The 57,671-nt window shown below is 50.9% G+C and carries 50 protein-coding genes, 2 tRNA genes and 1 pseudogene (1 of these 53 running past the window's edge); 11 read left to right on the top strand and 42 right to left on the bottom strand.

Going from position 1 to position 57,671, the window contains the following annotated elements; translation table 11 throughout:
• The 4 genes in view from rpsP to trmD are tightly spaced (at most 18 nt apart) and all read left to right on the top strand, a layout consistent with a single transcriptional unit that may run on beyond the window.
• Positions 1 to 88 carry the 3' portion of a 30S ribosomal protein S16 gene (rpsP, locus tag D570_RS0101200; RefSeq protein WP_018142580.1) on the top strand. It extends 365 nt beyond the left edge of the window, so 88 of the gene's 453 nt are visible here — the last part of the coding sequence; its start codon lies beyond the left edge, outside the window; its stop codon occupies positions 86 to 88.
• 2 nt (positions 89 to 90) lie between these two features.
• On the top strand, positions 91 to 324 hold the full coding sequence (locus tag D570_RS0101195) for an RNA-binding protein (RefSeq protein ID WP_018142579.1): 234 nt from the start codon (positions 91 to 93) through the stop codon (positions 322 to 324).
• Positions 311 to 952 carry a ribosome maturation factor RimM gene (gene rimM / locus D570_RS0101190; protein ID WP_018142578.1) on the top strand — a complete coding sequence of 214 codons (642 nt, stop codon included), beginning with the start codon at positions 311 to 313 and terminating at the stop codon, positions 950 to 952. Before D570_RS0101195 ends, rimM begins: the two co-directional genes overlap by 14 nt.
• An 18-nt stretch (positions 953 to 970) precedes the next feature.
• Complete coding sequence (gene trmD, locus D570_RS0101185; RefSeq protein ID WP_018142577.1) at positions 971 to 1,810, top strand: tRNA (guanosine(37)-N1)-methyltransferase TrmD; 840 nt, start codon at positions 971 to 973, stop codon at positions 1,808 to 1,810.
• Here trmD and rsmD read toward each other — a convergent pair.
• The 3 genes from rsmD to rpmB all read right to left on the bottom strand — a co-directional run bounded on the left by rsmD (position 1,807) and on the right by rpmB (position 5,086).
• On the bottom strand, positions 1,807 to 2,400 hold the full coding sequence (gene rsmD / locus D570_RS0101180; protein WP_018142576.1) for a 16S rRNA (guanine(966)-N(2))-methyltransferase RsmD: 594 nt from the start codon (positions 2,398 to 2,400) through the stop codon (positions 1,807 to 1,809). The genes trmD and rsmD overlap by 4 nt on opposite strands.
• 25 nt (positions 2,401 to 2,425) lie before the next feature.
• Positions 2,426 to 4,723 carry an ATP-dependent DNA helicase RecG gene (locus D570_RS0101175; protein ID WP_018142575.1) on the bottom strand — a complete coding sequence of 766 codons (2,298 nt, stop codon included), beginning with the start codon at positions 4,721 to 4,723 and terminating at the stop codon, positions 2,426 to 2,428.
• 168 nt (positions 4,724 to 4,891) lie between these two features.
• The gene (gene rpmB, locus D570_RS0101170) at positions 4,892 to 5,086 is read right to left on the bottom strand and encodes a 50S ribosomal protein L28 (RefSeq protein WP_018142574.1); all 195 of its coding nucleotides are present in this window, start codon (positions 5,084 to 5,086) and stop codon (positions 4,892 to 4,894) included.
• A gap of 310 nt (positions 5,087 to 5,396) precedes the next feature.
• Here rpmB and D570_RS08135 point away from each other — a divergent pair, with 310 nt between their 5' ends.
• Positions 5,397 to 6,494, top strand: coding sequence for a mechanosensitive ion channel family protein (locus D570_RS08135; protein WP_018142573.1), 1,098 nt, complete (start codon positions 5,397 to 5,399; stop codon positions 6,492 to 6,494).
• Between the two features lie 68 nt (positions 6,495 to 6,562).
• Here D570_RS08135 and D570_RS0101160 read toward each other — a convergent pair whose 3' ends face one another.
• From D570_RS0101160 to leuC, 7 genes are all read right to left on the bottom strand, one after another.
• Entirely contained in the window at positions 6,563 to 7,711 is a 1,149-nt protein-coding gene (locus D570_RS0101160; protein WP_018142572.1) for a D-alanine--D-alanine ligase family protein, read from the bottom strand.
• Between the two features lie 159 nt (positions 7,712 to 7,870).
• Positions 7,871 to 8,851, bottom strand: coding sequence for an NAD(P)H-dependent glycerol-3-phosphate dehydrogenase (locus D570_RS0101155; RefSeq protein WP_018142571.1), 981 nt, complete (start codon positions 8,849 to 8,851; stop codon positions 7,871 to 7,873).
• 11 nt (positions 8,852 to 8,862) lie between these two features.
• On the bottom strand, positions 8,863 to 9,831 hold the full coding sequence (locus D570_RS0101150; protein WP_018142570.1) for a lysophospholipid acyltransferase family protein: 969 nt from the start codon (positions 9,829 to 9,831) through the stop codon (positions 8,863 to 8,865).
• Between the two features lie 95 nt (positions 9,832 to 9,926).
• Complete coding sequence (gene murA / locus D570_RS0101145; RefSeq protein WP_018142569.1) at positions 9,927 to 11,249, bottom strand: UDP-N-acetylglucosamine 1-carboxyvinyltransferase; 1,323 nt, start codon at positions 11,247 to 11,249, stop codon at positions 9,927 to 9,929.
• A 187-nt stretch (positions 11,250 to 11,436) separates the two neighbouring features.
• Positions 11,437 to 12,567: a tRNA-dihydrouridine synthase gene (locus tag D570_RS0101140; RefSeq protein WP_018142568.1), complete on the bottom strand. Its 1,131-nt coding sequence runs from the start codon at positions 12,565 to 12,567 to the stop codon at positions 11,437 to 11,439.
• Between the two features lie 186 nt (positions 12,568 to 12,753).
• Positions 12,754 to 13,434: a 3-isopropylmalate dehydratase small subunit gene (leuD, locus tag D570_RS0101135; protein ID WP_018142567.1), complete on the bottom strand. Its 681-nt coding sequence runs from the start codon at positions 13,432 to 13,434 to the stop codon at positions 12,754 to 12,756.
• A gap of 16 nt (positions 13,435 to 13,450) precedes the next feature.
• A complete protein-coding gene (gene leuC, locus D570_RS0101130) occupies positions 13,451 to 14,881 on the bottom strand; it encodes a 3-isopropylmalate dehydratase large subunit (protein ID WP_026181750.1) in 1,431 nt (476 codons plus the stop codon).
• A gap of 71 nt (positions 14,882 to 14,952) precedes the next feature.
• Here leuC and D570_RS0101125 point away from each other — a divergent pair, with 71 nt between their 5' ends.
• Positions 14,953 to 15,729 (top strand): IclR family transcriptional regulator, encoded by a 777-nt coding sequence (locus tag D570_RS0101125; protein ID WP_018142565.1) that lies wholly within the window; start codon positions 14,953 to 14,955, stop codon positions 15,727 to 15,729.
• A 137-nt stretch (positions 15,730 to 15,866) separates the two neighbouring features.
• On the opposite strand, the gene D570_RS0101120 is transcribed toward D570_RS0101125, so the two are convergent.
• The 4 genes from D570_RS0101120 to gltX all read right to left on the bottom strand — a co-directional run bounded on the left by D570_RS0101120 (position 15,867) and on the right by gltX (position 19,248).
• On the bottom strand, positions 15,867 to 17,303 hold the full coding sequence (locus tag D570_RS0101120) for a metallophosphoesterase (RefSeq protein ID WP_245531836.1): 1,437 nt from the start codon (positions 17,301 to 17,303) through the stop codon (positions 15,867 to 15,869).
• Positions 17,304 to 17,422: 119 nt separating this feature from the next.
• Positions 17,423 to 17,494: transfer RNA gene (locus D570_RS0101115), tRNA-Gln, on the bottom strand.
• Positions 17,495 to 17,541: 47 nt separating this feature from the next.
• Positions 17,542 to 17,614 (bottom strand) — tRNA-Glu (locus D570_RS0101110).
• Positions 17,615 to 17,688: 74 nt separating this feature from the next.
• Positions 17,689 to 19,248: a glutamate--tRNA ligase gene (gene gltX, locus D570_RS0101105; RefSeq protein WP_018142563.1), complete on the bottom strand. Its 1,560-nt coding sequence runs from the start codon at positions 19,246 to 19,248 to the stop codon at positions 17,689 to 17,691.
• A gap of 26 nt (positions 19,249 to 19,274) precedes the next feature.
• Here gltX and D570_RS0101100 point away from each other — a divergent pair, with 26 nt between their 5' ends.
• Complete coding sequence (locus tag D570_RS0101100; protein ID WP_018142562.1) at positions 19,275 to 20,117, top strand: ABC transporter permease; 843 nt, start codon at positions 19,275 to 19,277, stop codon at positions 20,115 to 20,117.
• Positions 20,118 to 20,232: 115 nt separating this feature from the next.
• The gene (locus D570_RS08965) at positions 20,233 to 21,060 is read left to right on the top strand and encodes a DUF805 domain-containing protein (RefSeq protein WP_018142560.1); all 828 of its coding nucleotides are present in this window, start codon (positions 20,233 to 20,235) and stop codon (positions 21,058 to 21,060) included.
• Between the two features lie 94 nt (positions 21,061 to 21,154).
• On the opposite strand, the gene D570_RS0101085 is transcribed toward D570_RS08965, so the two are convergent.
• The 18 genes from D570_RS0101085 to rfbB all read right to left on the bottom strand — a co-directional run bounded on the left by D570_RS0101085 (position 21,155) and on the right by rfbB (position 39,064).
• On the bottom strand, positions 21,155 to 22,015 hold the full coding sequence (locus D570_RS0101085) for a hypothetical protein (RefSeq protein ID WP_018142559.1): 861 nt from the start codon (positions 22,013 to 22,015) through the stop codon (positions 21,155 to 21,157).
• A 45-nt stretch (positions 22,016 to 22,060) separates the two neighbouring features.
• On the bottom strand, positions 22,061 to 22,777 hold the full coding sequence (locus D570_RS0101080; RefSeq protein ID WP_018142558.1) for a histidine phosphatase family protein: 717 nt from the start codon (positions 22,775 to 22,777) through the stop codon (positions 22,061 to 22,063).
• A 41-nt stretch (positions 22,778 to 22,818) separates the two neighbouring features.
• Positions 22,819 to 23,169 (bottom strand): phenylpyruvate tautomerase MIF-related protein, encoded by a 351-nt coding sequence (locus D570_RS0101075; RefSeq protein ID WP_018142557.1) that lies wholly within the window; start codon positions 23,167 to 23,169, stop codon positions 22,819 to 22,821.
• A gap of 37 nt (positions 23,170 to 23,206) precedes the next feature.
• Complete coding sequence (locus D570_RS0101070; RefSeq protein ID WP_018142556.1) at positions 23,207 to 23,698, bottom strand: GtrA family protein; 492 nt, start codon at positions 23,696 to 23,698, stop codon at positions 23,207 to 23,209.
• A 214-nt stretch (positions 23,699 to 23,912) separates the two neighbouring features.
• Positions 23,913 to 24,365, bottom strand: a complete 453-nt coding sequence (gene rplI / locus D570_RS0101065) for a 50S ribosomal protein L9 (protein ID WP_018142555.1) — start codon at positions 24,363 to 24,365, stop codon at positions 23,913 to 23,915.
• Positions 24,366 to 24,383: 18 nt separating this feature from the next.
• On the bottom strand, positions 24,384 to 24,632 hold the full coding sequence (gene rpsR / locus D570_RS0101060; RefSeq protein ID WP_018142554.1) for a 30S ribosomal protein S18: 249 nt from the start codon (positions 24,630 to 24,632) through the stop codon (positions 24,384 to 24,386).
• Positions 24,633 to 24,672: 40 nt separating this feature from the next.
• Complete coding sequence (locus D570_RS0101055; protein ID WP_018142553.1) at positions 24,673 to 25,305, bottom strand: single-stranded DNA-binding protein; 633 nt, start codon at positions 25,303 to 25,305, stop codon at positions 24,673 to 24,675.
• Between the two features lie 90 nt (positions 25,306 to 25,395).
• Complete coding sequence (gene rpsF, locus D570_RS0101050) at positions 25,396 to 25,692, bottom strand: 30S ribosomal protein S6 (protein ID WP_018142552.1); 297 nt, start codon at positions 25,690 to 25,692, stop codon at positions 25,396 to 25,398.
• Positions 25,693 to 25,856: 164 nt separating this feature from the next.
• A complete protein-coding gene (locus D570_RS0101045) occupies positions 25,857 to 26,834 on the bottom strand; it encodes a PfkB family carbohydrate kinase (RefSeq protein ID WP_018142551.1) in 978 nt (325 codons plus the stop codon).
• A complete protein-coding gene (locus D570_RS0101040) occupies positions 26,831 to 28,285 on the bottom strand; it encodes a purine-cytosine permease family protein (RefSeq protein ID WP_018142550.1) in 1,455 nt (484 codons plus the stop codon). Before D570_RS0101040 ends, D570_RS0101045 begins: the two co-directional genes overlap by 4 nt.
• A 120-nt stretch (positions 28,286 to 28,405) precedes the next feature.
• Positions 28,406 to 29,428 (bottom strand): ADP-ribosylglycohydrolase family protein, encoded by a 1,023-nt coding sequence (locus D570_RS0101035; RefSeq protein WP_156812193.1) that lies wholly within the window; start codon positions 29,426 to 29,428, stop codon positions 28,406 to 28,408.
• 336 nt (positions 29,429 to 29,764) lie between these two features.
• A complete protein-coding gene (gene yicI, locus D570_RS0101030; RefSeq protein WP_018142548.1) occupies positions 29,765 to 32,206 on the bottom strand; it encodes an alpha-xylosidase in 2,442 nt (813 codons plus the stop codon).
• A gap of 163 nt (positions 32,207 to 32,369) precedes the next feature.
• Positions 32,370 to 33,251, bottom strand: coding sequence for a carbohydrate ABC transporter permease (locus tag D570_RS0101025; RefSeq protein WP_018142547.1), 882 nt, complete (start codon positions 33,249 to 33,251; stop codon positions 32,370 to 32,372).
• Between the two features lie 2 nt (positions 33,252 to 33,253).
• Positions 33,254 to 34,204 (bottom strand): carbohydrate ABC transporter permease, encoded by a 951-nt coding sequence (locus tag D570_RS0101020; RefSeq protein ID WP_018142546.1) that lies wholly within the window; start codon positions 34,202 to 34,204, stop codon positions 33,254 to 33,256.
• A 294-nt stretch (positions 34,205 to 34,498) separates the two neighbouring features.
• A complete protein-coding gene (locus D570_RS0101015; protein ID WP_018142545.1) occupies positions 34,499 to 35,803 on the bottom strand; it encodes an ABC transporter substrate-binding protein in 1,305 nt (434 codons plus the stop codon).
• 172 nt (positions 35,804 to 35,975) lie between these two features.
• On the bottom strand, positions 35,976 to 37,031 hold the full coding sequence (locus tag D570_RS0101010) for a LacI family DNA-binding transcriptional regulator (protein WP_018142544.1): 1,056 nt from the start codon (positions 37,029 to 37,031) through the stop codon (positions 35,976 to 35,978).
• A 23-nt stretch (positions 37,032 to 37,054) separates the two neighbouring features.
• Positions 37,055 to 37,933, bottom strand: coding sequence for a hypothetical protein (locus tag D570_RS0101005; RefSeq protein WP_018142543.1), 879 nt, complete (start codon positions 37,931 to 37,933; stop codon positions 37,055 to 37,057).
• Positions 37,934 to 38,005: 72 nt separating this feature from the next.
• On the bottom strand, positions 38,006 to 39,064 hold the full coding sequence (gene rfbB, locus D570_RS0101000; RefSeq protein ID WP_026181744.1) for a dTDP-glucose 4,6-dehydratase: 1,059 nt from the start codon (positions 39,062 to 39,064) through the stop codon (positions 38,006 to 38,008).
• Between the two features lie 100 nt (positions 39,065 to 39,164).
• Here rfbB and glf point away from each other — a divergent pair, with 100 nt between their 5' ends.
• Together glf and D570_RS0100990 are read left to right on the top strand one after the other, a co-directional pair.
• On the top strand, positions 39,165 to 40,367 hold the full coding sequence (gene glf, locus D570_RS0100995) for a UDP-galactopyranose mutase (RefSeq protein ID WP_018142541.1): 1,203 nt from the start codon (positions 39,165 to 39,167) through the stop codon (positions 40,365 to 40,367).
• A 212-nt stretch (positions 40,368 to 40,579) separates the two neighbouring features.
• Positions 40,580 to 42,154, top strand: a complete 1,575-nt coding sequence (locus D570_RS0100990) for a hypothetical protein (protein WP_156812192.1) — start codon at positions 40,580 to 40,582, stop codon at positions 42,152 to 42,154.
• 7 nt (positions 42,155 to 42,161) lie between these two features.
• Here the strand turns inward: D570_RS0100990 and D570_RS08960 are convergent, their stop codons facing one another.
• From D570_RS08960 to D570_RS08955, 6 genes are all read right to left on the bottom strand, one after another.
• The gene (locus tag D570_RS08960) at positions 42,162 to 42,743 is read right to left on the bottom strand and encodes an NUDIX hydrolase (RefSeq protein WP_018142539.1); all 582 of its coding nucleotides are present in this window, start codon (positions 42,741 to 42,743) and stop codon (positions 42,162 to 42,164) included.
• 3 nt (positions 42,744 to 42,746) lie between these two features.
• Complete coding sequence (locus tag D570_RS0100980; RefSeq protein WP_018142538.1) at positions 42,747 to 44,759, bottom strand: glycosyltransferase; 2,013 nt, start codon at positions 44,757 to 44,759, stop codon at positions 42,747 to 42,749.
• A 37-nt stretch (positions 44,760 to 44,796) separates the two neighbouring features.
• The gene (locus D570_RS0100975; RefSeq protein ID WP_018142537.1) at positions 44,797 to 46,086 is read right to left on the bottom strand and encodes an ABC transporter ATP-binding protein; all 1,290 of its coding nucleotides are present in this window, start codon (positions 46,084 to 46,086) and stop codon (positions 44,797 to 44,799) included.
• The gene (locus D570_RS0100970) at positions 46,086 to 46,922 is read right to left on the bottom strand and encodes an ABC transporter permease (RefSeq protein WP_018142536.1); all 837 of its coding nucleotides are present in this window, start codon (positions 46,920 to 46,922) and stop codon (positions 46,086 to 46,088) included. The genes D570_RS0100975 and D570_RS0100970 overlap by 1 nt, the downstream gene beginning before the upstream one ends.
• Positions 46,923 to 46,994: 72 nt before the next feature.
• Entirely contained in the window at positions 46,995 to 48,863 is a 1,869-nt protein-coding gene (locus D570_RS0100965; protein ID WP_018142535.1) for a glycosyltransferase, read from the bottom strand.
• A 186-nt stretch (positions 48,864 to 49,049) separates the two neighbouring features.
• Positions 49,050 to 51,314: a hypothetical protein gene (locus tag D570_RS08955; protein WP_169331206.1), complete on the bottom strand. Its 2,265-nt coding sequence runs from the start codon at positions 51,312 to 51,314 to the stop codon at positions 49,050 to 49,052.
• 394 nt (positions 51,315 to 51,708) lie between these two features.
• On the opposite strand from D570_RS08955, the gene D570_RS0100955 reads away from it, so the two are divergent.
• Positions 51,709 to 53,022 (top strand): DUF2142 domain-containing protein, encoded by a 1,314-nt coding sequence (locus tag D570_RS0100955; RefSeq protein WP_018142533.1) that lies wholly within the window; start codon positions 51,709 to 51,711, stop codon positions 53,020 to 53,022.
• Positions 53,023 to 53,089: 67 nt separating this feature from the next.
• Here D570_RS0100955 and D570_RS0100950 read toward each other — a convergent pair whose 3' ends face one another.
• The 4 genes and pseudogenes from D570_RS0100950 to D570_RS09500 all read right to left on the bottom strand — a co-directional run.
• Complete coding sequence (locus D570_RS0100950; protein WP_018142532.1) at positions 53,090 to 54,148, bottom strand: N-acetylmuramoyl-L-alanine amidase family protein; 1,059 nt, start codon at positions 54,146 to 54,148, stop codon at positions 53,090 to 53,092.
• Positions 54,149 to 54,462: 314 nt separating this feature from the next.
• Entirely contained in the window at positions 54,463 to 56,139 is a 1,677-nt protein-coding gene (locus D570_RS0100945) for a hypothetical protein (RefSeq protein ID WP_018142531.1), read from the bottom strand.
• A 330-nt stretch (positions 56,140 to 56,469) separates the two neighbouring features.
• Positions 56,470 to 57,438 carry a glycosyltransferase family 2 protein gene (locus D570_RS0100940; RefSeq protein WP_018142530.1) on the bottom strand — a complete coding sequence of 323 codons (969 nt, stop codon included), beginning with the start codon at positions 57,436 to 57,438 and terminating at the stop codon, positions 56,470 to 56,472.
• 23 nt (positions 57,439 to 57,461) lie between these two features.
• Positions 57,462 to 57,671, bottom strand: a pseudogene (locus D570_RS09500) (hypothetical protein); the annotation flags it as partial.

The raw sequence follows: 57,671 nt of genomic DNA, 5'->3' as shown, positions 1-57,671 counted from the left end.
AGCTGATGCAAAGGCTAAGGCTGAAGCAGCTGCAGCAGCAGAAGCATCCGATGCTGAAGAAACTGAAGCACCTGCAGAGGCTGAGTAATCATGCTGACTGAAGCGGTAGAACATTTGATTAAAAACATCGTAGATTTTCCTGACGATGTGTCTGTAAAGTCACACGACACCGCTCGAGGAGAGCATATTCGTGTGCGTGTCAATCCTGAAGATATTGGTCGTGTTATTGGCCGCCAAGGACGCACAGCTTCGGCTATCCGTACTGTGGTTCAAGCCATAGCAGATCACAACGTTCGAATTGATATCATCGATGTGCGCCGCTGATTTTACACAGACAGACCCTCGACAGCGCAAGTTGTTGAGGGTCTGTCGTATTGGTCGAGCACAGGGTCTCAAGGGCGAAGTGAATGTTCGCAGTTTTACAGATGACCCTGTGCATCGATTTGCACCGGGTTCGGTGCTTTTGACCGCTGAGGGCACGGAATTTACCGTCCTCAAATCGCGTAATTTTAAAAGCCGTTGGATTCTCCTCTTCGACGGTGTGACGGATCGCAACGCGTCCGAAGCCTTAAATGGCATAGACTTATTTATTGATAAAAACGCCTCCCCTGCCGGCTCATCTGAAGGTACCGAGGACGCAGATGATGAAGAAGAGGGCTGGTACTTAGATGACTTGGTTGGCTTAGAAGTGCTGACCGTGGACGATCCTGAGGCGGCGCGTGCGGCGGATTATGATGGCGTAGAAGCCCACCGCATTGGCACGATTTCTGCCGTGATCAACAATACGGCACAAGATGTGCTGGAAGTTGCTCTCGATGGGGATGAGAGCACGGATGGCCGTAGCGAAGGCGTAACGGCCCTGATTCCTTTTGTGGAGCAAATTGTGCCTATCATAGACGTGGAGGAAGGCTATATCCTCATTGATCCTCCTGCAGGATTATTGAACTTGTAATTCATCCTGTGTAAGGTGATGTGCGTGCGCATTGATATTGTTTCTGTTTTTCCTGAATATTTTGATGTCCTCAATCTGAGTCTGCTAGGAAAGGCTCAAGACAAGGGCTTACTGAATTTTAGCGTGCATAATTTGCGCGATTGGACGCACGATGTGCATCACAGTGTGGATGATACGCCGGTGGGCGGTGGTGCCGGCATGGTGATGAAGCCGGAAGTATGGGCGAATTGTCTCGATGACTTACTCAGCATTGATGCCTTAGAGGACATCAATCAGGCCGATATGAGCACCGGTGCACAGTCCAACGCGATTTTGGTTTTTCCTAATCCTTCTGCTCCCACCTTTACACAAAAGGATGCCACGGAGCTGAGCCGGGCGGAGCATCTGATTTTTGGTTGCGGACGTTACGAAGGTTATGACGGCAGGCTGCCGCAGTATTACCAAGCTCAGGGCTATGATGTGCGCGAGTACTCCATTGGTGATTACGTGCTCAACGGTGGTGAAGTGGCTGTATCCGTGATGATTGAGGCGACAACGCGTCTGATTGACGGTTTTATGGGCAACCATGCCTCTATTGAGGAGGAGTCCTACACGGGCGCTGAAGGCCTGCTAGAGCACCGTCAGTACACGAAGCCCGCCTCCTGGCGCGGTATGGATGTGCCCGACATCCTGCTGAGCGGTCATCACGCCAAAATTGAGCGATTCCGCAGAGATGAGCAGCTGCGCCGAACTGCTGACTTGCGTCCCGACATTATCGCACAGCTGGACTGCCATGCCCTAGATAAGCAAGACCGTAAATTCTTGATGGCATTAGGCTGGGAGGTCAGCGGTGAGCATCCGAAAAAGCTCGCCGACTAAGCCTGCTCCAGATAAAACACAGTTGTTTCTCCATAATCTTTTTTGAGGTATATCTGCCACGCATCCGGTGCTTCGATATCTTCGGAGCGGATAGAACGCTCAACCATGATAATGCCTTCTGGACTCATCACGGTGGAGATCTGACGGATTTGCTCGTTGACTGCATCAGTACTGACCGCATACGGCGGATCGAAAAAGACCAGATCAAAAGCGTCCCGAGTGCTGCGCTGCACCATGTCTCGCTGTGCCATGCGTTCGGTAAATTTTTCCGCCTTGCTGCGCACCACACGCACGGAAAGAGCCGATACATCCGCACCGTGCAGATTTTGCGCAGTTTTAGCGATGAGCTGCGCTATGTGAGGCTGAGCCTCCACAAAAACTACGCTGGATGCGCCGCGACTCAGGGCTTCAAAACCCAACGCACCTGTGCCTGCATAAATATCGACCACACGAGCACCCTCCAGCACGCCCGTAGCTTCCAGATGCGAGAAAATGGCTTCCTTCGCCCTATCCGTCGTAGGACGCGTGGTGGCAGCATTTTTCGGCGTGTAAATCGTTTGCCCTTTGAATCGGCCCGCAATAATGCGCATATGTACCGCTTTCCTACCCGTCTGTTTAGCTCGCTAAATAGCTCGATGTGTCTTGCATAAAGTCCAGCACAGCACCCTTAAGCTGTGGCTCGGCCTTCAACTGTGCATCTGCATCGTAGAGCGCTTGAGCATCCTGTCGTGCCTGCATAATGATATCCGCATCGTGCACCACGCGCAAAAGCTTAAACGACGAGGCCAACCCGGACTGTGAGTCGCCCAGTACATCGCCCGCTCCCCTGAGCTCTAGGTCCGCTTGAGAAATAATGGCGCCGTCCAAGGAGTGTTCGATGGCTTTCAAACGCTGCTCTGCGATGCTATCCGGCTCGGCATTGTGAATCATAAAGGCCCACGATTGGCGGCCTCCACGGCCCACACGGCCTCTGAGCTGGTGAAGCTGCGACAGTCCAAAATGCTCTGCATCAAAGACGATAATGCAGCTGGCTTCGGGCACATCCACCCCCACTTCAATAACGGTGGTCGCCACCACAACAGGCGTTTCTCCGGAGGAAAACCTGCGCATTACCGCGTTTTTCTCGTCCTCACTGTCCCGCCCGGTCAACGTGGCGATGTCAACACCTTCAAACTGAGGCAAAGACTGCAAACGATCATGAATCTCATACACGGAATGCAATGGCTTCTTCGTTTCGGCAAAGAGCTCACCCGTTTGGGCATCATACTGGCTGTCCACAAAGTTTTGCATGCTTTCATCCACCGCATCTTCGCCCTCATCGATGCGTGCACAAACGACGTACACCCGCTCACCCGCGTTGATGCGATTGCGCGCATGAATGAAAACTTGGCGCATCGTCTGCGCATCGGATTCTTGCACCAGCACGGTACGAATAGGCTTTCTACCACCCGGCAGCTCCGTTAGCCAGGAAATATCCAAATTACCAAACCAGGTCATGGCCGCCGAACGCGGAATTGGCGTAGCCGTCATAATGAGCATATGCGGCACCATGCCCTCCTCGTTTGTACGTGAGCGCAGCACCTCGCGTTGTTCCACACCAAATCGATGCTGCTCATCGATGACTACGACCGCCAGATGCGGCGCCTGGAAAGACTTTGTAAAGGCTGCATGCGTTGCCACTACCACGCAGGGCACACCCGAAGCCACAGCAGCCAGCGCCCGCCTGCGTTCTGCGAGTTTTAAGCCGCCGCGCAGCAAGATGACGGGCACATCCTCTAGTCCTGCCGTGTCAAACATGTTGCGCAAGGTGTCATAGTGCTGCTGCGCCAAAACCTGTGTCGGAGCCACAAGCACGGCCTGCTGATCCGATCCCACCGCACGCAGGAGGGCGCTGACCGCTACCAAGGTCTTGCCGGAGCCCACTTCGCCCTGCAGTAAGCGACTCATGGGATGCCCGGAAGTCATATCGCGGCTAATTTCCGCGATAACCTCCTGCTGCCCCTGGGTCAGCTCGAAGCTCAAAGAATCTATGAGTTGCTGCACCATGCCTGCTTCGTCGCCACACGCGTAGGCTGGTGTGGCTGAATTTTCACCGCGCGTCAGGACCATGGCCATCTGGGAAATGAGCGCCTCTTCAAAACGCAGCGTGGCTATCCCCTGCTGGAAATGCTGCTCTGATTGCGGCACATGCACAGCAATATACGCCTCTGCCTTGTGCATCAGCCCCTGATCGAGGCGTACCGCCTCCGGTATGACATCCGGAATCTCCTTGTGTAGCGCCTCCGCATCGATGATATGCTCCAGCGCCTCACCATCCTCGGCTACGCCCTCCAGCGGCGTAGTGCCTGCTAAGGCTTCGAGAAAACTCACGATGGAGTCGTGGATGTGATCAGATGAAATGCTAGACGTGGCATGATACACCGGACGCGGGCGACTGAGCTTATCGATAGCCTCTTCGATGCTCTCCACATCGCCTCTACCTTCCGTATCTTTTACCACGCAGGTGAGTGGATGAGTAAACTGCGTCACGCCATTAAATTCGCTCGGTACGCCTTGCACGGCCAACTGTGTGCCTTCTGACATGCGTGCCGTTAAATAACTGACGTAATTTTTCTTTTTCGTAAAATACACGAGCCGTGTAAAGCCCCGCGACTCATCGCGCAGCACAAATTCCACGCGAAAACCGAAACGCGAAGCCATGGAGTGCACGTGGACGGCAGAGATTTCGCCCACGACGGCAGCCGGTAAGCCCACGGCGAGTTCTGCGATTTTTTTCACGGGGACACGGTCAGTGACACGGAATGGATAATAATCCAAGCCCTCTTCCAGCGTCGTAATGCCGAGTTTTTTCAGCGCACCTATGCGTCGTTTATTCGTTAAAACAGACGATGTCGCTGCGTGTATATGTACCATCATCACCTGCTTAACTGTGTTTTCAATAATTCTTATTTTGGTAATTGTTGTATTCTTGCATTTTATCCTCCCGCGTCCCGCGCGCACAACCGCATGCGTGCCACAGAAAGACAGAAAAAGGCAATAAAAAACCCCAGGATTTCTCCCGGGGCCTGCTTTGTGACACTACTATGCCACGCGACGCTGAACCTTACCAGCCTTAAGGCAAGAGGTGCACACGCGAAGGCGAACGTTTTCGCCATCTACTGTAGTACGCACAGCCTGGAGGTTTGGCAGGAAGCGACGCTTATTACGAATATGCGAATGCGATACGCTATAACCGGTCTGTGGACCCTTACCGCATACTGCGCAACGAGCTGCCATGATGGTCTCCTCTGCTTGTTTAAGTCTAAAACTCACATCTTCCGTGCATCTAGACAAACAAGCCGACAGGCATAATCCACCTAGAGCAAACAACTTTTATATGTTACATGACATAGCAGACCTTTGCAAACCATAACCACTCAGAGCTGAAAATCACACCAGGATTTTCACGCGATGTTTTCATTCCGTATCCGCACATGCGTACGCATGGAATGAGTGTGAAAGTCTGTGGTCCTGCCTTGAGTTCTCCCCTTGACCTCAGTACATTCAAAACCAGGATACTCGCACAACATCTATCGTGGAAGCAAACATGGAATCTTTTGTCAATTTTATTTCTGAATGGGTCAATAGCCAAACGGATCGGCTGATCTTTTTTGTGGTGGCACTCATCGTCACGCTCATTATTTCTCATTATGTGGCGAAGGCGATGCATGCTCTGCTGGACCGTTCACCTATTCCGAGCGCAACCTTGTTTATCAATGTGACGCGTGTGGCCATTTGGGCGGTTGCTTTTGTCATAGTGCTGAAACCCGTTTTTGGCATTGAAGCAAATTCCCTCATTACCGCTCTGGGTATTGGTGGTGTGGCGATTTCGCTGGGTATGCAGGACACGATTTCCAATATCGTCAGCGGTTTTGGTCTGATGGCCGGTCGCGTGGTTAAGCCTGGTGATCGTATTTCTATTAATGGCACCAGCGGCGTGGTTAAAGACGTGAACTGGCGTCATACCGTGGTGATTAAGCGCGGCGGCAACGAGATTTGGATACCAAATTCGGTGCTCAACACCTCGAGTTTGGAAAAGCTTTTGCGTGCCAATGAGGCGTATACGACCTTGCCGATTGTTTTGAAGGCGCATATTGATGTGCGCAAGGCCATTGCTGACATTGTGCGGACGGTGGAGGCGGCGACGATTAATTACTCGCTCAAAGGCACGACACCCACCGTGCGCATCACGAGTTTTACGCCGTATGGCATTGAAGCCAACGTGGTGCTGTACGCCAAGGAAAAGACGGTTTTCCCGGTAATTCATGATATTGCAGCGCGCGCTTTGGCAGGCAAGCCGTATCTGGCGACGGGTGATGCCGTGGCTGAGTCTGCCCCTCCTACCGCGGAAACGCTGGCTTTGAATCCGTTAACTAACCTGCACGATGAACTGCATGCGGATACAGATTTGGTATCGACGAAAATTCTCAAGCCGTTTGCAGACAAAGATCCGGAGCAGACTCAAAATATTCAAACCGTCGCTCGATCATCCTCGGGAGCGAATGTGCGCAGCAAGTCTTCAGCGAATGCTCAAGCAAATTCACAGGCGAAGTCTTCAACGAATACGCACACGAGGAAATCGCAAAGCACCACAGGCAAGCACAATACGGGCAATACAGCCCAGGGAGATGCAGACAACAAATAAGCCAGCATGGCGCATAAATCAGTAAGGCCTTCCTCGTTCAGGGGAAGGCCTTACTGTGTACAGATAACTTACTGGGCGATAACGCCTTCCAGCAACTGCGTAATGAGCTCGCTGTAGCTCAATCCGGTTGCTTCCCAGGCCTTAGAATACATGGAAATTGGCGTAAATCCTGGCATGGTGTTGATTTCATTGACCAGTACTTCGCCATCCGGTGTGACGAAAGTATCCACGCGACTGAGGCCGAAGCCGTCCACGGCATTAAAGGCACGCACCGCCACTTCTTGCACTTTTGCGAGCGTTTCCTCAGGCAAGTGGGCTGGCACTTCCACGTGAGAAGCGGAGGCATCCATGTATTTGCTGTCGAAATCGTAGAAATCCGTGGTATTGCTCTCGTCGATAACCACTTCGCCCGGCCAAGAGGCGCGTGGTTGTTCACCAGCACGCGGAGCCAGCACGGCACATTCGATTTCGCGACCGTTGACACCCTGCTCAATGAGGACTCGCCAATCGTGCTCGGCCGCTTCAGCCACGGCTAATTCCAGATTGTGCATCTGCTTCTGAGCGTCTTCTTCGCGGTCTACGCGGGTCACACCAAAGGAGGAGCCTGCACGCGATGGTTTTACAAAGAGCGGATACTGCAGTCCAGCCTTGTGTACCTGCTCGGCAATCCACGCACCTGTGCGTTGCTCTTCGATGCGCGCGTCCAGTGTAAAGCCTTCCGCCACGCGAATGCCCGCCTGGCGCAGCACTTCTTTCGTGTAATGCTTATCCATGCACACGCTGGATGCCAGCACACCGCAGCCCACATAAGGCACACCCATCATTTCGAGCAGGCCTTGTACGGTACCATCCTCGCCGTATGGGCCATGCAGCACAGGGAAAACAGCGTCGATGTGACCAAGGGTCTCCACCTGTCCCTGAGCATCCAGCGCGAGGAATCCCTCAGAGCCGCGAGCTGGATCGATAATTACCCTGCGTGAGCCTTCCGTCGCTTCCACTACCGGCAGCGCGCCTGACTTCTGGGAATCATCCAAGGACCAGTTGCGTGGATCTTCGCCGCCTACAATCCATTGTCCCTGCTTGGTAATGCCCACAGGAATAGCGTTAAATTTTTCCGTGTCTAAAGCGTTGAGTACGCCTGCCGTTGAAATGCAGGAAATAGAATGTTCGTCAGCTTTTCCGCCGTACAAGACCACAATATTTTTCTTTTGCGTCATTTTCTTCCACATCTTCGATGTTCCGCCTACATATGCCTGCACAGACTTTACTCACAGGTACTTACACAGACACACAGGCGGACGGTGTTTTCCTTGCTCGAAATAGCCGTTGAGCGATTACAAGTGATTGCAAGCGATTACAGTTTAGTGGCGGAGTTCTTAGGCAAAAAGCTTTTGAAGCATTTGTGCACAAGAAATGCCATCTTCCAGCACACTATTCATGGCCGACGCCAGCGGCGTTGACACACCATACTGCTTGCCCAAAGCCACCACAGCTGCAGTGGTAGGCACGCCTTCTGCTACGCCATTTGAAGCCTTGGTAGCTTCCTCTACGCTCATGCCTTTGCCTAGGTTTGCACCAAAAGTGTAGTTTCTGCTCAAAGGCGATCCACAGGTAGCGATGAGATCACCCACGCCCGCCAAGCCACTGAATGTTTCCGGCTTTGCACCCAAAGCCTCGCCTAAGGTGGTTAATTCTGCCAACCCCAAAGTGACAATCATGGCAGCCGTATTTTCGCCGTAACCTGCTCCGCGAGCCATACCCACGGCGAGCGCAGTCACGTTTTTCAAGGATCCGCACATTTCTACACCCACTACATCAGTGCTGGGCATGACCTTGAAGTAGTCATTTGTGGCGACCTGTGCTACCCGACGAGCTACAGCCTCATCCACAGAGGCGACGACGGCTGCGGCTGGTTGGCGCTGGGCCACTTCTTTGGATAGGTTTGGTCCAGACAGTGCAGCGAAGCGCTCCATCGGCAGGTCGAGGGCTTCGGTAACGACTTCATCCATACGCTTATCCGTGTTGCGTTCGATGCCCTTCATCAGGGACACCACGATGGCATTGTCAGGGATGAGGTCTTTGAATTCTGTTAAGGCGACGCGGGCGAATTGTGCTGCGATGGAAACGATGATGATGTCGGCATCCTGCACAGCTTCTTTCCTATCGCCGGTTGCGCGCATATTGTCAGGCAATTTTTCTACAATAGGTAGGCGTACAGGGTTGGTGTGCGTAGTATTGATGGCATCCACGATTTCGGACTCGATGGCCCACATGGTGACATCATTGCCAGCATCCGCAAGCACTTGGCCAAAAGCAGTTCCCCATGCTCCAGCTCCTAGTACGGTTACACGTGTCATGAGTTACTCCTTTATTGCTGTGTTGTGCTTGATGCGTCTGTGTTTTTCTCAGTTTGTGAAGTCTTGTTGATCTGGTTTGGTCGTGCAGGGCGTGGCTTTCTACTCATGCTTCTGAAGTCCCATCGGCCTTGCTTCGGCATTTTTTCGCCGCGAATTTCTTCCATGAGCACTTCCATACGGCTGACCACACGCTCGGTAAGCTCTGCTATGGCTTCCTTCGGTGCGCCAAATTCTCCCCAATTTTCAAAGCCTTTGAGCAAATCCGCGTAGTCCAGCTGCTTATCGTATGCCATGACGACGTTTTTGCGTGGCCAAGGGAAAAAATGATTGATGCTGGCTGCACCCCACGTAGCTGACACGAAGAGCGGCACTTGTTTGCCTAAACGGCGTGAGGTTTCTAGTGCAATGATGGCCATGCCCTCTTTGAGGCTCATCGGCCATTTTTGAGGATCTCTGGTCAGGGTGCCTTCTGGCCAAATGGTCAGTGGGCGGTGATCTTCTGTGAGGATGCGCACGGATTCGTGCACGATGGCGTCTGCTTTACCGCTGCGACGCGGTACCGGCTGCATGCCAACGGCTTTAAACCAATTTCCCAGGATTGGTACGCGTGCCAATTCTGCCTTGGCCATATAGCGTGGTCGGCGTCCCTGGTGGAAGAGCCCACACATGGGTACGAAGACGTCGAATTGCGTGATATGTGTGGCGGCGGTGATGAACACGCCTTCTTCTGGTACGTTTTCCAGTCCCCACGCATAGGCCTTCATACGGGTGCGTGCCACCCAAGAAATCATATCTAGCAATCGCTTGGTTTTCTTAGGATTCTGGGCAGAGATTTCCGCCTCATTATTGACGCGAGGCACACCCGTTGGCAAGTATTCTAAAGGATCACTGAGATGATGCTTTTGCGCCAATCGACGCACCTGTGCAGTACTCAGTGGTGGTACAGATTTTCCTGGACTTGGTTTTCCGCGAGATACCATAGGCTCTATTCTATACATCCGTTCAACATACGACCACACGCAAAGCAAAACGTCCAGCCTTTACACTGTGGTAAGGCTGGACGTTTTCGTATGTTTTAGTCGAAATCAGCACCCAAGGCTGTCAACTTGCCGCGGAAATCCGCATATCCGCGGTCGATCAGGGAAATGCCGCGCACATTGGACTCGCCCTTTGCGGTCAGGGCTGCAATCAAGTGCGAGAAGCCGCCACGCAAATCCGGTACATCGATATCGCGACCTTCCAATGGCGTTTGACCGAAAATAACGGCGGAATGCTCGAAATTATGCTGCTCGAAACGGCATGGGAGCGAACCCAAGCACTCGCGATAGAGCTGAACGGTAGCACCCATCTTCACCAATGGTTCGGTAAAGCCGAAGCGATTCTCATACACGGTTTCGTGCACGATAGACAGGCCCTTCGCCTGAGTGAGCGCCACCACTAATGGCTGCTGCCAGTCCGTCATAAATCCTGGATGAACATCGGTTTCGATGGCCACTGGCTTCAAATCTCCACCTGGATGCCAGAAGCGGATGCCCTCGTCCGTGACGTCAAATTCGCCGCCAATCTTGCGATATACATTCAGGAAGGTCATCATTTCAGGCTGGGTAGCGCCCTTGACGAAGATGTCGCCGCGCGTGGCCAATGCCGCCGCTGCCCACGAAGCAGCCTCGATGCGGTCAGTCAACGCAGTATGCGTGTATCCCTTGAGCTCTTTGACGCCTTCAATGCGGATGGTACGGTCCACATCCACGGAAATAATGGCACCCATCTTCTGCAAAATGGCGATGAGATCCATAATTTCTGGTTCGATAGCCGCGCCGGAAAGCTCTGTTTTGCCCTCGGCTAGCACAGCAGCGAGCAAGGTCTGCTCGGTTGCACCTACGGATGGGTAAGGAAGATGAATTTTCGCGCCACGCAGTCCATTAGGTGCGGTGATATGAATGCCATCCTCATGCTCTTTATCCACTACCGCACCCAGCTTGCGCAGGGTGTCCAGATGGAAGTCGATAGGCCTGTCGCCAATACGGCACCCGCCCAAAGTCGGGATGAAGGCCTCGCCCAAACGGTGCAAAAGTGGACCAGAAAAGAGGATAGGAATGCGTGAAGAACCGGATAATGTTTCCACATCCGCTACGGCTGGCATTTCTACGTGACTTGCATCGATGGTTACCACACCGGTAGCTCCGTTGACATCGGTATGAACGCCATGCAAGCGTAATAAGTCTGAAACCACTTGAACATCGCGGATTTCTGGCACATTCTTCAGCACGGAAGTGCCTGGAGCCAGCAATGCTGCGACCATAGCCTTGGAAACAAGATTCTTCGCGCCGCGCACTTTAATTTCGCCGCCCAGTGGCTTGCCGCCCACTACGTGCAAAACATCATCTTCGCGTGTCATGTTCATGCTTTCTCTTGGAATTTTTCCTGATAATTCTTTTATACTAGTGTGTCATAAAGATTGTGCTTGTGCTGTGAATACAAGCTGTGAGCATAGTTGCCCGGCGTATGCCCACGTATGAGTCCGTACGTATTTTCAGATAATTGCTGAAAATTGCGAATTCTTTCGATCACGGGGTTTTTACGCCTTAGTTGCGAAATTCGTAGGCGCGAATTTCCTCCCCTAAATGCGCGTTCCACATGGCGCCGGTGGCACTCATCACAGCGCGCGCACCGAGCTGGCGGTATTGCGCATAATCCTCTGCGGACATTACACCACCCACGGCGACGACTGCGCACTGAGATGTATCGATGCCGAACTGCTCTTGGACGCGCATCATACGTGCCACCATATCGAGACCCGATTTTTTAATAGCCGCACCGCATACGCCCGAGGTTTCACGGCCTTCGCCCGGTAGCGCTTGCTGTCCCTGCTTATCCACGAGTTTCGCCGAAATGGTGTTAATCGTGGCAAAACCTTGAACCGTGTGGCGTGCCGCCGTGTGACGGATCATAGTGGCCGCGCTGGCATCGTCAGGCATGTAGGCGAGCTTGATGATAAGAGGAATATCGCCAATTTCGTTCTTCACAGCCTCGGTGATGCGTCCCACGAGTTCTGGATTGTGGCACAGCAGGCGACCCTTGCCTTCGTTTGGGCAGCTCGTATTCATTTCTATAACTTGTGCGCCCGTTTCACGCACCAAACGCGCCGTGGTGACGTGGTCTTGAATGTACTGCTCTTCAGTCATATCTGCTGTGCGTGAGCCTTGGAAGCTGGCGAGAAGCAGCTGCCCAGAGCCTGCATTGTCGATAGCTTTTTTCATATCCGGCTGCCATACGTCCGGGTCTTGGCTCGGCACACCGAAAGAATTGGAAATAGAAATCTTACGGGGTTCTGCAAAATTCGTATCCGCCAGCAAACCCTGGATGGCTTCGTCCGAGTCTGCGCTTAAGGAGCCGTCCGCCGATACGGGGTGCACGGACAGCACATTCGGGAATGGATTGCATCCCCAGGCGCGAGAGCGCACGGTTTTATAGGTAGCGATATCAAATCCTGCACGAAAAGCCGCGGTGGTAAAGTGCTCGTTGAGCAGTGGACCGGCTGGGATGCCAAACGGTGTGTTGACTTTCTGCCCGAAGAACTCGAAGCGCGGCGTTTCCGGCAGTGGTGTTGTGCCGGTCTGCGCGCCGAGCGCGTCCGCTGTAAAATCGCCAAAAGGTCCGCGTGCGTAATTGTCCTCATACGTTAAGGAAACATCGTAAAAAGGCGTGCTGCTCATGCGTACTCCATCTCAATTTGCAAGCTCAACTATGCCAGCTCGGACATACTTGCCTTTAGTTTAATAGCAGAGCACTATTTTCCATTGTTGGGTTGCACCATTCCACTTTACGTGCATAAAAAAGGTTGCGCTCACTTGTGGCGAGCACAACCTGGTTCCTGCTTGTGGCAAGTCTTGTATTTGCGGCTACTGTCTATCCGACAACGGCCCGTCCCATGGCACGGTCACTTCTGGAGCCGAAGACACGGGCTCAGACGGCGTCGTCAAGGCCGGAATAGTCTTTGGTTTGAACGGGAATTTTTCCGCACGCATTTTTTCGTAAGCCTCGATATCCTCTTCATGCTGAAGCGTCAGATCGATGTCATCGTAGCCATTCATAAGTCTCCAGCGCACGTAATCATCGACCTCAAACGGCAAAGTGACGTCTGCGCAAGTGACGGTTCGATTTTCCAGATTCACCGTAATGGAGGTGCCTGGTTCTTCTTCCAGGAGTTTCCAGAGCAATTCGATGGATTCCATCGGCATGAGCGCCGCTAGCACACCGTTTTTTGCTGTGTTGCCATAGAAAATATCCGCAAAACGAGGGGCGATAACTACGCGGAAGCCATAATCATGCAAAGCCCACACGGCATGCTCGCGCGAGGAGCCGATACCAAAATCTGGTCCGACGACCAGCACGGAACCGTTCTTATACGCGTCCTGATTGAGCACAAACTTTGGATCCCTGCGCCATGCATAAAAGAGTGCATCTTCGAAGCCCGAACGCGTCACACGCTTGAGGAAGACGGCTGGGATAATCTGATCCGTATCCACGCTGGAGCGCCTGAGTGGCACGTCCGTTCCCGTAAAAATTGTAAGTTTTTCCATAAATCTCGACCTTCGCTTATCGACCTGCTACGGCGTGCAGTGGTTCTAAATCGCTCGGAGAGCTAATCGTTCCACGCACTGCGGTGGCTGCTGCTACCAGTGGGGATGCCAAGTGTGTGCGGCTTCCCTTGCCTTGGCGGCCTTCAAAATTGCGGTTGGAGGTGGATACGGCACGCTCGTGTGCCACCATTTGGTCTTGATTCATGCCCAAGCACATGGAGCAGCCCGCGTTGCGCCATTCTGCGCCAAAGTCGAGGAAGATTTTATCCAAGCCTTCCTTTTCGGCCTGCAGTCGCGCACGTGAGGAGGCGGGCACGACGAGGACACGGTGCAGGTTTTCTGCTTTGTGGCGGCCCTTCATAATGGCGGCGGCGGCGCGCAGGTCTTCGATGCGGCCATTGGTGCACGAGCCGATAAATACCGTATCTACCGCGATATCGCGCATCGGTGTGCCGGCTTTGAGTCCCATGTAGTCCAGTGCAGATTGGGCGGCAGCCTTGTCGGATGGGTCTGCGAAATCTTCTGGCGCAGGCACACGGTCATTGAGCGGAATGCCCTGGCCCGGGTTCGTACCCCACGTGACAAAGGGTGAGAGTTCGTCTGCGCGCAAGGTAATTTCCTTGTCAAATACGGCATCATCGTCGGTTACTAGTGACTTCCAGTATGCGACCGCCTTGTCCCACATTTCACCTTTCGGAGCATGCGGCTTGTCCTTGAGATACTCAAAGGTGGTTTCATCGGGCGCAATCATGCCGGCGCGCGCACCGCCTTCAATGGACATATTGCAAATGGTCATGCGCGCTTCCATAGACAGCTTGCGGATGGCTTCGCCGCGGTATTCGAACACATAGCCTTGTCCGCCACCAATGCCGATTTTGGCGATGATTGCCAAGATGATATCCTTCGATGTCACGTCCGGCGGCAGTTCGCCCTCAACGTTGATAGCCATGGTTTTAAACGGCTTGAGGCTTAAGGTTTGGGTGGCCATCACATGCTCCACCTCGGACGTACCAATGCCGAAAGCTAGCGCGCCGAAAGCTCCGTGTGTGGAGGTGTGCGAGTCGCCACAGACGATGGTCATGCCCGGCTGGGTAACGCCCAACTGTGGTCCCATGGCGTGGACGATGCCTTGATCGGCATCTCCCAGCGGATGAAGGCGTACGCCGAACTCTTTGCAGTTTGCCTCGAGGGTGGAAATCTGCTTGGCGCTGGTTTCATCCGGAGACACCTGATGAATGTTAAAAGTTGGTGTGTTGTGGTCTTCTGTGGCCAGGGTCAACTCAGTGTGACGCAGCTTGCGACCAGCCAATCGCAGTCCCTCAAAAGCCTGGGGACTGGTGACTTCATGCATCAGTTGTAAATCGATGTAGATGAGATCAGGGGCGCCATTTTCACCACGGCGGACCATATGATCTTCCCATACTTTTTCTGCCATTGTTTTACCCATGTTCCTATTGTCGCGACACGAACGAAGTGTCCGCGTTTGCATGTCACATATTGAGATGACATAATTCTGTTATGACAGAAGAGCAAATCAGTATCCACAATGCGACCCCTAACCGTAAAAAGCCGGAAATGGTGAAGTCCGGCGTAGGCGTGCTAGATAAAGCCGCCCTTATTTTGGACACCTTGGAGAAGGAACCCTGTTCCCTTGCCCAATTAGTGAACGAGACCGGCTTGGCACGTCCAACGACTCACCGTTTGGCTATTGCTTTGGAACGTCATCGTTTCATTTCTCGAGACCAGCAGGGGCGTTTTACGGTGGGCTCGCGTTTTGCAGAGCTTGCGTCTATTGCTGGTGAAGATCGTTTGCTTACTCAGGCAGAGCCTATTTTGCAGACTCTTCTTGAGCATACAGGCGAATCTGCGCAGATTTACCGCCGTCAGGGCGACCAGCGCGTGTGCATTGCGGCGGTTGAGCGCGCCAGTGGTTTGCACGATTCCATTCCTGTGGGCGCTATGCTGTCCATGGAAGCAGGCTCCGCGGCGCATATTCTTTTGGCGTGGGAAGATAGCGAACACTTACATCAGGGTTTGCGCCATGCGCAGTTTACGGCTCAAACCTTAAATACCGTGCGCCGTCGCGGCTGGAGCGAGTCTATTAACGAGCGCGAAAAGGGTGTGTGCTCCGTTTCCGCTCCTATTCGCAATGCATCCGGCCATGTGATTGCCGCTATTTCTATTTCCGGCCCGGTGGATCGCATGGGCATTTCTCCAGGTCGTCATTATGCGCCCCTCGTGATGAAGGCGGGCAAGTATTTAAGCGATGCTATGTCGCGCGCACAGGTTGCGTAAATTTTAGCGGCGCTTCGGACGGCGCTTCACATACTGTGCTGCTCATAAGGGTGGGGGAAGAACGTTATTGTGCGTTCTTCCCCCACCCGTGTTTTATCCGCGATGTATGTGTGCACCCCATGCACACACTTTTGCCGCTATTTTCTCTTTCTCCAGAAGGTAAACAGCGATACCATGCCCGCCAAAACAGCTGCTACACTGGCCAATACTTTCGGCTTGCGTAGCAAATTAATGGCTTCGCCTGTGTTGTTCGGGATGTATGTGCTGGCTAGCGCATAAGCCTTATTGCCCGAAGGTTTGCCCACCAGTTCACCAAATTCCAAAAGCTGCGTGCGCGGCTCGTACGGATGGCGGATATCGAATTCAAATAATCGCACGCCCCGCCTCTCGGGTGCAGGGCCGTAGGTGTTGAATCCTGCGGTCGGTGTGGAGGCCAGCACCATTCCCTCCACTACCCCAGCCAAGGCATTCCTGTGATCGTGCCCAGCTGCCAGTGCAAAATAATTATGATCTTGCAGGCATCGAAATTCGCCGCTGTCTTTGTCTGGACAACTAATGCCTTCCCCCAGATAACTTCCCGCGTAGGTTTTGGTTTCATCGAGTACGAAACTTTGATTTTCAAAGGAACGGTATCCTTGGATGGCGTTCACCGTCGTGGCGGGCACGGCCGTGAGTAGCTGATAGAACTTGTGCACAGGCATGTGTTGGAACGCCATGGCACGCACATTCATGTCACGCGCCGCGGTTTTCAAGAATTTCATCGCCACCACGCTCGGACTGGCGTATCCGCCTTCTGGGGCGTAATCTCCAGAATTCACAAGAGTCAGTCCGATGAGATTTTTTTCGTTGTATTGGTCGCGTACAGGCAAGGCGAAGGTGCCTGGCTCGCTGGATGCGTAGATTTTTTGATTGGCTAACAGCTCTACTGCCTGAGCGCTGGCGGCCGTTGGATTTGTGCAGCCAGGGAATTCGCGATACAGTTCCACCATCTCTTCAAGGCTTAAACCGCATTGAAAATCATGATTGCCGAACGTCACTGCAAACGGAATGGCTCTATCCACCAGCGGTTTCAAGAATTGGGCGAGACTTCCACGCACGAGTTGTTTTGTAGCTTCTTTATCTTCGGGAGATACTGTGGTGCGTTTGGGCGTCCAGCGGCGCTTGACGAAGGTGGATGTGTAGGCGCTATCATAGCCGGCAATCTGGTTGCCCGTGAAGATGACGATATCGGGGCGGGCAGCATCACAAGCGGCGGCGATTAGACGTACCGTATCTTTGGAGACCTTTGGCCCCGTTTGAATGTCGCTGACTTGCAGCACTCTGAATTTTCCGGAAGCATGGAATTGGAGCTGTCCCAAGCGTGCGGATACGGAGGTGGAGGATGCGCCGCGACTGCGTGCAGAGACATGCTCGGACGTGCGACTGCGCACCTGAGCTTCGTGGAGCGTTTTTCCTACGGCTTTTTCCATTTTGTGCATATCTTTGCGTGCTGTTTCGAGAGTGTCTTCGAGGGTGTTATGAAGGGATAGTTCACTGCTTTGTGTATCCGAGTGTTCGCTTGTGTGCTCAGTCATGGTTTAAGCATACGGCAGACAGATTACGAGTGTAAAAATCTTTACCGAAATAGTGCGCCTCATCACTAGCGGGCAAGCAAACAAAAAGCCCCTCGAAGAACTTCGAGAGGCTTAAAAAGCTGGGATACCTGGACTCGAACCAAGAACGGCTGAACCAGAATCAGCTGTGTTGCCAATTACACCATATCCCAATATGGCGTGTCTTTACGCGCGCATGCGCACTGTGAAAGGCACTTCGTACCCCCAATGGGATTTGAACCCATGTTACCGCCGTGAGAGGGCGACGTCCTAGACCGCTAGACGATGGGGGCATTCAATTATCCGCTACTCCTTCTTAGCCTCCACTAAATCAGGCCTTGTTAGAGCAACGGATAACTACGATACACTATGCGAGGTGCTTACGCAACTCGGCGAGTCGCGCTATGCTGAGATCTTTTCCAAGGATCTCCATGGACTCAAATAATGGCGGAGAAACGCGGCGTCCGGACACGGCAACGCGTACTGGACCGAAGGCGAGACGTGGTTTGATGCCCTTGTCTTCTACCAATGCCTTGGTGAGGGTTTCGTGTACATGTTCAGCCTTGAATTCTTCGGCTGGGATTTCTTGCATGGTTGCCGCAGCCAAGTCAAGCACCTCGGCTGCGGAATCCTTGAGCTGCTTGCGCGCATCGGCTTCCGGCTCGATGTATTCTTCAGTGGACAGCAAGCTTCCTACCATGCCGGAAACTTCACCCAGTAAGCGCACGCGTGGCTGAACGAGTTCGACGGATGCGTTCAAAATGCTGCGTTCGCGGTCGGTGAGCTCGTCCCACTGCTCGGCACTAACTGCTCCATCCTTGTAGAGATATGGGATGCTGCGGCGCAGGAAGTCATCTGGCTCGAGCATGCGGATATGCTCAGCGTTGATGGCGATGGCCTTGTCGAGGTCGAAGTGTGCTGGGTTTGCCTTCACATCGCGCACGTCGAAGTTTTCCACCATTTCATCCATGGTGAAGACGTCACGGTCGGCAGAAATGGACCAGCCCAAGCCTGCCAAATAGTTGAGCAGACCTTCGCGAATGAAGCCGTTTTCACGATGGAGGAACAAGTTGGACTCTGGGTCACGCTTGGACAGCTTCTTCTTGCCCTCGCCCATCACGTATGGCATATGGCCAAACAGCGGCACCTGCTGAGCAATGCCCAGTTCGATGAGGTAACGGTAGAGCACAATTTGGCGTGGTGTGGAGCTGAGCAGGTCTTCGCCGCGCAGTACCACGTTGATATCCATCATGGCATCGTCAACTGGATTGGTCAGCGTGTAGAGTGGGTCACCATTTGGACGCACGATGACGTAATCTGGGACGCTACCTGCTTTGAATTCGATAGTGCCACGGATTAAATCGTTAAAGCTGATGTTTTCATCCGGCATTTTGATGCGCAAGGCTGGCTTACGTCCTTCGGCGCGGAAGGCCGCCTTCTGCTCTTCGGTGAGGTTGCGATCGTATCCGTCGTAGCCGAATGCAGCTGGACGTCCAACTGCGCGGTTGCGCTCTTCGATTTCTTCGGAGGTGGAGAAGGATTCGTAAGCGTATCCTGCTTCGAGAAGTTTTGCTGCTACATCCTTGTAGATTGCGGTGCGTTCGCTTTGACGGTATGGGCCGTGTGGACCGCCGACATCGATGCCCTCATCCCAGTCCAAGCCCAGCCAACGCAGCGCTTCGAGGATCTGCTCGTAGGATTCTTGCGAATCGCGCTGAGCATCGGTATCCTCGATACGAAATACAAATGTGCCATGGGTGTGACGTGCTTCAGCCCAGTTAAATAATGCTGTACGCACCATGCCCACGTGTGGTGTGCCCGTTGGTGATGGGCAGAAACGCACGCGAACGTTTTCAGGCAATTCAGGCTTTGCATCTTTATCCTGAACTGCTGAAGAATTCAAATCAGTTACAGTGTCTTGTGTCATAGGGACTATTGTAGGTAGGAGGCTGTATGAACAAAACGCAGGGAGCCGTTTCTGGCTCGGATTTTGCGTCTTTTAATGCGCAGAAGAATTCATCTCGTCGTATGTTTGGAAAGATTTTTTCTCATCTTGCTCCCACCTGTGTTGTGGTGGTGCTGGTGGGTATTTTTTGGGAAATTTCTGCTCATGTGAATCCGGATGCCGCCAGGATTTTTGCTTCGCCTAGTCTGGTGTGGCAGGCCGTGGTGCTGAATTGGGATGTGCTTATTGCACAGCTTTCGGTAACGACGTATGAGGCATTGTGGGGCTTTGGCATTGCCATCGTCATCGGCATTATTATCGGCGTACTGCTGTATTTATCGCGCCTTGCCAATACGGCTTTTCTGCCCCTGCTGACGGCTGCTCAGACCTTGCCGCTGATAGCGATTACGCCGTTTTTCCTGTGGTGGTTTGGCTTTGATGAGGTGGGGAAAATTGTGCTGGTGGCACTATTTTCCGTCTTCCCTATTGCTATTCAGACTTCGCGCGGGCTGCGCGCGGTGCCGCGTTATTTTGCGGATGTGGCTCTGACTTGTGGTGCTACTGCGACATGGACCTTGTGGCATGTGCAGATTCGCGTGGCGGCACGTCAGATTTTTAGCGGCATTCGCATTGCGGGCACGTATATTTTTGCCACCGCTGCGACGGCGGAATATATGGGTAGTCGCAGAGGCATTGGTATTTTCTTGCAGTCTGCGTACAACACCTTCCAGGCGCCTTTAGTGTGGGCAGCGACTTTGTCTATCGTGGTGATGACGGGCATTGTTATGCTCGTTATTGTGGGCGTTGAGCGTGTACTGTTGGGCGATCCTGCAGAAGATAGCATTGATTAATGCAGGTTTCTATCTGCGAGGAGTATATTTACAAGAAGAACGACCGCTCGAATGCGGAGCCAATGCGGCAGAGCATCTTACAGCGCAGTCGCTACAAAACAGTCAAGGAGGCGTGATGGTAACGGTGATGTATGCTCCATGGATGGGTGAGCCTCCGCTGGATCAGCCGTTTTACGGCGCGAGTCCCGTTCAGGCTGTGGTGCGATTCTTTAAAAAGTATGCGAAATTCTCGGGTCGCGCTTCGCGCAGTGAGTTTTGGTGGCCTCAGGTTTTTATTTGGGCGATACTGATATGCTTGAACGTCATCGGTTATCTGTTTGCGGTGTCGGATACCACGAGCACTCTCGTGTCCCTCGTACATCTGGTGTGCTTTGTGCCGTGGCTTTCTGCGGCGTGCCGTCGCATGCATGATGTGAATTTGTCGGGCAAGTGGCTGTGGTTGCTGCTGCTGGGCAGTGGTATTGCGGTGATTGCGGCGTTGGTTTTTGCGGGAATTGGCTTAGTCGTTGGGATGCAAGACATCTTCGTGCAGGGTGAGCAGAATTTTGATATGTCCCAATTTTCTGGATCGTCATCCTTTGCCGCATCAACGCTTGTGTTGTGGCTTTTTGCTGTGCTTCTTATCGGGTTTTCGATTTTCAGCGTTACGGCATTCTTCTACTTTATGACGAAAGAGAGCGTGGATGCTGGCGTGCGCTTTGACGCTATGCAAGTGCGTTATGCAGTCATCCCTGGCGCCGGCTTACCGAACCCTGCCATGTCTACTCCGGCGATGCACATGCCGGTTTACCAACAGCCGTATTTTTCCCCTCAAGCGGTCACGCCTACACAGTCAGTGCAACCTGCTTACCCTATGCAGTATCCGCCGTACCAGCAGTATCCTGCTGACCCGACTCCTCATTCGTACAACGCAAATCCCTATGCGCCCTACCGACAGCAGTAATACGCGTTCTCGATAAACATAGTTCAGGGGTGAGCACACAGCATGCTCACCCCTGAATTGTTTAGATGAATTGTTGCACCTGGATAGCTTCGCGCTATAGTTCGACTTCTTCTTTGTGTGGGTCGTCCTGAATGTGCGCAAACTTGGCGGCTAAGGCTGCCTTGCTCTTACGCTCGTCTTCGGCCTTGGCTTGGCGCTTGGCTTCGTCTTTATCCCATAGGATTTCATCGTGGCGATAATTCCAATGTTGCGAGGCCGTGGCGATAAGCGATTCTAGAGCTGCATCATCGACTTGCGCATCGTAGACGGCAGTAAGCTGCTCGGCGGAGACGAAGATGCGTGGTGTGTCCACGTAGTCGAGGTATTCGTTGGCGATGAGCACCATGAGGGAGGCTGCGCTGATGGGGTCTTCGGATTGTTGGGCGATGTCCGTGGCGAGTTCGTAGCCGAGCGTAAATGCGCGGGCGACGTTTTCCACATCGTCTTCGTTGTCACCTTCGGCTTCGGCATCGTCTGCTGCATCGAGGTAGGTGTCGATGATGTCGTCGGCGTTGTCTATGTCTGCGGAAATAGCTCCTCCGGCCGCCACACAGGCGGCGGTTTGTGCCACGTTGACGGCACTGAAGTCGTCTTGAAGCTCGTGTGCTTGTTCGTAGGCGTCATTTGCTGCGAGAAGCGCGTCTACGAGGGTTTGATCGCGTCCTGGGATGTCTTCTGCGCCTTCAAATACGTATTCGGCGTCGGCAATGGTGAGGTCTTGTTCTTCCGGTGTGCCGAGGCCGAGGATGAGTTTTGCTATTTCGAAGGTTTGGCGCACTTGTAGGTTGTCGCCAAAGTGGACGTCGTTATCGAGTTGTTGAGCGTCGGTGAGCGGCCAGAGGCTTTCGAGATTTTCTGCGGCTTCCTGTGCCGCATCCAGTACATCGTGTGACAGGTTGTGTGTGAAATTTTTCATTGTTCTCCTCGTCGAGCTGAACGAAATCGTTCACGTTCTTTCATTTTATCGCACATCCGCAGCGGGGTCGGCGTACTCGATGCTGACGAGCTTATGGGTGCCTACTTCGATGGTGAAGGACGTCACAGAGGCCAAGGCGGTGTGGCGCAGGGTCATGAGATGCTCTGCATGGCCTGTTTCCAGTCGATGTCTAAAGGACCAAATTGGCGATTCGTGGGAGACAGCGATGACGTGTTGGCCGGGAAATTCATCGACTTTTTCGAAGACGAAATCTTGGACGCGGTCTGCCAGTTCTTGGTAGGATTCTCCCCAGCTTGGTCGCCAGATATTGGTGAGCAGTTTCCAGTTTCCGTTTTTCCAGAGAGCCCCCTCGCCGTATCCGACGCGTTTTCCTCGAAACTCGTTGCTGGCTTCGATGATGCGTGCGTCTGTGGTCACGATGTCGGAGAGCTTGGTGTGTTTGCCCAGTAAGCCGAGTTCTTTGACGATGGCCGTGACTGTGTCGATGGTACGGTCCAGTGGGGAGGAAAAGATGACGGGCGTGTTTTTTGCCCAGTCTTGGCGTGCGAGGTACTGGCCGGTGACGTGTGCCATGCGTTCGCCGCGTTCGGAGAGGTGGAAGCCCGGGATGCGTTCATAGATTACGCGTTCTGGGTTGTGCACTTCGCCGTGACGCACGAGGTGCACGGTGGTGTACTGTGCTTGTGGTGTCGCATTATCGACTTTCCACACGTTGTCGGCGGTATTTTCTACGTTTTCCATGCGCGTCCTCCCCATCGAGCTTAACTTACAGAGCTAAGGTTTTAGAAGTTGGATCCGTTCCAACCCCAGTCTTCGGTCATGGTATAGCGGATATACACGCGGTTTTGCGGGATACCCAGTACGGATTCCAGTGCCGGCATGATCTGTGCGCTTAAGCTTTCCCATGCTGCGCGTGGTGCTGCAGCGTGCCCGAAGGCGTTGACTTCGACGTATGCAGCAGGCTGGGAGTCATCACCGCCGAAATAGATAGGCATATTGTCTTCGAAGGGGCACATGAGCCAGCCTTCGGATTTGCCTGGCAGTGCGGTGATGGCCTTGCCATAGGCTGTTTTTAAGGCTTCGCGCTGCTCAGGTGTGGTGTGTACGCTGACGTGTGTGTGAATAACTGGCACGGTAATCCTCCTTGTATACCTGTTTGCTAGTTCTATTCTACTTTCCTATGCGTAACGACCAGGCGCCGAGTTTGTGAGAGAAGGAATTAGGGTCAATCTGTCCGTCCTTTGGCGCGTCGAGGAGCCATTTACGGATGACGAAGTTCCAAACGGCGACCACGATGGTGGCGACGATTTTTCCTCCGTTGGCATACAGGGCGTAGGTGGTGTCACCTGGTTGTGCTCCGGCTGGCAGGATTGGGTTTGTGGAAATCCACAGGATCAGGATATTAATGAGCAATCCGATGACGGAGGATACGATGAAGATGAGCATTTCCATCCAGCGTGCCATGTCTTCGCGGTGGACGAAGACGTATTTCATGCTGGCCACGTAATTAAAGATCAAAGACAGAGCGAATGAAATGGTGCCTGCTACGGTGGCGTTCATGTGGAAGAGGGCCACGAGGAGGTTGAGGATACTAAAGTCTAATACGGCTGCGATGACGCCGACGATACCGAATTTTGCGATTTGTGCGATAAGATTCTTCATTCTGCTTATTTAACTCTTTCCCGTGTGGGTTTGCTTTTTTCCTCAGTATTCCTGCACAAGAATTCTTCAGAATTTTCAGCGTGTTTTCAGTGTGTGCGCAAAGAAAAACCGGCTACTTCTTTCTACGTGTTCTACACGTGGTGAAGAAATAGCCGGTTTTGTCAAAATTATCAAGATTATCTTGATGTGTTCTGCATGTGCAGAAGGTGCAAGACTACTCTGCTACAACCTTGACGGTGAACTGTGCGGAGATTTCTGGATGCAACTGTACGGTTGCGGCGAAATCGCCTGTAGTCTTGATGTTTGCTACGGTAATAGCCTTTGCAGATACTGCAGTGCCCTGTGCCTTGAGTGCTGCTGCAACTTCTGGAGCTGCGATAGCACCGAAGAGCTTGCCGGATTCGGAAACCTTTGCAGAAATTTCTACGGTGGTTCCGTCGATGGCTGCCTTAGCGGCCACGGCATCCTCGCGGGAAGCAAGAGCCTGTGCACGGCGAGCACGCTTCATCTGCTCGATCTGTGCTGCTGCACCCTTGGTCCATGCGAATGCGACGCCCTGTGGGATGAGGAAGTTGCGTGCGTAACCTGCAGAAACTTCTACTACGTCACCGGACTGTCCCAAACCGTTTACGGAGTCGAGAAGAATAACCTTAGTGTTCTTTGCCATGGTAATTTCCTCTTTCCTTTAGCGACCGTTGGTTGCGTAAGGAAGCAAAGCCATTTCGCGTGCGTTCTTGATAGCGCGTGCGATCTTACGCTGTTCCTGTACGGTAACACCGGTAATACGACGGGAACGAATCTTGCCGCGGTCAGAGATGAACTTGCGCAGCAATGCAACGTCCTTGTAATCAATTTCGGTAATCTTTGCAGCCTTCAATGGGTTTGGCTTTTTCTTGAAAGGCTTTACTGGTGGCTGAGGCCTTTTGCGTGACATGTCACACTCCTTTAAAAATTAACTTTAGATTTTACGCAGGTTAGAATGGAATTTCTTCGGAACCGAAATCAGCGGATCCGCCAAAGCTGGCGTTGCTGCCGAATGAGGATGAACCGTCATCGGAGGCGCTCCATGGATCGGTGGATGGTGCGGAGGTTGCACTCTGCTGTGCAGATGCGCCGGCACCGTTGGAGTAGTTTGGAGCTGAGGCTCCGCCCTGGAATCCGCCATTATTAAACTGTGCGTTTCCTGCGTTGTATCCGCCGTTGTTACCGGAGAAGTTTCCCCCGTTAGGGTTGGAAATGCGGTTGACGGATGCAGTGGCACGCAGTAAGGATGGTCCCACTTCGGTGACGCGTAATTCGACGACGGTGCGCGATTCGCCAGACTGGGTCTGGTAGGAGCGCTGGGTCAAATTACCTTGTGCGATAACGCGCATGCCCTTGGTGAGGGACTGTGCGATATTGCTGGCCATGGTGGTGTACTGGGAATCCCAGCATGAGCAACGCATGAAAAGCGTTTCGCCATCTTCGAATTGACCGGAATTGCGGTTGTAAGTACGAGGAGTGGAAGCAATGGTGAAGTTCACTACCTTGCCGCCGTTTCCTGTGGTGCGCAATTCTGGGTCTGCAGTGAGATTTCCCACTACGGTGATGAGCGTTTCTCCAGCCATGATGTACTCCGTTATCCGATAGTAAAATCTAAAGTTTTACGTTTACTTTTGTGTAATTGATGCGTTGAAGAATGCTTCAGCGCGAGCGAATTACTCAGCGTCGGTACGAAGAATCTTCGTGCGAACGATGGATTCGTTAAGATTCAGCAAACGATCAAGTTCGTCGCTTGTTGCAGGTTCAGCGGTGTAGTTCACTACAGCGTAGTTACCTTCGGTCTTACCTTCGATTTCGTAAGCCAACTTGCGACGGCCCCATACGTCGATATTGTCAACGGTGCCCTTTTCGTTGGTGACAGTTTCCAGATAGGTGTCGACCAACTTCTTCACTGCGCGTTCGTCCATTTCTGGATCAGCAATGAGCATGAGTTCATACTTATGAGCAGACATCACCCACCTCCTTCGGACTAATCGGCCACAGACCTTCTGTGACAGGAGAATGTGTTTACTCGAAATGTTGTGACGTACCTCGTTTCAGGCAGCCTCAGTTGAGGCGCACAACAACTATCTAAGGATACTCGTGCAGGTCGACGAATTCAAGCTGCGGAGAGGATTTAATGCTGCTCGATTTTCGCGCATATCTCCTCGATGTGTGCGCGGTCGGGACAGGTGGCTGGACCGTGCTGCTGGGTGGATAACGCGCCGGCACAGTTAGCCATAAGCAAGGCTGTGCGCAGTGGCAATCCTTCGAGCAGTGCCGCACACAGTACGCCAGTATGCGCGTCTCCTGCCCCATTCGTATCGACGGGGATGACCTGCGGCGTAGGAATATACAGTACTTGAGCGGGTGTAGCTTCTGCTCGCCCATCGCAGTACCATGCGCCTTGAGCTCCTGCACGCAGCAGGAACTGCGTCTTGAGGTGCTCGGCGAGGAGCTGACAGCGCGCCGCATAGTCGTCGCTTTTGTCGAGGTGGAAACGCTCACACAGCAGCGCGCTTTCGCGTTCGTTCACCGACCAGAAAGGATGGAGCAGCGCGATGGCACGCAGGCTCTGATCCGGGATGGATTTCACCATCGGGCCGATGTCTAGCACGGTGACGCCTGTGCGGTCTGCATGCGCATGAGCGAAGGCCTCTAAAGCGGTGCGATTATCGACATGACTGAAAGAGTAGCCAGAAAGATATACGATGTCTGCGTCCGTGACGTCGAGCGTGGCGTAAAAATCGTGAGGAACCATGGTTTCTGCGCCACGTGTGGAGACGAAGCTGCGCTCGCCATCCGGCTCGGTCATGGCAATGCTGATGCCGGTATCTACACCAGGAATCTGACAGCCTATGCTGTGTACGCCCATGTCATGGAGCGCTGTTCGAGCGATGTCGGCCATAGGCCCATCACCCGTTGCGCCCACATAGTAGCTGTCTGCGCCCATCTGGCGAGCGGCATAGAGCACGTTGTATCCGCCGCCTGCGCTGAATTGAGCTCGGTTGGCGAAAATATCTCCGCCGCGTTCAGGCAAGTGATCTACAGTGAGCGCAAAATCCACTATGACCTGCCCGAGATGCAGGAAACGTCCTTCCTTTCGCGTGCTCATGCCTGTGTTTGCCCGTCATTCTTTGACTTTGCACCACCCAGAAGCGCATACATAGCGCCACTGAGGAGGATGGTAATGAGCCATGCCAGGCCGTTTTCACCGATAAAGGTGTGCGCGAGCGGCCCCGAGAACCACACCACATCCGAGGATACGCGCGCGGTGACGAAGAGGTAACCGATGATGGATGGGATGATCCAGCTGAGGAAGCCTGGGATATTTACGCCACCGGTATACCAGTAGCGTGAGCTTGGACTGAGATCTATGAGCGATTCGCCATCGTAGGTGTGCCTGCCGATCATATCCACCAGGAAGGTGCCTGTCCAAGCGGCGAGAGGCACGGACAGCAAGGAAATAAAAGTGATGAATGGTCCGTAGAAGCCATCGAATCCGAGTGTAAAGTACACGGCAGCTGTGGTGGTGACCAGTACGTCAATAACAACAGCGTAGGTACGTGGAATGCGAATACCTGTAGCCAACGTAGCGAGACCTGCCGAGTACACAGATTGACTATTGCACATCAGCAAACCTGCAAAGGCGGAAATCAGGTACGGCACGGATACCCAAGCTGGCAGTTGATCGCGCACAGCGATGACAGGATCCGAAGCGGTGGCAATATCCGAACCACCGGTTGTCAGTATAGAGCCCACGGTAATGACAATCAGCAGAGGAATGCCCGCACCTGCCGCAGCAGTCCAGATTAGGGAGCTAGCGCTGACGCTCTTCTTTTGGTATCGCGCCATATCCGCACCAGAATTGACCCAGCCGATACCCGTACCGGCTGCAATGGTGCCGATGCCGATAAGCACGGCACTCAGCGGACCGGGCTGAGCGGCCATAACCTGTGACCAATCCACGGTTGCTGCCAAGTATCCGGCCACCAGCAAGGTTAAGGCACCAAAAATCCATGTTGCCCATTTTTGAATTTTCAGGATAAAGGCGTGTCCAGCTACGGCTACGACCACGGTTAAGACCACGAAAATCAAAATAAACGACAAAATCAGCAACGGTGCCTCTTTTGCCTCCACCGACGTGCCGAAAATAATCGCATTCAGGGACAGCAAAGCGAAGGCACCCGTAATCGTATTGACTGTCTCCCAGCCGAGCCGACTAATCAACGCCACAATCGACGGGCCAATATTTCCCCGCACACCAAAAATCGCACGCGACAACCCGAGCGACGGCGCACCTCCGCGGCGGCCCGCCACAGAAATCACACCCACCAAAGCAAAGGAACCAAAGGACCCGATAGCCGTAACGATAATCGCCTGCCACACGTTCAGCCCCAAGGACACCAAGGTCGCACCTAGTGGAATGCCCAGAATAGAAATATTGGCCGCAAACCACACCCAAAACAACTGTCCAGGTGTACCATTGCGCTGATCATCTGGCACTGGCTCCAGCCCACGCTGCTCCACTTTCGTGAGCATACGAGAGGAATTCTCTTCAGCCATCATTTTCTCCTTCACCACGCCTACGCATGGCATCTCTTCATCTTTCTCTCTGTAACGCTCCACAAGCAGGCATATGCACGCTTGTGAAACGCTGAAATCTCAGAAAACTTCGCCACCTGCTTATAGCGTTCGCAAAGGAAGCAGCGCACTCGCCTTGTCTGCGAGATGGAGACCCGACACGACCTGCATTCTCTCCACTTCGCAAACTGGCCACGCGCTCGTACCACAGCAGGCGCCGAGCATGGCACCGCACATAGCGCCAATCGTATCTGTATCACCGCCGAGCGTAGCCGCCGTGCATAAAGCGTCGAACGGCCGCTCGTTATATCTCCATGCGAGAGCGAAGGCGGCCGGCACAGATTCGTTGGATTCCACGGATGTACCGCATTCCCAACGCAGTGTATGGAAGAATGTCTCCTCCTCTGCGATGTTTTCTGCCATCTCGAGAGCTTTTTTCACGCGGGTGAGTACATCGGCTTTTGCACTCCATGCGCAGTCAAAGCGCGCAATATCCGTGCTCATGGCCTCTACACTGCGCAGTGCTCCCGAAAGTGCTTCCTGTACGCTTGCACCCTCCGCGCCAAGACTGACGGCACTAGCGACGAGGGCGGCTGCACTAAAACCGTGCACGGTATTGTGCGTCACCTTGCAGGACTCGTGCACAAAGCCTGCAAAGGCGTGTACATCACGCTGCACACTGTGCGCTATGCCCACAGGAGTCACACGCATAGCTGCTCCGTTTGTGGTGCCGGTCCTGCCCGTAGTGCGACTATCTGCACCGGCGCGAATCTGCTCCAAGGCATATTTCGTGGACGGCCCCAGCAAATCATGGGAGCCGCGGCGGATCATGTCGTCTTCCCAGGCCAGCAGTGTGTGCGCTAACGCCAGAGCATCGATGTGCCCCTCGCCCTTTACGAGGAGATCGGCTACGAGCAGGGCTTGTTCGGTGTCGTCGGTGACAGATCCGGCGGGCATGGACGGGGCGATAGGCTGCTCAGCCACCGCATCACGTAGCGTTGTGATGTCCCCATACGCGCTGAGAATCTGCTCATGACTCATACTTTGCGTGGGCATACCCAGCGCATCTCCTAAAGCAAGGCCTTGCAAGGCTCCCAGGGCATGGTTGAGTTGTGCTGTATCCATCTGCATGGCAAACTGCGTCTTTCTCAGGCATTGACGGTAAATTAACTACAACATACCACTTGCATATTGCTAAACTGTGTGCCATCTCACTCCCCCTGTATTTTCATGGGATTTTCGTGAATTATTTTCGATTTTGCTGAATTTTCTTCGAAGTTTTCGATAACCGCTACGAGAGGCTTGCTACGAAAAAACAGAAAAGGCTGTACCGGCACACGTTATAGAGACTCAACGTGAAACCGATACAGCCTTGTGGGGATTCCTGATAGATCGCAGCCATTCGACAAACTGCGAAGTGTAACTGTGTACTTGTGTACCTGTGCGCCTAGGTTGAGGCGGTTAGTCGACTGAGGCGTTCAGCGTGACTTCTCCTGCCTGTGAAGCAACAATGTCACCTGTAGAACCCAGGCGAGCGCTAAAGTCGCGACCATCCGAACTACTGACGGTAATACTGCCGTCTGCGGCCTTGCGCGCAGTGAAGACGACCGCAGGATGCTCTGGATCGCTGACCTGAGCTTCGGCTGCATCCACCTGGTCGAGGAATACAGACACGAGGGCATCTTTCGCATACTCGTACACTGGGCTGGTAGCTTCCGGCTGGGATACGATAAGGCTTCCATCGCGCACCCACAGTGGAATGCTGTCGAAGTCGTGATGTTCGCGACGCCATACGCCGCTGGCGCTGCTCACCTTTTCACCCGTCAGCCAGTTCGCCCAGGTGCCCGCTGGTAAGAAGTACTCCACATTGCCGTCGTAGCCAAAGACTGGGGCCACGAGGAAGGAGGAGCCAAACATGTATTGCTTGTCGAGCGTGCGCGAGGTTGGATCGTCTGGGAATTCCAAGAACATCGAACGCATAACCGGGATGCCCTGAGCATGTGGCTGCAAGCCAGTTTCATACACATACGGCATCAAGGACAGCTTGAGCAAGGTAAACTGACGCAAAACATCCACAGCCGTCTGGCCTGCTGGATTGCGCACGCCATTCTTCTCATCTTCTTCATCGAAAAGCCATGGCACACGGTAGACAGTAGAGCCATGCAAACGCGAATGTGAGCCCAGCATACCGAAAGCTACCCAGCGTTTGTAGACGGCAGGATCTGGGAATGCGCCCTCAAATCCACCGATGTCGTGGCTCCAGAATCCAAAGCCCGAGCTCGTAATAGACAAGCCTGCACGTAGCGTTTGAGCCATACCATTAAAGGTAGATTCGCAGTCACCACCCCAGTGCACCGGCTGCATCTGGCCACCAACCGTGGCTGAACGCGCATACAAGCATGCATTGCCCTCGCCGTAGGTCTCTTCCAAAGCCTCAAACACGGTTTGGTTGTACAGCTGGGTGTACCAATTATGCATAGACAGCTTCGGCGAACCATCAAACCACACCACATCGCGAGGAATGCGCTCACCAAAATCGGTCTTGATCGCATCCACACCGTGATGCAGCAGACCCTTAACCTTATCCTTAAACCACTGACGTGCATCCGGATTCGTAAAATCGACCAAGCCCATACCCGCCTGCCACAGATCCGTCTGCCAGACCTCACCATTGGCCTTCTTTACCAAATAGCCCTTCTCCAGTGCTTCATCGAAGGCCGCACCGTGCTGACCTAGATACGGATTGATCCACGCGCAGATATGCAGACCCTTCTCCTCATGCAACCTGTGCAACGTATTTTCCACATCCTCGATATCACCGAAGAAACGCTTATCAAACTCAAAATCCGTCCACTGGAATTCACGCATCCAGTAGCAGTCATAATGGAAAGCACTCAGCGGAATATTGCGCTGCGCCATACCATCCACAAAGCTCGTAATCGTCTTCTCATCATATTTCGTCGTGAACGACGTGGTCAGCCACAGGCCATAGGTCCACGCCGGCACATTCGACGGACGCCCCACCAATGCGGTATAGCGCGACAGAATTTCCTTCGGCGTTGGTCCATAAATTACAAAGAAATCCAGCCCCTCACCGGGCACCGAGAACTGTACAGCCTCTGTATTTTCGCTACCCACTTCATAGGAAACATGACCGCGATTATTCACCAGCACACCATAGCCACGCGAGGTCATATAGAACGGAATATCCTTATACCCCTGCTCGGACGCCGTGCCGCCATCCTCATTCCAAATATCAATGCTCTGACCATTCTTCACATACGTGCCAAAGCGCTCACCGAAGCCGTAGACCTGCTCGCCCACACTCAGGTGCAGTTGAATGGCGGAGAATACGTCGGATTCGTCGTAGGCCTTGCCGTCCATGCTGACGCCAAATTCGCCAACTGGCTGAGCGGATACGGCTGCATCTGGGCGTAGCTTGTAACGCGCCAGCGACTTGCCAAAGGAACGTGTTAATTCCTTGCCCTCTGCTTCAAACACCAAATTCCAAGGGCTACCCTTGACGACCTTTGCGCTGAGCTTGCCGGAACGCAGACTGATGCTAGCGCCGTCTTCACCAATTTCGCCATCGCCTTCACCCTCACTGGAGACCTCGATATAGTCGCGATTTGTGGCAGTGTCTGCGTGGATGTCAAAACCTGGGTATTGCGTGGCACCGCGCCAATGCTGGGTGCGCACGCGGATGATACCTTCAGCTGGGGAGGTGATATCCACATCAAAAGTTGGAAGATTTAGCGTATTTGCACGATCCGTAATGCGCGCGGTTGGCGCCAGAATGTTGATGCTTTCTGTTTCTGGATGTGCGTGGAGTTCGTAGGCTTCGCGAGCGTACAGGGCTTCTACGCCATCTCGCAGTAGCCAGTATCCATTTGTAAATTTCATGATTGTTCTTTCGCATAATTGTGGCTATGCATGCTCAGCATATCCCTAGACACTTCTTCGTAAGACACCCGAAATGCCCAAGCATGCATAGCCGTAGGGGAGGTTGAAACGTTGTACTGTGCCGATTTCGTACCGCACTGCGCCGTTTATTTCACAGCACCGGTTACTTCACTGCACCGGTGGTAATACCACGAGCCAAGGTGCGCTGGAAGATGAGGTAGAACACCAACGTTGGCAAGATACTAATCAGCGATGCGGCTGCGATGGTGGTCACATCCATCAGACGATCGCCGGACAAGGACGCCACGGCAATTGGGATGGTCTGGCTCTTGTTGTCGATGAGGAATGCCATAGGAATCATGTATTCATTCCAGGTCCAGATGAAGAAGAACACAAGCATGACGGACAGGGTTGGCTTCGAAATTGGGAAGACTATCTTGGTAAAGATGGTCCACCTGCTCGCACCATCGATGGTGGCTGCTTCCAAAATGGCCGGCGGGAAGGTGCCATACACGCTGGAGAGCAGATAGGTACCGAAGGCGCTTTGAATCACCGTAAAGATGATGACGATGGCCCATGGGGAGTTGTACAGACCAATCTGCTTAAACATGATGTACAGCGGGTACAGCATGGCTTCCTGTGGCAGCATATTGGCTAGCATGATGAGCAAGATGATCCAGCGGCGGCCCTTGACTCGGCCGATGCCCAATGCAAATGCGTTAAACATGGAGAGAATCACGGCGAGTACTGCTACCAGGCCGGAGGTCCAGATGCTGTTCCAGAGTTTTTCTGGATAATTGACGCGCTTCCAGAAGTTCATCAGACCATCGAATTGCAGTTCGGTTGGCCAGCTTAACGGACCTGAGCTGTTGTATTGCGCCGTCGTTTTGAAGGCATTGAGCAGCAGCACGATGAATGGGAAGAGCATCACCAATCCACCGATAATGAGCAGTGCGAGCACGACCCAGTCGCCGGCTGTGCGGATCTTGCGTGTGTGATAACCCGCTTTTGATACGGTTTTCATAGTTTTTACACTCGAAGCCATGATTACTCCTCGTCCTCTTTAGCCACCTTCTCCTGAAGGGTGGTGAAGATAATCGATACGATGACAACGACGATGGTCAAAGCGGTAGCAATGGCTGCACCGTAACCCACCTGCTGTGCCTGGAAGAACTGCGTGTATGAGTAGTATGAAGGCACGATGGTGGAGGTACCCGGACCGCCGCGTGTCAGCATGTAGACCGGTCCGAAGACCTTCAAGGCTGCGATGGTGCAAGTCAACGCCACGACGAAGATTTCAGGACGAATAGATGGCAAGGTGATGGCAATAAATCGCTGCCACCAGTTTGCGCCGTCTAGGCTGGCTGCCTCGTAGAGTTCTGGATCTACGCGCTGCAGGCCGGACATGAAGATAATCAGTGGGTAGCCGATTTGGATCCAGATCATGATCAACATGAGGAAGATGAGCGCGGTGTCTGGCTTGCCGATCCAGTCGTGTTGGAGATTTCCGAGGCCTATAGCTTTCAGTACAGCGTTGAGCGCGCCATTTTCTGGGCGGAAAATCCATCCCATAACCAGCGCCGCCACGGAAATCGGCAGGAGCTGTGGGAAGTAGTATACTGCACGGAAGGTCGAGGCGGCCTTAGCTCCGAACTTCTTTTGTACCACGTCAAACATGAGCGAGGACAAGACCAGACCAATGAGAATTGGGATAATCACCATGGCGATAATCATCCAGATGGAATTTCTAAACGACACCCAGAAGGTGGCATCCGTCATTAATTTCTGCCAATTCTTCAGCCCCGCCCACTGTGGAGGACGAATGCCACGATAATTGGTGAAGCTTAAATATATATTCCATACAGCGGGGATGACGATAATCCACAGCAGCATCAGGAATCCCGGAATGAGGTACAGCCAGAATCTATTGGACGGGCTGCCCGGAATGCGTGAAGCCCCGCTTGGTTTGCCTGCAGGCTTTTGCGTTGTTTTTCTCATAATTCACTCCAAAGTGAGCTATTTTGAACGCACGAGAGGAAGCCAAGGGCGCCCTGCCCTTCGCAAAGTCTGTATGGTGCGCTTTATGTCGAATGTTGAGTAGTGTTTCCCCGTGAGAATTTCGGACGATGGAGAGATTTACACGACCTCAATTGTGCGATTAATTATGAAAGATAAAAAGATTGAGTGGGTTTCTGCTGAAGTGTGAGGCTCCTGACGTGTGCACTCACCTCACACTCCAGCAGAAATTATGATTTTTCGTTATGCTTCGTAAGTCTTCCTTAACTTACGGTGCTATTCCTTGACACCCGCGGATTCTACGCCCTTGTCGTAGTTATCCTTCATCTGATTCAAGGTGGTGGTGACATCCGCCGTTCCATTGACGAGCTCCTGCAAGGAAGCATTCAACTCATCGTAGAAGGTGGAGGTTGGCCAGTCTGGGTAGAAGCCCAATCCGTCGTTTTCCAGAACTGTATTGAAGGAGGTAATCAGTTCCTTAGACTTTTCGTCGGTGATGGCATCTGGATCCGCCGCAATTGGCAGGCCGCCGGAGTTACCCATCAAGTTCTGCACTTCTGGGCTCAAGGTGATATCGATGAACTTGGCAGCCAAGTCCTTGCGTGCGGAGCGCTCTGGTACGACCCAGATGTTTCCGGAAGATCCGACGACCTTCTTACTGTCTGGGAATGTGGAGAAGGTCCAGTTGGTATCCGCCATTTCAGTCTGGAAGCGTCCGAACCACCAGGTACCGGAGAAGAACATTGGATAGGTGCCCGCCATGAATGCCTGACCTGCATCTTCGGCCTTCACACCAGTGGAGTCCTTGGAAATGTAGCCCTTGTCGACCCAATCCTTAATGGTTTGGGTAGCGTAGGTCAGCTCGGTGCCCTGCCAGTCCACATCGCCGTCATACATTTCGTAAGCGTTGATAAAGCTGTCATCTGCCTTGCTCAAAGCCAGTTGCCACCACAGGTGCTGCAGTGGATACTCAGCCACGCCTTCGGACAATGGGGTTACACCGTTGTCCACGAACTTCTGCATAGCAGACACGAGCTCATCGTAGGTAGTTGGGATTTCGATGCCGTACTTGTCAAACATGTCCTTGTTGTAGTACATGACGACGTCTTCACCGTAGTTGGTAATGCCATACCAGTTACCGGAACCCATAATGCCCTTGTCATCATACTTTCCCGTAGCTGCCAAGCTTCCGCTGATCTTACTATCCCAGTTGTACTCCTTGACGTAATCATCGAGGTTGGTGAGCAATCCTTGGCTTGCGAGCAAACCAGCGGTAGCGTTGCCCTTGTTGTACTCCATGACGTCTGGAGCTTCGTCAGAATTCAGAATTTGTGAAGCGTTCTGGCGAATCTGCTCGAAAGACTTCTTTTCGAATTCCACCTTAACGCCATATTTTTCTTCGAAAAGTTCAATTGCTTTATCCCAAGCCTTACCCTGCGCACCGCTGGATTCTTCGTAGTGCCAGATCTTCAAGGTCGTAGGATTTTCTTCCTGAGCAACCTCGGAAGAGCCACACGCGGCTAAGGAAATTAAGGATGCAACGGCTACGCCCGCTGCAAGTACTTTATGGAGAGCCTTCATTTTCTTTTCCCTTCAACACCATCATTGAGATTGAATAGGCAGATCTCTTCGTCGTCGAATGAACATCTACCCTGTGCAATTTAAGAATAGTGAGTGGGGTCACAGGCAATCAAGAAAATTTCGACAAATTTCGACAGTTTGTTAAAAGTCTTAACTAAGCCGAGCGAGGTTTTTAGCCTTGCGGCGCAGGCCCTAACGTGCCCACATTCACATATTTAGACGGCAGTAACTCCACGGCGCCTACGTCGTCTCGCTTTCCTTCGAGAATTTCGATCATCATATCTACGCCACTTTTCGCAGTAACGGTGGCGTCTAACGGATATTCATTCATAGGATGCGGGATACGCGATACACCAAAAGTACAGGCTGCCATCAAGGAAAGATCCTGCGGTACTTTCAAGCCCCGCTTATACAGTGCTTCCTCCAGCATGCCTGCACCCACTGTACTTCCTTGCCAGATAATCAATGTGGGCCGCGCCTGGCTGTCGAGTAAATCTCCCAGGCCTTTTTCGATTTCTTCCATACTGCTTTCTTGCACAGTGCGGCACACCACGCTTATGCCCAAGTCCGAGCCGTGTTTAATAGCAGCATCGCGGAAACGAACCAGATAATTCGAGCCATCATCGAAGGCATCATTCAAACCGCCTACAATAGCGACTGTGCGATGTCCGAAAACGTGCGCCTTATCGATGGCATCGCGTCCAGCCTTTTCAAAATCGATATCGGTAGACCAAATATGCTCCGTATTGTTGGGATACCCCACCGCCACGACGGGCACGGGTAAATTCTTGGCTATATCAGCACGTGAGTCTGCAAGCAAAACGTCCAGCAAGAGGATACCGTCGACCATGTGATTATTGACCACACGGAAGAGCTCCTCATCACCGCTTTCATGCATAAGCAGCAGAATGTCGTAGCCATACCGGCGAGCGCGCTGAGCCAAAGCAAAGAAGAAGACAGCATAATTGGTGTAATCCGTATAGGGGCGCACGGGAGAGCTAAGCGCCAGCACCTTGGTGTCGCGGTGATAACGGGCTTCACCTAAACCCAGCTCGAGCGCTCGCGCATGATTTTTGGGCACATACCCGAGTGATTTTGCGGCATCAATAACGCGCTTTTTCGTTTCCTCACTAATGCTCCGTTTGCCGTTCATCACGTAGGAAACGGTGCTTACGGATACGGCGCTGCTACGCGCTACATCGGTAATGCTGACTTTTTTCTTACGCATGGTGTGCTGCCTTGCATGACTGCTTAGTACTTCGTGGGCGAGCCGAAGTAGCTGGTGTAGATGATGGAGAAGTTGCGGTTTCCATAGGAGGAGCAGGCATCGCCCTCGCCTACGCCCGCCTCCAGCGCGGCCTTGTTTGGCTGATACGGCGTGTAGATGTAGAGTACGGCGGTGGCGTTGTTGTAAATGTACACGTCACTTGCCCCGCAGCTTTCATCTGGTGAGAAGCGCACGGAGTTGAGGTCTCCGGCGTGGAAATTGTAGCGGGATTCGTGGTTGAGGTAGTACTTGAAACGCTCGGCTGCGCCGTAGACTTGATTGAAGAACCCTGCAAAGTTTTCATCACACTCGGCTGTATCTGGGCAGGACAGACCGAGAGCTTTGTCCAGCTGATCTTGGGTGACGCTGGAGCGTCCGATGAGATTTTGCTCTTTTTGCAAAATGGTAATTAAGACTTTTTGGCTGATGCCACAAGCACGCGCGGAGGCATTGATAACTTCTGCCGCTGTGGCTTTGCCCGAGGAGGGCGCTTCGTAGGCTGCACATTCATCGCTGGCATCCCGGGACTGCACATCCACGGTAAGATTTTTCAAACATAACTCGCCCGAGCAATTCTCGCCCTGCTCTTCAAGAAAGGTTTGAACTTCCGCAGCTGTCATAGCGTCGGAATCAAAAAATTGATTGTCCGAAATAATGTATCCCGGATCAAAATCATAGCTTGCAAACATCTGTGATTGCTCGGTTTGAGCGACTTTGACGGCCTGCTGCCATTGCACGAGTTTCGTCACCGTCACCGCCAATGCCACGGTGAGCACCGCGGCGAGGAACCATAGGAATCCTACGCGCAGCTTGTCTTTCGTAGAAGATTTCATCGTGCTCTTTTTATGTGCCTGCTTAGCCATAAACTCCTCATATTTCTTACGATCCCTGCTAATTTTAGCGTAGATGAGGTATCGATTTCAGATATGTTTGGGCTACTGACCGGAGCGTGCATATGCTTGCTCCACCTCCGTTTTTAAGGATTGCCACCACGCCGCGTGCCGTGCGTACCAATAAATAGTTTCCTTTAATTCTTCGGCAAAATCCGTCTTTTGCGGCTTCCAGCCCAATTCGTGCTGAATTTTGGAAGCATTCAAGGCATAGCGGCGATCTGCACCCAAACGATTGCGCACATGCGTTATGTGCACATCGGGGATTTCCTGGTCCACAATTACCTGCAAGTGCTCGCGTTCCACATCGATCGTGTCTGAAATCATGCGGGCCACATCGATATTGCTCGTCGCACGGTCTGCGCCCACAAGGTACGTTTCACCAGGTTTACCACGCTCTAGGATGGCCCAAATGGCACTGCACTGATCATCCACGTGTATCCAGTCCCGCACCGCCAGCCCATCGCCGTACAGTTTCATAGGCAAACCGCTCAAGGCGTTCGTAACCGCGCGCGGGATAAATTTCTCGATATGTTGATAAGCACCGTAATTATTGGAACAATTAGAAATCGTGGCACGCAGCCCATAAGTCCTCACCCATGCGCGCACCATGTGATCGGAGGCTGCTTTCGAAGCGGCATACGGTGAAGATGGCTTGTAGGGCGAAGTTTCCGTAAATTTTTCCGTAGAATCCAGCGGCGTATCGCCATAAACCTCATCCGTAGAAATGTGATGGAATCTCACACCATATTTCTGGGCCGCTTGAAGCAAGTTCAGCGTGCCCATGACGTTTGTTTCATAGAAAATCGTAGGCTGCTCAATAGCACGGTCATTGTGCGACTCGGCGGCAAAATGCACGACTGCATCCACACGTTGCATCACAGCATCCACCACAACTGGATCATTGATAGAAGCGTGGATAAATTCCACTCCCGAGCGAGTATCCGTCGTGTCGCTGAGCAAATCTGCAATATTGCTCAGATTTCCCGCATAAGTCAAGGCGTCCAGCACGATAAGGTGAGTCTGAGGATAATGCGCCCTAGAGTACCTCACAAAATTCGAACCAATAAAGCCAGCTCCACCGGTGACTAAGAGAGTTTTCATGCTAGCCAGTGTAATAAACAAGCTAGAACGCAAGGCTATGCACACCCTGCACGCTAGAATGGTGCCAAGCGACTCGCATATTGGAAAGGAATCCTTGAGAATGGCAAACATTCGTAACGCAGCCGATGTGACTGGTGAAGAGCCAATTTCCGCAGACGTTGTCATCGTAGGCGCTGGTTTATTTGGACTTGTAACCGCTCAGCAGATTATCGAACACACAGATAAAACCGTTCATATCATTGACATTCGCGACCATATTGGCGGCAATGCTTACTCCTACTTCGATGAGGAAACAGGCGCAGAAATTCACAAGTATGGCGCACATCTTTTCCACACATCCAACGCGCGCGTATGGGAGTACGTGAATCGTTTTACGAAGTTCACCAATTATGTACACCGCGTATACACCACCCACAATGGCGAAGTTTTCCCATTGCCGGTAAACCTGGGTACTATCAACCAATTCTTCCACGCTTCCTACACCCCTGCCGAGGCTGAAAAGCTCATCGAAGAGCAGGCGGGCGAATTCGCACATATCGAGCCACGCAACTTGGACGAGCAGGGCAAGAAGCTCATCGGCGAACCACTGTACAACGCTTTCATCCGCAATTACACGGGAAAGCAGTGGCAGACCGACCCAAGCGAACTGCCAGCCAGCATTATCCGCCGTCTTCCAGTGCGTTTCAACTATGACAACCGCTACTTCAAGGACACGTGGGAAGGCTTACCTGCCGACGGTTACACCGCATGGTTTGAGCGCATGATTGACGATCCACGTATCACCGTGACCTTGGGCGTAGACTTCTTCAACGAAGACCAGCCATACAATAAGAAGGCTTTGGTCGGCACCGTGCCTGTGATTTACACCGGTCCTGTGGATAAGTACTTCAACTATGAGCTCGGCGAGCTCAAGTGGCGCACTGTTGATTTCAAGGAAAAGCGTTACGATGAAGCCGATCATTTCGGCGTACCAGTGATGAATTACGCAGACTCCGACGTGCCATATACGCGCGCCATTGAGTTTAAGAACTTCAATCCAGAGCGCCGTGACCAGCAGAATCCAAAGAAGACCGTTGTCTGGGAAGAGTACTCCCGCTTCGCAGAGCGTGGCGACGAGCCTTACTACCCTATCAACACCGATGCGGACAAGCAGCTCTACGCGCAGTACAAGGCGAAGGCCGAAGCAGAACCATCCGTAGTATTCGGCGGTCGCTTGGGCACCTATGCGTACTACGATATGCATCAGGTCATCAACACCGCTTTGATTGCTTACGAAAAGCAGGTGGAGCCACTGTTGAAGTAGCGGCTTTTACAAAGCAATTCATAATGTGCTGTGCTGGTCTATTCAATACCGCCACAGCACATTTTTTATCAGCACACGACATTGCATAGAATTCTTCTCGACAGTAGCCCGCACGTGTTTTCTCGACGCTCACACCGGGAGGCTCTTTTATTGTTTAGTCTGCGGCTTGGAAACTTTCTTCTTCGGCTCGAACACTCTCTATACTTAAAACCATGAGAGAAGAATCATCATCCGCACAGCGCCGCGCATTACACCCCCTCAAAGACCGTCATCAAGGCATTCGCGTCAGCAATCTCGACTCCGCCGAACAGCAACGCATGTGGGATGCGGTTACCGCGCAAATTCAGGCTGAGGGTGATGACATCGACATTGCGCAGCTGTGGAATGCATCCTCTCATACCGCGCTCAGGCTCCTCCACGCCCATCCGGAGTATTACCAATACCTCGCCGGCGTACTGCGCACGGCCTACCTCAAAGACACCAGCATCGTGTGCACGTGGCCCGAAATCATCGATGGTATATTTATGCTGGCCGTCGGCCCGCATGATGTGCACAATATACTGGGATTGTCCTACCGCGATAAACCGCCGATTATTATCCGCGGAAATGCGCCGACTTTCCCACAGATGCTTCTCAAATTCTTCATAGCCGAGACAGACAGTGCACACCACAGTCCAAGGCACTTGAAAACACCACAAGAGCTCAAACGATCAGCCCTCACACCTTTGCTCGAGCACAAGCATTTTACAGAATCCGACTTCACACCTATCAGTACAGCCCTGCCAGAGCCTGCCGATGAACCTGAACGCATCTTCCAACGCCTGCGTGAGCTGCATGAGCAGGCTTTTGGCTTCCGCGAGGGTGAGCTGAGCCTTCTGGAAAAGCGGTGGAATGATTGGAATCAAGCCATTAATAGTGGTCTTGTACGCTACGAGTTCTTCGATATTACCGCGCGCCCGTTAAACGTCCCTGAAACGATGAAGCAATTCCTGCCCATTGCGCAGCGGTTTATCACGAGTATCGACTCCGATTTTGTCTTTGATGAGCGGGAATTTACTCAGCTTTTCTGCAATTATCGCAGTAAAACCTTCCACCGCATTACAGAAAAATTCGCGCAGCTGTCCTCATCCCAAGCACAAGCTCTGCAGGATGCCTGCACGGATTTTTACCAGTTTATTTACCAGCTCGCCATTGCCGAGCAGCACGATACAGAGTGGATTAGCGTCAAAGTACAGAACGAGGATGAGCAGTCTCACACGACGGATACGCATAACTGCTTTATCGAATACATGAGCGAGCATCCGCGCGCTTCCCGTAAAACCCTCGATGATACGGCAGAAAGCAGCTCGAAAGAGGTTGTGTCCCACGCTCAACTGCAATTCCTCGCAGGCGCTTCCAGCAAGATCCTCAGCCACATGCCGGCCGTGGAATTTACCTCTTTCTGCTACAACGCGCGCGCATCCATCGAGTGCTGGCGCAGTGGAGATTTGCAGCATGTGGCGGATATCGACTATGCCATTTCGAGGGCAAATGAAACCCACTCACGCGAGGATGACCTGAAAACCTTGAAGCGCGGCGGTCTGCTGTCTCTTGGTTTAGCGCTGGTGAGTTGGTTTTTCGACCAGAATGAGCATCTGCTGCCGGATAATATCAGTATTTGGCTCGTGCCTATTACTGCGCTGGCTTTGACCGTGCTACCAGAAGCTATCAATCTTTTTGAGGAGTGGAAATCCCTACGCGGCGATACGCAAACGCTGGTTTTCTCCCCTCAAGAAACGCTGGAATGAGCCGCGTTTACGCCCGGTGATGCGCTTCCCACAGGGCAAACGCTACCAAGGTCATGCCATCCGTCATTTCGCCCGAGGATATCCAGGATCTGAGTTCATCGGCGCTCAGCCATTGTGTACCCCCGCTCAGCTCCCAATCCGCGTGAGCCGCAGACCCGTGTGCCCCCTCTGCAAGCTGTATTTCCACAGCCGCTACCTTGATGGACTGCAAACCCGTGTCTGGATAGAAGAAGCCTAAATTTCTTGGTTTGCCTGTTATGTCGGATTCCGTAATACCGGTTTCTTCTTGGAGCTCGCGCAGCGCCGTACCTTCTACGGTTTCACCCGCCTCGCCCATGCCCCGCGGAAATTCCCACGCCCACTGCTGTGTAGAGACGCGCCAATGCTTGCCTATCAGGAATTTCCCATCGCGGGACTGGATGACACAAACTGTGCCCGGTACACCATTCTTGATGGAAACCACGTTAAACTGCGCCGGCTCTTGAGTAGCCTTCACTCGCGTTTGGATCTCGGTGACAGTGAAGTCTGCACCACCGACCTCGCGATACACCTCGCGGCGTGATATTTCTTCAAGAGGGATTTCTGGCATGGTTTAGTCCTTAATGGCGTTTGCTTCGAAGATCTTGGCCCAGGTTTCCAGCGATGCAAACTGTGAGGAACGGTACTGATGCGACAAGGCTTTCCAATTCTTCAGAATCGCACGCGTAGCACGGTATTCGGCTATCATACTGCGCCTAAACATGGCATCGTCACGCTTAAACCAGGCCACGGAATTCCCATCTGGGGCACTGACCAGAGCCGATTTTAAACCGCCCATGGCAAGCCATGCCCACATGAAATCTTGTGATGGCACGATGGCTTCAGGATTCTTTGCATCCGCAGCCTTCACATTTGAGGTAAAGCTACGGAAAATCTGCTTAAACGCACTCTTATACCGCGCAGAGCGAGGAATTGGATGCAAGCGCGGCGACTGAGCCTCACCCAGCACTTCAGGGAAATCATCGATGCTGGCACGCGTCTGAGCATCCTCAAACATACCACGTAGCTGGCGCACTTCGCCCAACTTTGTGGACATGACAGACACCATATACTCCGGCCCACGCACAATATCCCGCAAGGCCTGCGTATGCAAAGCCATCGCCGAGTATGCAAAACCCAGCCCGAGTCGGCTAGCCCCATACATGTTTTCCACCATCATGCGCGGCGGATTGTCCGGATTGAGCATAAGCCCCGCTATCCAGCGATTCCTATGCATGAAGTACTCTTCCCACGTGCGTGAAGGATCTTTATCATGCCATGCCTGATGCCACACAGCCACACCCGGCAAGCACACGGTTGGGAAGCCTGCACGCTTAGCACGCACGCCATACTCCATATCATCAAATTTAATGAAAACAGGCAAGGATAAGCCGATTTGCTTGATACACTCCACCGGAATAAGGCACATCCACCAGCCATTAAAGTCGCTATCCACACGCTGATGCCGCTCCGGACTATCGCGTAGACTGTCCACGGAGAAATCATGGTTATATGGCAGTTCGGCAGAAGAGGATACCACCATACGATGTAAATCTAAACGTTCCCCCTGCGTGTAGAGCATAGTGCGGTTATCGAGGTGGAGCATGCCACCGCCAACGAGCACCGGACGCGGCGCATAATCCGTAAATTGGATAGCACGCAAAATGGACTCAGGCTCAGAGATAGCATCGTCATCGAGCAAAAGCACATGTGAGCTTTTGCCTGCCATCACCGTTTCATACATGCCGCGGGAGAAACCCCCCGAGCCACCAATGTTACCTTGGCGCAGATAGGTGAGCTGGTCGCCCAAGTTTTCTGCAACTTCCGCGAATTCCGGCAGTTCACGCACGAGCTCCGTGCCTTGATCCGTGCAGTAAATCGTATCTAGGCGTTTGCGCAGCTCTTCTGCCTGTGCAATCGTTTGTAGCTGATTGAGGCAGTAGCGAGCACGATTAAATGTCGTAATGGCAATGGATAAACGCTTGTCCTCTGCACCTTCGCCACCTGCCCGCGAGCCCAGAGGCACCTGCCACCGGGCATCCTTGACGATGACTCGATCGGTTTCATTGGCTTCTATATCAAACCAGAAATATCCGCCATCCATGAGATTCGTCATAGGGATTTCGCAATTCAGTGCTGTCAGCTCAGTGGCCGAGAAATCCTGCGAACTGACTGGATAAATCAGCCCACGCCCGCTCGAGCGGTACACATTGAGCACACCTGAGCCTTGGACTTGTACGCTCAACTGCACGGTGCTGACGCGCGTCCACCGGCGCCAGTAAGAGGCTGGGAAAGCATTGAAGTATGTACACAAAGACACGTGCCCGCCTGGTCGAACTCGCAAGGTGGTACGTCCCGATACTGTAAAGTCCTTCGAGCTCACGCCTGCCTGAGCAGCACCGCTGTGCCGGATGAGCTTTTGAAATGCCGTCTGATTCAGAGAATCTACACCCATGTGGAGCATATCAATGCGCCCATCGAGGGTAGCATCCTTGACGTGTGGAGCAACCCAGTCAATGGCATAGAGTGGCATTGTTTGCTCGGCGTCTTGTACGGGGAATACTACTCTCGACACTGTTTCCCACATATCACAATTCCTTTATCATCGGCATGACTGTCATGCGTTATTTTTCGATAATTACCGCGTTGCTATCTACCGGCGTAATCTGCACAGCACGCTGGCTCAGCAAGGCATATTCTTCATTACGTTCGTCACGAATTGCAAAATCACACGCGCGATCATCAATGGCCACACCTACCGCATCCGTGGTCTTCGGATTTGTAGGGCTTGGGATGCGCAGAGATGTATACAAGCGGAATTCGCCGTTGTTGAAGAGATTCAATGGCAGTTCAAATTCCACCGTGTGATGTCCATGCTGGGTCATTTTAAAGACTTTTGCACCCGTATCGTAGGTGATGCCACCGCGACGCAGGTCGTGCAAAGCAATGGCGAGGTAAAAATCACCCGGCTCATCATACTGATACTCCACCTGGAAGCGGAAAGTATCCTTGCTGGTCATAATGGGCGAAGACACAGCCGTAGTCTTCAAAATCGGGCACTTCTCATTGAGACCATTTGGATAACCGCCATTGAGCTCACGCTGCTTTGCCGATTCTTTCTTTTCCGCGCGCAAGTTTTCCATGGTGTACTGCTCGGAAACGGATTCCGGATCACCAATAGCCAGCACTTCACCCTGAGAAATCATCATGGCACGTGTGCAGTAACGCTTCACAGAATTCATATCATGGGTAACCAAAATAACAGTCTTGGTTGGGTCTTTTTTGATTTCTGTAAAGAAGTCATCACATTTGCGCTGGAATGCCTCATCTCCCACCGCTAGCACTTCATCCAGTACCAAGATATCGCCTTGAGCCTTGATAGCCACGGAGAAAGCCAAACGCACCTGCATACCAGAGGAGTAATTCTTGAGCTTTTGATCCATGAAGTCTTCCAGCTCAGCGAATTCGACGATATCGTCGTACATCTCATCGACTTCTTCTTTGCTAAAACCCAGCAGAGAACCGTTGAGATAAATATTTTCGCGGCCGGTCAATTCTGGATTAAAGCCCACACCCAGTTCGATGAATGGCACTAACTTACCGGAAACTTCGATAGAGCCGTTTTCTGGATAGTAAATCTGAGAAATCAGCTTGAGTAGCGTGGATTTCCCGCCACCATTTCGACCGACGATACCGAAAAACTCACCCTGATGCACTTCAAAGTTGATGTCTTTTAACACATCCTGACGCTTATAGCCCTTGATGCCACGCGTCCAGTTGATAAATGCTTGCTTCAGGCCATTTGCCTGCTCTGTAGGAAGCTTAAAGTATTTTGAAACGTGCTCTGCCTTGAGTACTACAGGCTGATTTTCAAAGCTTCGGACTGCTGTAAGAGCGTCTGCTGCTTCTACCATTACATCACCTCAGCAAATTTGCGACTGTACTTACGGAAGATATATACGCCGAACCATAGCGTAATAATCGTAAGAACGACTGGGAATAACTGCGCGATAGGATTTGCAAATGAATTCCAAATAGTTGGCTGAGTTTCTGGAGCGACCAGATTATGCCGAATATCCTGAATTGTTTGAGCAAACGGGTTGAGTAATTCCAAACGTGCAAGCTCCGCCAGCATACCGCCACGGTTGGTGACGTAGGTCAGCGGGTAAATAATTGGCATAGCATAGAAAATAATCTGCGCCAAAACATCCCAAATATGCGCCATATCACGGAAGTACACATAAATCGTCGCCATAATCAGTGTCAAGCCCAGCGTAAACGCATAGAGCTGAATGATATTAAGTGGAACGAGCAGTACCTTCCACGTGAACTGCACGTGCGCGAAAAGAGCGAAAACGAGTACAACGAGCAGGTTGATAGCGTAGCTAATCATGGCGCCTACCGTGGCCGAAACGACCACGATATAGTTCGGAAAGTGAATCTTTCTCAGCAAATCTCCGCGATCCACGATGGAGCGCAAGCCAATTCCCACGGACTCGGTAACAAACTGCCACGAGCTAATACCCAAAAGCAGTACCACCGGATAGGTGGAGGTGCCATCCGACATGCGCAAGAATCGGCCGAAAACGACATACATGACGCAGAAAAGCATCAAAGGTTTGAGCACAGACCAAGCCACACCCAAGATCGAACCTTGGTAGCGCAGTTTGAAATCCGTTTGTACAAGCCCCTTCAGCACGGTCCATGCATAACCGTAACGCTGAGCAATAGAATTGAAAAAATTCTTCACTATATTCCCCGACCTACAATTAATAGTCAAGCAAATGAGCTTACCACATTTACCGGGGTAAGCTCATTCAGATTAATCCATCTTCAAATAATTCTTCCAATACTCCATGGACGTTAACTTCGATCGTGCTTGTGCGTACTCTGCCTTGATGCGATCCCCGTTAGCCTTGAAGTATCGCAAATCACGCTTGTATCGCTTTTGGATTTCGTTGTAGCGCTTCACGTCCTTAGTACGGATGCACCCCTTGCGGTTATACCAATCCACCACGATGAGCTTGTTCTTACCACGAATCACACCTGCCGGGTAAATCCACCCCTGCAAAGGAATAACCGCATAGCCTTTGCCCTCACTCTTCAGCACGCGCTGTCCGTTATCCGTGATGAAATCGTGGATACGCTCTGCGAAACTACGAGGCTTATCGCCATCGATGAGCTGACGATCTACTTCGTTGATATTGAAACCATGCAAATCAGGATCTGCATCTGCCTGAGCCTGCAATTCTTCGAGGCTCACCAGCTTTTCCTTCTTCTTATTCGCAGCCATGAAGGTTTCTTCGCTCTTACCAATCTGGCTAAAGAAGCCTGGTCCCTTCATAAAGTCTTCGAATGCGTCCAAGCAGAGCTCTGCATTTTCGTAGCTGAACTTCTTGAGCTCCAGACGGATGTTGTTGTGCAATTCACGCATAAAGTCAGACTTTGGAGCCATGCCACAGGTAGCCTGAGCAATCATCGTGTTACGGGTTGTTTGATAACGCTCCACGGCTGGGTTGTAACGCTCAAAGAAGGACAAGTGCCATACGCACAGGCTGTTCATGGTAATGAACTTTGTCTTGCAACGGATCCCATACTCCGCGTCATCGCAACGCACAAATACTGGCAAAGGCAAACCGTTCTTCTGGATAACGCTAACTGGAATGCAGCAGTACCACCAGGCCGCATACATTTGCTCACGCATGGTGCGTGTAGGCGTAAATGCTTCATTGTAGACGAGATCTTGGGTGCGAGTAAGGTGCAGAGGTGGCTTGCATGCAGAGAAGGTACCCCTCTCTGTCATGTATCCGATGTCTTCCCACTGGTCCTCGCCCACTTCGAAGTTCAGCATAGCGCCAGAAATCATGGCTTCGCTGTACTCGTCGTTGACAATCTTAAGAAGGTTATATGTGCGCTTAATGCTTTCCGGCGAGACAGCTACGTCATCATCCATGAGGAGGACGTGCGTCGTCTTTTCGCTCTCGAGCGCGGTAATCATGCCTCGCGTGAAGCCGCCGGCGCCGCCCACATTATCATTTGGCACCACCGTCGTGTGTGCGCCGCTCAATGCTTCGGCATCCAGAGTGCGACCGTTGTCCACCACAAGGTAGTCGAAGTGCTTGGAGATTTCTTCTTCGGATTCAATAATATTTTTCTTAATCAAGTTAATATTATTGATGATGTAGCTTTCCTTCTTGAAAGTCGTAGTCGACAAAAGAAGGTTCACCTCACGCAGATCTCCATCGTATGCCACCTCATAGTAGGAATTGCGAATGAAGACTTGACCCTCGGTAGAAATATTAAATGCCACCAGGATAGCATCGTCATCAACGACAAGAGGAAGATCAATGGAAACCCATTCCTCGGATGCTTCAATATGCTTTTCTGTGCCTTCCACAGCTTCTGGATATGCAGCAAATACATCGCACTTTGTTTGCTGGATAGTAGAAGCAGCGCCTTTGAGCTCCAAGTGCAGACTGAAGGACTTGGCAATGGTGTACTGCTTCAACTTCATCACGGACAACGAATTGAAATACGTCGTGAAGTCATACAGACCTGCAGCAAGCATTGTCCACTCACCCGATTGCGGATCTACTACTACTGGCTGATCGGCCTTACAGTACAAACCTGGGTAAGCAACCGAGCGTGGATTCGTTTCCAAGAGAATGTTGGAAAACTTCATACTAGGCATATTATTTTTTTCCTTTTATCAAACGAGTACTGTTCTATAGTACTCAGAAGAATGAATAGTTCCGAAGTGGTAGAGATGCTATTTCACAAAATCTTACAAGTATCTAAGGTATGCTGCGAGTAAACCGCTCTATCACGTGTATACGAGTCATAACGACTCAGCTTCTCACACCTGTCAAAAATATGGCTAAAGCCAGATAAACCATAACGCAATATTTTGCCATACAGTTGGATTCATGTTTTGCAGATTATCCCATCTTCCGATACTGAATGTAAAGAAGAATTGGATAACTATTGCAATCAAAACACTTACTGTAATGAAAAGAATTAAGAGCTTTCCATAGTCGGTAAATGATGCTAATTCCAGTTTATTGCTATTTGCAAGCCCCTTTTCCTCTGGCAGCACACGCATTGCGTCAATTACAAATAAGAGGATAACGACCGCAAAGGTGTCAAAATAAGTGAAATCAATATAATACCGAACCGCTATTCCTACAGCAGATGCAGTATAGGTAACCAAAAACGCTGCTATCGCCAGAAGGAGCCCGATTGTCCAGCGCACACCTGCGATGCGCCTTCTATGCTCGTCCGCTTGGTTAATGTCATTCAGATCGCCATTCTTACGTGCGATTTTGGTAATTTGCCACGCCAAAAACAGCACTAAGAAGAAAGGCATGATCATAAAAAGACCACCCAACATTGGCTCATTTGGATATCCTACGAATCGAGTATCCGTAGCCCCCACAAATGGGAAATAGCCTGAAATGTTTGATGGCTGGAAGAGATAATAGAAAAGTTGCTGTGGAATTAATGATCGAGGCCATTTCGTTGAGGTCATATCGAAACCAGTCAGATTATAGTTCTGCCCGAAGTTGAAGAAAGAACCAAATCTTGCGAAGTTGTACCACATCAGCGGGAGGAATACTATAACGAATGGCACCAAAACAGCTGCTGTATTGACCACTGCTCTAGCTTTGAGGGAGAAGAACTCACGATTCTTCACCAGCTCCTCCCAGAAGATTGGGAAAGCAAGAAGCGAGCTTAGAATAAATTGCGGTCTACAACCGAGCGTCATTGCGATGCACAGAGATCCTATGAACAACCACGTCTTAGAAAGCTTGTTTCTTTTTTCTGTTCGCTTTGCTCGTAACCAGCAGAAAATTCCCAAAAGCATAAACATCAACGCAGTAATCTGCGGTACAGCGTAAAAATTGCCCGAGAAAACCTTGTCGTAATAGAACAAGCCTAGGTTGCCAATGAGAATAGCAAGCACAACAGCGCCCAAGCTTGCGGTTTTGCGCACATAGGTTTTTACGAATTGCACAACAACCAACGTAATCACAATCGATACGATTGCACCGACAAAAATCGTTACCAGTTCAGTAGGCAGCCATTTGCCCGTGAGAAGCTGATATGGCACAAAGAACAAGACAGCAGGTATCACGCCGAAGTAGCTATAATAATGCCCATTGTAATACGCATGATCCCAATAAATTTCAGTACCTTGAGAGTAAATCAGATCAAATCGAGCTGTGGCATTGTATGGGTTCGCTAAGTTTCTCAATCCTTCAGAAACAGGCAAATCGAGCCACAAATGCCCGTGAATTAATGCATCGGCAAGACGCTGGTACTGGTATCCATCATATAGGTGACCGCCATTATAGTCAGGACCTTTGGGAAGCTGTGAATAGAAGATATGCGGAGGCCACCCCACAACCAATAACCCGATACCCAGAACAAACAGAGTGCAGAAAGCAGTAATAGCAATTATCAAGGCTTTTTGAGAACTCTTTCTAGACTCGTAACGCTGGGCATAAATTTCTGAACCCGGACGGATAATAACTGCTAGCAATAGAAAGATACAAAGAAGAGCAAGCCTTAAGACATTAAAACTGAATTCAAAGTGCGGATTTACAATTATAGAGAATGCAGGGATTTTGTCACCCTTTTTGAGGTTAAACTCGACTCTGATATTGTCGTCAATCCTGCGGTTATGTATATACCAGCTATTGGGATTGTCTAAATAAAGTGTACAACTATTCCCCCAAATAGATACTCCGATTTGTGAGTCTTCTGACCGAGCTGAGCTATTGACATCTCCAAAATTAATTTGAGCATAAAGTAATTTCTGATTTTCAGGCACAAAAATATCAATGAAAACTTCATCCGTCTCAATAACCGTAAAGCTGCCATCATCATTTCTTTGTAATCCTTGAGACACACCATAGTTGCTATTTTCAATCGTTTCCACATTTCGGGTCTGCCAATACGGGAGATTGAAGACTACTACTTCCATGAAGAGACCGAAAATAATGGCTAAGATACTGAGAATAACAGTCGTATTTCGCCGTGAGGCTCCTTTAAATTCAGGAACATGCAAGTTATTATCTGTTCTTCGTCTAAACAGAAGTGCCTCTGGAAGCGCAAGACTACTCATTGTTCTCTCTTTCATCTATCACTTATAAGTCGATGGACGTTGAAATCAGAATTGACACTTTTCTATAGTGCATTTATATCAGAAGCCCTCTTCATGTCTGCACATGTTATTCAGCCCACAAATCTCGAACCATACTTGATAGCTCTCAATCAAAGTAAACATTCTATTATTCCAACTGTTTTTGGAATAATTCCATAACCAGAAATGGTGATGCATTTTTAGATACGTTGACTATTGCTCGCTTTTCAGTCTAAGCATCGGTTCACCATCGCCTGCAATAGCCACTATGTGCCTGACTGTTAGAAATTTTGAATACTTAAAATGTTATTTTATTGCTTTGGTTTTCATACCCATACTAGAATTCACAATAGAATATGAAGTACACACCCGAGGAGTGACCTTGATAGATATGAAACAAGGCACACGTGCAAGGCATAGCTCAGGGAGCACAATAAAAATAAGCCTGCTCACTCTTTGCAATCAATCGTCGTTCATAAGTTCGGCATTCTACTGGTTTATCACCGTAATCACCGGCTTAGCAGTAATTTCTACCGGTAATACGTATTATCAAAATGACAGAGCAGCACACTGGCTTCGCATTGAGCAACTACGTGCTGGCGTGATTATTCCCCAACTTTCGCAAGATAATCCCGGACTCGTTGTGGGGAACCTGGATGGGAATGTTGTTCAGTTTAACAATACGGCTGTTAATTCTCCTCTGGCTTATCTGCCTAGCGTAATCTTCAGAGGAGATTTTTTAAGCACAAGTATTTTCACGCTATTTTTCACGGCGACCATCATTGCCTTAGCAATTTTCATCGCAAAAGATTTCCGGTACGCGATTTTGGCAACCGCGCTACTCCCCATGACTTTTTTCTCTCTAACCTTCCCAACAGCTGATGCAATGATTAATAGTACATCGTTACTCTTCATCGCATGTGTGCTCCGCTTTTACCAATCTGAAAAGATTACATGGCTACGCATAGTATGCTTAACAATTCTGGCGGCGATATTAGGCCAAGTAAAAATTACATGCGTCTTGGTTAGCTTTTTCGTATTGGTTCTTATCCGTCATGCTCAGAAATTATCGATGAAGTTGAGCCTATCCCTACCAATACTCATCTCCATCGTCTCTATGCGGTCTTGGTATAGCTTAGTGTCAAATATTGCCGGTGCGCCTCAAAAAGTCACTCTTGAACAAAGCGCTGAGTTGATGACACAAATTAAATTAGATCCTTTAGGACTGCTGAAGTCTTGGCTCCGCACCCTTTTCGAACCGATAAGTGTCGACGCTGAGACAATTGACGGCATTAAGGTCAATGCTCGACGTAACTTGCAAATTTTTACCGGAACCGAAACAGTCCAGTTAGCAACTGCTGTAATCGTACCTATACTTATAGCTATTGCGATTATTACAATCGTAGGAGCTTCAGAGCGGAGAATCAGCGGCTGGAAAGAAATTACTGTTCCTATACTTATTTCGTGTGCATACTTTGCTGCTACCTGTACGGCTATGCTCGTCACTTGGGCTGGAACATCGTCGGGTTATGCTTCTGGCATCCAAAATCGGTATTTTATCCCTATAATGCCGTTACTTCTCTTGCTAATTCCAAAGATTTTTCATGGAACAATCCATCAGAAAATATATCGATTGACAGTAGCGTCACTCGTAATATTTACTTATGTGGGAATTACTATCTCATTCGTCATTACTTGGGCATAAATAATCAAGGTAGCCGTAGTAGAGATGCCGCTACCTTGATTATTTTTACCTTTAGCGAATTTTATTTTTATTGCTTATACCAATGTGGCATTCTATTCCCATTACGATATTCACAGATTATCGGTACACCATCTGTGTCTAAACGACGTTGCCCGTTTTGCTCTGGCTTGCACCATTGCCCGCGAACACGCCTACCGCCTGTGGAATTATCCCCTGAATTGTTTGAATTATTGGAAGAATTTCCTGAAACCTCACGACCAGTTATGGAGTCAAACGTCGCTTCCTTCCCCCAATCAGGAACCCATACCGTACCATGGGCCATTGCACCAGTGGTATGGTCAAAGTAGTACCAAGCTCCATCTTGGAAGTGAGGACCGTGAACCATCTTTCCAGTAATGCGATCATATCGAACCCACTTGCCACCGCTAGATAAGATATACACATCGCCGTGAACCATAGCACCGGTAGCGCCGTCGAAGAGGTACCAACCAGTGTGCTCATCATCATAACTGATGAAACGTTCACCATGGGCCATTTGACCGGTGACTACATCGTAGTACACCCACTTACCACCATTGGAAGGAACAAATCGCATGCCCTTAGACATTGCGCCAGTATACTCATCGAAGTGATACCAACCGGTATGCTCGCGATCATAATTGATGAAACGTTCACCATGCGCCATTTGACCGGTGACTACATCGTAGTACACCCACTTACCACCATTAGAAGAAATATGTTTCATCCCTTTGCTCATAGCGCCAGTAGTGTTGTCGAAGTAATACCAGCCACCATAGCGATAATCTTCACCCTTAATCATGTGTCCTTCAAAATCATAGCGAACCCACTTGCCGCCATTGGAAGGAACATAAACATCCTTGTTACGCGCCATAGTTCCATCGGCATCAATCCAATACCATGCGTCGCTTCCCGGATCGTATATTTCTTTACTTGAAGCTCTCACTCCATGGTCATACCAGTACTTATTACCATTCTCATCCAGCCAACCGGTGTAAGTGTCGAGATACTCTTCCGCATGGGCTTGAGGAGCAGTTACAAGTGAAACCAACGAAAAAGCAAGCACGAAAAGAATGGTTATGCTTGCAGATAGTTTAGACCTCTTCATCTAATTCTCTTTCTATGTAAAATTCGAATACTCTCTCCGAAGATCGAATATTAGCTTTACATAAAATACACTACCCTGATTTTGCGTAAGCCTTGCCCGAAAAAACAGATCATTTACTCGAGCTCTCCTTGGAAAATCACGATAGCTGATTCTCCCTTTTGATTCGAAGCTTGTCTATCAGATTTGTGAAACCTACTCTCGTGCAATTCACACAGCCGTTATAGAAAGAAAAACCTGCTTAAATAGTCTGATGAGCGCGTGTAATGAAAATGTATGCCAAGGATAAAATCCTTGGCATACAAAATGAGATAATTCTAGTGGCTCCCCGCTTTTTTAATGTTTTTTAGGCTTAGTCCTGCTACCCAACTCATGATTGTTTGAACACCGTAGGCAGCTATAGGAAGCACAAGGATAAAGAAAGGTAATGTATAAATGCCCTTAGCCTCCCAGAAAATGAAGCAGATAAAACCACCAATAAATGAGACAGTTAAGAGAAGCTGAGCATAAATCGTTGAGACTTGAGCAGCTTCTGAAGTATTGCTCCTGACTGTTCTAAGCAAGGCGATTACGCCGATTAGCGCTAGGAGATATGTCAAAGTCTGCATAATGTTTTCGAACCAAAGCAATGGTGTGGTTCCATCTCCGTTGAGTACGAATCCTGCAAAGCCGGCAAAGTTATTTTTTGATTCGCCAATCTCGGAGTAGATTGAGGTCATAAAAGTAGGCTCTGACCATTCTGTCGCAAGCTTTTTCATGAAAAATACAAATGCATCCGACGGGTTCTGTGCAAACTCAGAAAATCTATGCAGAACGAAGTTCTTAGAAATCTCTGTTTGAGCTGCATAGTCATTATTAGTTCTTCGAAAAGCATCAATCGCGAAGTAGGTCCACCATCCAGGTCTTTTTCCTTCCGGATTATTCAAACCAAGAGCTATCCACGATAGCATAGGCATCCCTTTGCCGAAATCTTGTCCTACCCAATTCTGGACAATCGCTATAGGCACTTTGGAAATCACAAACGGAACCATAGACGAAACAGCTGCTACTATTAACTGCCAGTACTTTTTGCTGAAAATTACAGCAAAAATGATAGAAATAATCGCAGCTAACACGACTATCTGGAAGGTCGATTTAAACACAATACCAATGCCTGCCACAGCAAAACCGCCGAAAATGGTGAGCGCACTCACCCATGCACGTTCCATACGAAAAGCTTCTGCTACTATCCCCACGCCAAGCACAGTGAGGAACAAACCGACAGCATTAGGATATACCATTGCACTGAACATAAGCAGTGGGACACAAGTCATTACAAGAACAGCGAATGCAGCTAAACCACGCTTATTAAGGCCAATGAACTTCCCCAATCGCCAAAGGACAGCAACCAGCCCGGTAATAGCCACAGCACTTACACATTGGAATGCAAAGATATTTTTTGCACCAAAAATGCTACCTAAAAGTACATACCACAGCAATGGACCCGTTTGGAATGGATAATATGAAAAGTATGTAAAAGGGCTAGGAGGATAAAGATTAATACATACCGGCTCTGTGGAGCCCGGTAGACAAAAATTCGGGTCAAAGGTATAAAGCTGCCCATTTAGGAGGAATCCTGCGGCATCCAAAACACTATGACTGTCTGGGAATAGGTAATTTACGAGGCCTAATGAAGAGATCCAGAAGATTTGGACTAGCATGACATAAATCATGAGCACCGTAAATACAACTTTTTGCGGTAACTTTGCCACAAAATTTACTAGAAGTAGTAGAACAATACCAACTGCCACGCAGCCTAACAAGAAATGAAACGAGGGGAGATGAGTATTATAGGAGGTATCGTCACTGAGAGGCCATGTATCCGTTCTATGGAATGTAACGGTTGTTAACAGGGACAATAGCAACAAAAAAGCTAGAATCGATGCCTGAAGTATCCAAGCACCCACTACAGAAAATTTCACCACAAATTGGCGAATATGAGTTAGTCGCTTCATTATTCCTTTACGTCTCCTCCCACTACCCCTGTCTACGACTTTCACCGCTACACCTAGGAAGGTTTTAGGAGGAATAAGCGTTTGACAGCTAAGGAAGCCTCGGCACTTTTACACATGCCTGATGGCATCTCTCATCTTATGTAATATAACACACACACAGCATCGATTGAACTACTGCTTGTGTAGAGCTTTAACATAGATTTTTCAACGATATATGCTTGAAGAGCCACTCAAACGACACTAACTACACCATGAGCAAACGATATCCTCGATTAATCTTGGATCTCCACCCAGCTACATATATCTCAAGAAAAGTAACTCCAACGGCGCCTAGATTCGCTCTTCCACAATGTACCGTGGACGGTCCTTAACCTCAAGGTAAATCTTGCCGATATATTCCCCTACGATTCCTAGAGAGAGGAGAATGCAGCCACCGAGAATCCATAGAGAAACCATCATGGAACCCCAACCTGCCACAGCATGCCCGGAGAAAACGGATGTAACCGTGTAAAGAAGTGCTGCAAGCCCTACAAATACTGAGGTCACACCCATGCCGATGATAAATTTCATTGGCTTTACTGAAAATGAGGTAATTCCTTCGAATGCGAAGGAAATCATCTTGCTTAATGGATATTTGGATTCGCCGGCTTCTCTAATCCCACGCTTGTAAAACACCTGAGCCGATTTAAACCCGAGATCAGGCACGATACCGCGTAAGAAAAGATTGGACTCACGGTATTCGCTCAGACCTTGTATGGCTTTCGCACTCATCAGTCTAAAATCTGCGTGGTTCGGGATAGTATCCGTACCCAACCACGACATGACATTATAAAATGCCTCGGCTGTGGTGCGCTTAAATGCCGTATCCGTTTCTCTGTTATCACGCACGCCATACACGATTTCAGCACCGTGAAGATATTCTCGGACCATATCATCAATGGCGTTAGGATCGTCCTGCAAATCCGCGTCCATAGATACAGCCACATCACAACGCTGATCCAGTGAATCCATCAGACCTGCGTAAACGGCATTTTGATGACCTCGATTATGAGCAAACTTCAATCCGTGGAACGTTTGCACATCTGTGCTATGGAGCTGTTCTATTTTCTCCCAAGTCTTATCACGTGAGCCATCATCGACAAACAAAATGTAGCTGTCATCTCTGATGAGCTGCTCGTGAATAAGATGAGAGATTTTTGTCTTCAGTACATGACTAGTATGATCGATGACTTCTTCTTCGTTATAGCATGGCACAACGATTGCGAGAGTAGGAATATCTCTTGCAAAACCATCAGTCATAAACATCTCCTACTAGTTAAGCTTTATCGTACTAGAGCACCCGTAATCTCATCAAAATAATAACTACGATTATCGATAATTTGCCGACCCTTTAGCATTTTACCTGATGCATCATAGTAAACAGTTTTACCGCCATTTGACGAAAGACGCTGCCAACCAGACAAACGAGCACCAGTCACAGAATCAAACAAATACCACGAACCACCAATAAACAACTCACCCTTAACCATACG

Source organism: Alloscardovia criceti DSM 17774, from assembly GCF_000376885.1.
Classification (GTDB): Bacteria; Actinomycetota; Actinomycetes; order Actinomycetales; family Bifidobacteriaceae; genus Alloscardovia; species Alloscardovia criceti.
This window is presented reverse-complemented; position numbering and strand designations above follow the sequence as displayed.

What these genes read in the sequence shown, in the direction of transcription:
- D570_RS0101195 (WP_018142579.1), top strand. Translation starts at nt 91, where the DNA reads ATGCTGACTGAAGCGGTAGAACATTTGATTAAAAACATCGTAGATTTT.
- rimM (WP_018142578.1), top strand. Translation starts at nt 311, where the DNA reads ATGTGCGCCGCTGATTTTACACAGACAGACCCTCGACAGCGCAAGTTG.
- trmD (WP_018142577.1), top strand. Translation starts at nt 971, where the DNA reads ATGTGCGTGCGCATTGATATTGTTTCTGTTTTTCCTGAATATTTTGAT.
- rsmD (WP_018142576.1), bottom strand. Translation starts at nt 2,400, where the DNA reads ATGCGCATTATTGCGGGCCGATTCAAAGGGCAAACGATTTACACGCCG.
- D570_RS0101175 (WP_018142575.1), bottom strand. Translation starts at nt 4,723, where the DNA reads ATGGTACATATACACGCAGCGACATCGTCTGTTTTAACGAATAAACGA.
- rpmB (WP_018142574.1), bottom strand. Translation starts at nt 5,086, where the DNA reads ATGGCAGCTCGTTGCGCAGTATGCGGTAAGGGTCCACAGACCGGTTAT.
- D570_RS08135 (WP_018142573.1), top strand. Translation starts at nt 5,397, where the DNA reads ATGGAATCTTTTGTCAATTTTATTTCTGAATGGGTCAATAGCCAAACG.
- D570_RS0101160 (WP_018142572.1), bottom strand. Translation starts at nt 7,711, where the DNA reads ATGACGCAAAAGAAAAATATTGTGGTCTTGTACGGCGGAAAAGCTGAC.
- D570_RS0101155 (WP_018142571.1), bottom strand. Translation starts at nt 8,851, where the DNA reads ATGACACGTGTAACCGTACTAGGAGCTGGAGCATGGGGAACTGCTTTT.
- D570_RS0101150 (WP_018142570.1), bottom strand. Translation starts at nt 9,831, where the DNA reads ATGGTATCTCGCGGAAAACCAAGTCCAGGAAAATCTGTACCACCACTG.
- murA (WP_018142569.1), bottom strand. Translation starts at nt 11,249, where the DNA reads ATGACACGCGAAGATGATGTTTTGCACGTAGTGGGCGGCAAGCCACTG.
- D570_RS0101140 (WP_018142568.1), bottom strand. Translation starts at nt 12,567, where the DNA reads ATGAGCAGCACGCCTTTTTACGATGTTTCCTTAACGTATGAGGACAAT.
- leuD (WP_018142567.1), bottom strand. Translation starts at nt 13,434, where the DNA reads ATGGAAAAACTTACAATTTTTACGGGAACGGACGTGCCACTCAGGCGC.
- leuC (WP_026181750.1), bottom strand. Translation starts at nt 14,881, where the DNA reads ATGGGTAAAACAATGGCAGAAAAAGTATGGGAAGATCATATGGTCCGC.
- D570_RS0101125 (WP_018142565.1), top strand. Translation starts at nt 14,953, where the DNA reads ATGACAGAAGAGCAAATCAGTATCCACAATGCGACCCCTAACCGTAAA.
- D570_RS0101120 (WP_245531836.1), bottom strand. Translation starts at nt 17,303, where the DNA reads ATGACTGAGCACACAAGCGAACACTCGGATACACAAAGCAGTGAACTA.
- gltX (WP_018142563.1), bottom strand. Translation starts at nt 19,248, where the DNA reads ATGACACAAGACACTGTAACTGATTTGAATTCTTCAGCAGTTCAGGAT.
- D570_RS0101100 (WP_018142562.1), top strand. Translation starts at nt 19,275, where the DNA reads ATGAACAAAACGCAGGGAGCCGTTTCTGGCTCGGATTTTGCGTCTTTT.
- D570_RS08965 (WP_018142560.1), top strand. Translation starts at nt 20,233, where the DNA reads ATGGTAACGGTGATGTATGCTCCATGGATGGGTGAGCCTCCGCTGGAT.
- D570_RS0101085 (WP_018142559.1), bottom strand. Translation starts at nt 22,015, where the DNA reads ATGAAAAATTTCACACACAACCTGTCACACGATGTACTGGATGCGGCA.
- D570_RS0101080 (WP_018142558.1), bottom strand. Translation starts at nt 22,777, where the DNA reads ATGGAAAACGTAGAAAATACCGCCGACAACGTGTGGAAAGTCGATAAT.
- D570_RS0101070 (WP_018142556.1), bottom strand. Translation starts at nt 23,698, where the DNA reads ATGAAGAATCTTATCGCACAAATCGCAAAATTCGGTATCGTCGGCGTC.
- rplI (WP_018142555.1), bottom strand. Translation starts at nt 24,365, where the DNA reads ATGGCAAAGAACACTAAGGTTATTCTTCTCGACTCCGTAAACGGTTTG.
- rpsR (WP_018142554.1), bottom strand. Translation starts at nt 24,632, where the DNA reads ATGTCACGCAAAAGGCCTCAGCCACCAGTAAAGCCTTTCAAGAAAAAG.
- D570_RS0101055 (WP_018142553.1), bottom strand. Translation starts at nt 25,305, where the DNA reads ATGGCTGGAGAAACGCTCATCACCGTAGTGGGAAATCTCACTGCAGAC.
- rpsF (WP_018142552.1), bottom strand. Translation starts at nt 25,692, where the DNA reads ATGTCTGCTCATAAGTATGAACTCATGCTCATTGCTGATCCAGAAATG.
- D570_RS0101045 (WP_018142551.1), bottom strand. Translation starts at nt 26,834, where the DNA reads ATGAGCACGCGAAAGGAAGGACGTTTCCTGCATCTCGGGCAGGTCATA.
- D570_RS0101040 (WP_018142550.1), bottom strand. Translation starts at nt 28,285, where the DNA reads ATGGCTGAAGAGAATTCCTCTCGTATGCTCACGAAAGTGGAGCAGCGT.
- D570_RS0101035 (WP_156812193.1), bottom strand. Translation starts at nt 29,428, where the DNA reads ATGGATACAGCACAACTCAACCATGCCCTGGGAGCCTTGCAAGGCCTT.
- yicI (WP_018142548.1), bottom strand. Translation starts at nt 32,206, where the DNA reads ATGAAATTTACAAATGGATACTGGCTACTGCGAGATGGCGTAGAAGCC.
- D570_RS0101025 (WP_018142547.1), bottom strand. Translation starts at nt 33,251, where the DNA reads ATGGCTTCGAGTGTAAAAACTATGAAAACCGTATCAAAAGCGGGTTAT.
- D570_RS0101020 (WP_018142546.1), bottom strand. Translation starts at nt 34,204, where the DNA reads ATGAGAAAAACAACGCAAAAGCCTGCAGGCAAACCAAGCGGGGCTTCA.
- D570_RS0101015 (WP_018142545.1), bottom strand. Translation starts at nt 35,803, where the DNA reads ATGAAGGCTCTCCATAAAGTACTTGCAGCGGGCGTAGCCGTTGCATCC.
- D570_RS0101010 (WP_018142544.1), bottom strand. Translation starts at nt 37,031, where the DNA reads ATGCGTAAGAAAAAAGTCAGCATTACCGATGTAGCGCGTAGCAGCGCC.
- D570_RS0101005 (WP_018142543.1), bottom strand. Translation starts at nt 37,933, where the DNA reads ATGGCTAAGCAGGCACATAAAAAGAGCACGATGAAATCTTCTACGAAA.
- rfbB (WP_026181744.1), bottom strand. Translation starts at nt 39,064, where the DNA reads ATGAAAACTCTCTTAGTCACCGGTGGAGCTGGCTTTATTGGTTCGAAT.
- glf (WP_018142541.1), top strand. Translation starts at nt 39,165, where the DNA reads ATGGCAAACATTCGTAACGCAGCCGATGTGACTGGTGAAGAGCCAATT.
- D570_RS0100990 (WP_156812192.1), top strand. Translation starts at nt 40,580, where the DNA reads ATGAGAGAAGAATCATCATCCGCACAGCGCCGCGCATTACACCCCCTC.
- D570_RS08960 (WP_018142539.1), bottom strand. Translation starts at nt 42,743, where the DNA reads ATGCCAGAAATCCCTCTTGAAGAAATATCACGCCGCGAGGTGTATCGC.
- D570_RS0100980 (WP_018142538.1), bottom strand. Translation starts at nt 44,759, where the DNA reads ATGTGGGAAACAGTGTCGAGAGTAGTATTCCCCGTACAAGACGCCGAG.
- D570_RS0100975 (WP_018142537.1), bottom strand. Translation starts at nt 46,086, where the DNA reads ATGGTAGAAGCAGCAGACGCTCTTACAGCAGTCCGAAGCTTTGAAAAT.
- D570_RS0100965 (WP_018142535.1), bottom strand. Translation starts at nt 48,863, where the DNA reads ATGCCTAGTATGAAGTTTTCCAACATTCTCTTGGAAACGAATCCACGC.
- D570_RS08955 (WP_169331206.1), bottom strand. Translation starts at nt 51,314, where the DNA reads ATGAAAGAGAGAACAATGAGTAGTCTTGCGCTTCCAGAGGCACTTCTG.
- D570_RS0100955 (WP_018142533.1), top strand. Translation starts at nt 51,709, where the DNA reads ATGAAACAAGGCACACGTGCAAGGCATAGCTCAGGGAGCACAATAAAA.
- D570_RS0100950 (WP_018142532.1), bottom strand. Translation starts at nt 54,148, where the DNA reads ATGAAGAGGTCTAAACTATCTGCAAGCATAACCATTCTTTTCGTGCTT.
- D570_RS0100945 (WP_018142531.1), bottom strand. Translation starts at nt 56,139, where the DNA reads ATGAAGCGACTAACTCATATTCGCCAATTTGTGGTGAAATTTTCTGTA.
- D570_RS0100940 (WP_018142530.1), bottom strand. Translation starts at nt 57,438, where the DNA reads ATGACTGATGGTTTTGCAAGAGATATTCCTACTCTCGCAATCGTTGTG.